Source organism: Streptomyces sp. NPDC048825 (assembly GCF_043198355.1).
Classification (GTDB): domain Bacteria; phylum Actinomycetota; class Actinomycetes; order Streptomycetales; family Streptomycetaceae; genus Streptomyces; species Streptomyces xiangluensis.
In genome coordinates, this window is the sequence record NZ_JBICUR010000004.1 from 343181 (window position 1) to 398150 (window position 54970).

General features: G+C 68.9%; 58 protein-coding genes and 2 pseudogenes (2 of these 60 cut by a window edge). 38 read left to right on the top strand and 22 right to left on the bottom strand.

The features are described from left to right. The 3 genes in view from ACGFNK_RS12955 to ACGFNK_RS12965 are tightly spaced (at most 53 nt apart) and all read right to left on the bottom strand, a layout consistent with a single transcriptional unit that may run on beyond the window. Positions 1 to 96: the start of a heme A synthase gene (locus ACGFNK_RS12955; protein ID WP_393415139.1), read on the bottom strand. The gene continues 915 nt to the left of window position 1, outside the view; only the first 96 of its 1011 coding nucleotides appear in the window; it begins with the start codon at positions 94 to 96; its stop codon lies beyond the left edge, outside the window. Positions 97 to 149: 53 nt separating this feature from the next. Beyond that, on the bottom strand, positions 150 to 947 hold the full coding sequence (locus ACGFNK_RS12960; protein ID WP_393415142.1) for an ABC transporter permease: 798 nt from the start codon (positions 945 to 947) through the stop codon (positions 150 to 152). After that, positions 944 to 1867, bottom strand: coding sequence for an ABC transporter ATP-binding protein (locus tag ACGFNK_RS12965; RefSeq protein WP_393415145.1), 924 nt, complete (start codon positions 1865 to 1867; stop codon positions 944 to 946). The genes ACGFNK_RS12960 and ACGFNK_RS12965 overlap by 4 nt, the downstream gene beginning before the upstream one ends. 230 nt (positions 1868 to 2097) lie before the next feature. On the opposite strand from ACGFNK_RS12965, the gene ACGFNK_RS12970 reads away from it, so the two are divergent. From ACGFNK_RS12970 to ACGFNK_RS13010, 9 genes are all read left to right on the top strand, one after another. Further along, entirely contained in the window at positions 2098 to 2664 is a 567-nt protein-coding gene (locus ACGFNK_RS12970) for a glycoside hydrolase family 16 protein (RefSeq protein WP_393415148.1), read from the top strand. 210 nt (positions 2665 to 2874) lie between these two features. Next, positions 2875 to 3618: a helix-turn-helix transcriptional regulator gene (locus ACGFNK_RS12975; protein WP_393415151.1), complete on the top strand. Its 744-nt coding sequence runs from the start codon at positions 2875 to 2877 to the stop codon at positions 3616 to 3618. Next, positions 3615 to 5036: a Fe-S cluster assembly protein SufB gene (gene sufB, locus ACGFNK_RS12980; RefSeq protein WP_386345649.1), complete on the top strand. Its 1422-nt coding sequence runs from the start codon at positions 3615 to 3617 to the stop codon at positions 5034 to 5036. Before ACGFNK_RS12975 ends, sufB begins: the two co-directional genes overlap by 4 nt. A 114-nt stretch (positions 5037 to 5150) precedes the next feature. Further along, the gene (gene sufD, locus ACGFNK_RS12985; RefSeq protein ID WP_386345647.1) at positions 5151 to 6332 is read left to right on the top strand and encodes a Fe-S cluster assembly protein SufD; all 1182 of its coding nucleotides are present in this window, start codon (positions 5151 to 5153) and stop codon (positions 6330 to 6332) included. Between the two features lie 5 nt (positions 6333 to 6337). Next, positions 6338 to 6655 carry a non-heme iron oxygenase ferredoxin subunit gene (locus tag ACGFNK_RS12990; protein ID WP_165340025.1) on the top strand — a complete coding sequence of 106 codons (318 nt, stop codon included), beginning with the start codon at positions 6338 to 6340 and terminating at the stop codon, positions 6653 to 6655. Positions 6656 to 6662: 7 nt separating this feature from the next. Continuing rightward, positions 6663 to 7427, top strand: coding sequence for a Fe-S cluster assembly ATPase SufC (gene sufC / locus ACGFNK_RS12995; protein ID WP_386345645.1), 765 nt, complete (start codon positions 6663 to 6665; stop codon positions 7425 to 7427). Next, positions 7424 to 8680 carry a cysteine desulfurase gene (locus tag ACGFNK_RS13000; RefSeq protein WP_393415156.1) on the top strand — a complete coding sequence of 419 codons (1257 nt, stop codon included), beginning with the start codon at positions 7424 to 7426 and terminating at the stop codon, positions 8678 to 8680. Before sufC ends, ACGFNK_RS13000 begins: the two co-directional genes overlap by 4 nt. A gap of 15 nt (positions 8681 to 8695) precedes the next feature. Continuing rightward, on the top strand, positions 8696 to 9163 hold the full coding sequence (gene sufU, locus ACGFNK_RS13005; protein WP_165340002.1) for a Fe-S cluster assembly sulfur transfer protein SufU: 468 nt from the start codon (positions 8696 to 8698) through the stop codon (positions 9161 to 9163). Then, positions 9160 to 9492, top strand: a complete 333-nt coding sequence (locus ACGFNK_RS13010) for a metal-sulfur cluster assembly factor (protein ID WP_033317897.1) — start codon at positions 9160 to 9162, stop codon at positions 9490 to 9492. The genes sufU and ACGFNK_RS13010 overlap by 4 nt, the downstream gene beginning before the upstream one ends. 92 nt (positions 9493 to 9584) lie before the next feature. Here the strand turns inward: ACGFNK_RS13010 and ACGFNK_RS13015 are convergent, their stop codons facing one another. Together ACGFNK_RS13015 and ACGFNK_RS13020 are read right to left on the bottom strand one after the other, a co-directional pair. Beyond that, positions 9585 to 10529 carry an AbfB domain-containing protein gene (locus ACGFNK_RS13015; protein ID WP_393415160.1) on the bottom strand — a complete coding sequence of 315 codons (945 nt, stop codon included), beginning with the start codon at positions 10527 to 10529 and terminating at the stop codon, positions 9585 to 9587. 310 nt (positions 10530 to 10839) lie between these two features. Then, the gene (locus ACGFNK_RS13020) at positions 10840 to 12594 is read right to left on the bottom strand and encodes a hypothetical protein (protein WP_393415163.1); all 1755 of its coding nucleotides are present in this window, start codon (positions 12592 to 12594) and stop codon (positions 10840 to 10842) included. A gap of 236 nt (positions 12595 to 12830) precedes the next feature. Here ACGFNK_RS13020 and ACGFNK_RS13025 point away from each other — a divergent pair, with 236 nt between their 5' ends. The 7 genes from ACGFNK_RS13025 to ACGFNK_RS13055 all read left to right on the top strand — a co-directional run bounded on the left by ACGFNK_RS13025 (position 12831) and on the right by ACGFNK_RS13055 (position 18299). Then, positions 12831 to 13151 (top strand): DMT family transporter, encoded by a 321-nt coding sequence (locus tag ACGFNK_RS13025; protein WP_386345636.1) that lies wholly within the window; start codon positions 12831 to 12833, stop codon positions 13149 to 13151. 31 nt (positions 13152 to 13182) lie between these two features. Further along, a complete protein-coding gene (locus ACGFNK_RS13030) occupies positions 13183 to 13719 on the top strand; it encodes a TetR/AcrR family transcriptional regulator (protein WP_386345634.1) in 537 nt (178 codons plus the stop codon). Positions 13720 to 13815: 96 nt separating this feature from the next. After that, the gene (locus ACGFNK_RS13035; RefSeq protein ID WP_393415168.1) at positions 13816 to 14433 is read left to right on the top strand and encodes an RNA polymerase sigma factor; all 618 of its coding nucleotides are present in this window, start codon (positions 13816 to 13818) and stop codon (positions 14431 to 14433) included. 2 nt (positions 14434 to 14435) lie between these two features. Continuing rightward, the gene (locus tag ACGFNK_RS13040; protein WP_393415171.1) at positions 14436 to 15326 is read left to right on the top strand and encodes a CU044_5270 family protein; all 891 of its coding nucleotides are present in this window, start codon (positions 14436 to 14438) and stop codon (positions 15324 to 15326) included. Positions 15327 to 15415: 89 nt separating this feature from the next. Continuing rightward, complete coding sequence (gene dapD, locus ACGFNK_RS13045) at positions 15416 to 16405, top strand: 2,3,4,5-tetrahydropyridine-2,6-dicarboxylate N-succinyltransferase (RefSeq protein ID WP_393415174.1); 990 nt, start codon at positions 15416 to 15418, stop codon at positions 16403 to 16405. Positions 16406 to 16566: 161 nt separating this feature from the next. Then, positions 16567 to 17124 carry a SigE family RNA polymerase sigma factor gene (locus tag ACGFNK_RS13050; protein ID WP_393415177.1) on the top strand — a complete coding sequence of 186 codons (558 nt, stop codon included), beginning with the start codon at positions 16567 to 16569 and terminating at the stop codon, positions 17122 to 17124. Beyond that, positions 17121 to 18299, top strand: a complete 1179-nt coding sequence (locus ACGFNK_RS13055) for a WD40 repeat domain-containing protein (protein WP_393415180.1) — start codon at positions 17121 to 17123, stop codon at positions 18297 to 18299. The genes ACGFNK_RS13050 and ACGFNK_RS13055 overlap by 4 nt, the downstream gene beginning before the upstream one ends. Here ACGFNK_RS13055 and dapA read toward each other — a convergent pair. Further along, positions 18286 to 19185: a 4-hydroxy-tetrahydrodipicolinate synthase gene (dapA, locus tag ACGFNK_RS13060; protein ID WP_393415183.1), complete on the bottom strand. Its 900-nt coding sequence runs from the start codon at positions 19183 to 19185 to the stop codon at positions 18286 to 18288. The two genes, ACGFNK_RS13055 and dapA, sit on opposite strands and share 14 nt — an antisense overlap. A 174-nt stretch (positions 19186 to 19359) precedes the next feature. On the opposite strand from dapA, the gene ACGFNK_RS13065 reads away from it, so the two are divergent. From ACGFNK_RS13065 to ACGFNK_RS13095, 7 genes are all read left to right on the top strand, one after another. Continuing rightward, positions 19360 to 19497 (top strand): hypothetical protein, encoded by a 138-nt coding sequence (locus tag ACGFNK_RS13065; RefSeq protein ID WP_393415186.1) that lies wholly within the window; start codon positions 19360 to 19362, stop codon positions 19495 to 19497. After that, positions 19494 to 20156 carry a hypothetical protein gene (locus ACGFNK_RS13070; protein ID WP_393415189.1) on the top strand — a complete coding sequence of 221 codons (663 nt, stop codon included), beginning with the start codon at positions 19494 to 19496 and terminating at the stop codon, positions 20154 to 20156. The genes ACGFNK_RS13065 and ACGFNK_RS13070 overlap by 4 nt, the downstream gene beginning before the upstream one ends. Positions 20157 to 20759: 603 nt before the next feature. Beyond that, positions 20760 to 21173, top strand: coding sequence for a phage holin family protein (locus ACGFNK_RS13075; protein WP_393415192.1), 414 nt, complete (start codon positions 20760 to 20762; stop codon positions 21171 to 21173). Then, positions 21170 to 22039, top strand: coding sequence for a DUF3618 domain-containing protein (locus ACGFNK_RS13080; protein WP_393415195.1), 870 nt, complete (start codon positions 21170 to 21172; stop codon positions 22037 to 22039). The genes ACGFNK_RS13075 and ACGFNK_RS13080 overlap by 4 nt, the downstream gene beginning before the upstream one ends. Positions 22040 to 22161: 122 nt before the next feature. Then, positions 22162 to 22869, top strand: coding sequence for an antibiotic biosynthesis monooxygenase family protein (locus ACGFNK_RS13085; RefSeq protein ID WP_393415197.1), 708 nt, complete (start codon positions 22162 to 22164; stop codon positions 22867 to 22869). Positions 22870 to 22979: 110 nt separating this feature from the next. Further along, positions 22980 to 23615, top strand: a complete 636-nt coding sequence (locus ACGFNK_RS13090) for an ArsR/SmtB family transcription factor (RefSeq protein WP_393415200.1) — start codon at positions 22980 to 22982, stop codon at positions 23613 to 23615. 26 nt (positions 23616 to 23641) lie between these two features. Further along, positions 23642 to 24379, top strand: coding sequence for an SRPBCC domain-containing protein (locus ACGFNK_RS13095; RefSeq protein ID WP_393415203.1), 738 nt, complete (start codon positions 23642 to 23644; stop codon positions 24377 to 24379). A gap of 85 nt (positions 24380 to 24464) precedes the next feature. On the opposite strand, the gene ACGFNK_RS13100 is transcribed toward ACGFNK_RS13095, so the two are convergent. Next, positions 24465 to 26297 (bottom strand): endonuclease/exonuclease/phosphatase family protein, encoded by a 1833-nt coding sequence (locus ACGFNK_RS13100; protein ID WP_393415206.1) that lies wholly within the window; start codon positions 26295 to 26297, stop codon positions 24465 to 24467. A gap of 299 nt (positions 26298 to 26596) precedes the next feature. On the opposite strand from ACGFNK_RS13100, the gene ACGFNK_RS13105 reads away from it, so the two are divergent. Then, positions 26597 to 28024, top strand: coding sequence for a hypothetical protein (locus ACGFNK_RS13105; protein ID WP_393415208.1), 1428 nt, complete (start codon positions 26597 to 26599; stop codon positions 28022 to 28024). Between the two features lie 37 nt (positions 28025 to 28061). On the opposite strand, the gene ACGFNK_RS13110 is transcribed toward ACGFNK_RS13105, so the two are convergent. After that, positions 28062 to 28409, bottom strand: coding sequence for a hypothetical protein (locus tag ACGFNK_RS13110; RefSeq protein WP_393415211.1), 348 nt, complete (start codon positions 28407 to 28409; stop codon positions 28062 to 28064). A 230-nt stretch (positions 28410 to 28639) separates the two neighbouring features. On the opposite strand from ACGFNK_RS13110, the gene ACGFNK_RS13115 reads away from it, so the two are divergent. The 5 genes and pseudogenes from ACGFNK_RS13115 to ACGFNK_RS13135 form a co-directional block, all read left to right on the top strand. Next, on the top strand, positions 28640 to 30115 hold the full coding sequence (locus ACGFNK_RS13115; protein ID WP_393415214.1) for an alkaline phosphatase PhoX: 1476 nt from the start codon (positions 28640 to 28642) through the stop codon (positions 30113 to 30115). Positions 30116 to 30603: 488 nt separating this feature from the next. Further along, positions 30604 to 32187 (top strand): TROVE domain-containing protein, encoded by a 1584-nt coding sequence (locus tag ACGFNK_RS13120; protein WP_393415217.1) that lies wholly within the window; start codon positions 30604 to 30606, stop codon positions 32185 to 32187. A 133-nt stretch (positions 32188 to 32320) separates the two neighbouring features. Further along, positions 32321 to 32653, top strand: a complete 333-nt coding sequence (locus ACGFNK_RS13125) for an ArsR/SmtB family transcription factor (RefSeq protein WP_393415220.1) — start codon at positions 32321 to 32323, stop codon at positions 32651 to 32653. Continuing rightward, complete coding sequence (locus ACGFNK_RS13130; protein ID WP_393415223.1) at positions 32653 to 33126, top strand: SRPBCC family protein; 474 nt, start codon at positions 32653 to 32655, stop codon at positions 33124 to 33126. The genes ACGFNK_RS13125 and ACGFNK_RS13130 overlap by 1 nt, the downstream gene beginning before the upstream one ends. 415 nt (positions 33127 to 33541) lie before the next feature. Further along, positions 33542 to 33703, top strand: a pseudogene (locus tag ACGFNK_RS13135) (IS256 family transposase); the annotation flags it as partial. Positions 33704 to 33738: 35 nt separating this feature from the next. Here ACGFNK_RS13135 and ACGFNK_RS13140 read toward each other — a convergent pair. The 4 genes from ACGFNK_RS13140 to ACGFNK_RS13155 all read right to left on the bottom strand — a co-directional run bounded on the left by ACGFNK_RS13140 (position 33739) and on the right by ACGFNK_RS13155 (position 36072). After that, positions 33739 to 34305: a GNAT family N-acetyltransferase gene (locus ACGFNK_RS13140; protein WP_393415226.1), complete on the bottom strand. Its 567-nt coding sequence runs from the start codon at positions 34303 to 34305 to the stop codon at positions 33739 to 33741. 74 nt (positions 34306 to 34379) lie between these two features. Then, on the bottom strand, positions 34380 to 35318 hold the full coding sequence (locus ACGFNK_RS13145; RefSeq protein ID WP_393415230.1) for a MerR family transcriptional regulator: 939 nt from the start codon (positions 35316 to 35318) through the stop codon (positions 34380 to 34382). Positions 35319 to 35351: 33 nt separating this feature from the next. Further along, the gene (locus tag ACGFNK_RS13150; protein ID WP_393415233.1) at positions 35352 to 35585 is read right to left on the bottom strand and encodes a hypothetical protein; all 234 of its coding nucleotides are present in this window, start codon (positions 35583 to 35585) and stop codon (positions 35352 to 35354) included. A 46-nt stretch (positions 35586 to 35631) separates the two neighbouring features. Next, positions 35632 to 36072: an ATP-binding protein gene (locus tag ACGFNK_RS13155; RefSeq protein ID WP_393415236.1), complete on the bottom strand. Its 441-nt coding sequence runs from the start codon at positions 36070 to 36072 to the stop codon at positions 35632 to 35634. A 137-nt stretch (positions 36073 to 36209) separates the two neighbouring features. Here ACGFNK_RS13155 and ACGFNK_RS13160 point away from each other — a divergent pair. The 5 genes and pseudogenes from ACGFNK_RS13160 to ACGFNK_RS13180 all read left to right on the top strand — a co-directional run. Next, positions 36210 to 36413 (top strand): annotated as a pseudogene (locus tag ACGFNK_RS13160) (helix-turn-helix domain-containing protein); the annotation flags it as partial. Between the two features lie 72 nt (positions 36414 to 36485). Next, positions 36486 to 37028, top strand: coding sequence for a DUF5753 domain-containing protein (locus ACGFNK_RS13165; protein WP_393415561.1), 543 nt, complete (start codon positions 36486 to 36488; stop codon positions 37026 to 37028). Then, positions 37025 to 37273, top strand: coding sequence for a DUF397 domain-containing protein (locus ACGFNK_RS13170; protein ID WP_393415239.1), 249 nt, complete (start codon positions 37025 to 37027; stop codon positions 37271 to 37273). The genes ACGFNK_RS13165 and ACGFNK_RS13170 overlap by 4 nt, the downstream gene beginning before the upstream one ends. 91 nt (positions 37274 to 37364) lie before the next feature. After that, entirely contained in the window at positions 37365 to 38012 is a 648-nt protein-coding gene (locus tag ACGFNK_RS13175; protein WP_033317869.1) for a GntR family transcriptional regulator, read from the top strand. A gap of 14 nt (positions 38013 to 38026) precedes the next feature. Next, positions 38027 to 39043: a 1-aminocyclopropane-1-carboxylate deaminase gene (locus ACGFNK_RS13180; protein ID WP_393415242.1), complete on the top strand. Its 1017-nt coding sequence runs from the start codon at positions 38027 to 38029 to the stop codon at positions 39041 to 39043. A gap of 79 nt (positions 39044 to 39122) precedes the next feature. Here the strand turns inward: ACGFNK_RS13180 and ACGFNK_RS13185 are convergent, their stop codons facing one another. The 9 genes from ACGFNK_RS13185 to ACGFNK_RS13225 all read right to left on the bottom strand — a co-directional run bounded on the left by ACGFNK_RS13185 (position 39123) and on the right by ACGFNK_RS13225 (position 48710). Next, the gene (locus ACGFNK_RS13185; protein WP_393415562.1) at positions 39123 to 40337 is read right to left on the bottom strand and encodes a TerD family protein; all 1215 of its coding nucleotides are present in this window, start codon (positions 40335 to 40337) and stop codon (positions 39123 to 39125) included. 65 nt (positions 40338 to 40402) lie between these two features. Continuing rightward, positions 40403 to 40624, bottom strand: coding sequence for a hypothetical protein (locus tag ACGFNK_RS13190; RefSeq protein ID WP_393415245.1), 222 nt, complete (start codon positions 40622 to 40624; stop codon positions 40403 to 40405). Positions 40625 to 40666: 42 nt separating this feature from the next. Continuing rightward, positions 40667 to 41656, bottom strand: a complete 990-nt coding sequence (locus ACGFNK_RS13195; protein ID WP_393415248.1) for a zinc-dependent alcohol dehydrogenase family protein — start codon at positions 41654 to 41656, stop codon at positions 40667 to 40669. Then, complete coding sequence (locus ACGFNK_RS13200; RefSeq protein ID WP_393415251.1) at positions 41653 to 42504, bottom strand: carbohydrate ABC transporter permease; 852 nt, start codon at positions 42502 to 42504, stop codon at positions 41653 to 41655. The genes ACGFNK_RS13195 and ACGFNK_RS13200 overlap by 4 nt, the downstream gene beginning before the upstream one ends. Beyond that, positions 42501 to 43439, bottom strand: a complete 939-nt coding sequence (locus ACGFNK_RS13205; protein ID WP_393415254.1) for a carbohydrate ABC transporter permease — start codon at positions 43437 to 43439, stop codon at positions 42501 to 42503. The genes ACGFNK_RS13200 and ACGFNK_RS13205 overlap by 4 nt, the downstream gene beginning before the upstream one ends. Further along, positions 43436 to 44806, bottom strand: coding sequence for an ABC transporter substrate-binding protein (locus tag ACGFNK_RS13210; RefSeq protein WP_393415257.1), 1371 nt, complete (start codon positions 44804 to 44806; stop codon positions 43436 to 43438). Before ACGFNK_RS13210 ends, ACGFNK_RS13205 begins: the two co-directional genes overlap by 4 nt. 77 nt (positions 44807 to 44883) lie before the next feature. Continuing rightward, complete coding sequence (locus tag ACGFNK_RS13215; RefSeq protein ID WP_393415260.1) at positions 44884 to 45645, bottom strand: DeoR/GlpR family DNA-binding transcription regulator; 762 nt, start codon at positions 45643 to 45645, stop codon at positions 44884 to 44886. 303 nt (positions 45646 to 45948) lie between these two features. Beyond that, on the bottom strand, positions 45949 to 47286 hold the full coding sequence (gene shiA, locus ACGFNK_RS13220) for a shikimate transporter (protein WP_393415263.1): 1338 nt from the start codon (positions 47284 to 47286) through the stop codon (positions 45949 to 45951). 509 nt (positions 47287 to 47795) lie between these two features. Beyond that, positions 47796 to 48710 carry an IclR family transcriptional regulator gene (locus ACGFNK_RS13225; RefSeq protein ID WP_393415266.1) on the bottom strand — a complete coding sequence of 305 codons (915 nt, stop codon included), beginning with the start codon at positions 48708 to 48710 and terminating at the stop codon, positions 47796 to 47798. 274 nt (positions 48711 to 48984) lie between these two features. Here ACGFNK_RS13225 and shiA (ACGFNK_RS13230) point away from each other — a divergent pair, with 274 nt between their 5' ends. Next, the gene (shiA, locus tag ACGFNK_RS13230; RefSeq protein WP_393415564.1) at positions 48985 to 50340 is read left to right on the top strand and encodes a shikimate transporter; all 1356 of its coding nucleotides are present in this window, start codon (positions 48985 to 48987) and stop codon (positions 50338 to 50340) included. A 301-nt stretch (positions 50341 to 50641) separates the two neighbouring features. After that, complete coding sequence (locus tag ACGFNK_RS13235) at positions 50642 to 51643, top strand: zinc-binding dehydrogenase (protein ID WP_393415269.1); 1002 nt, start codon at positions 50642 to 50644, stop codon at positions 51641 to 51643. Positions 51644 to 51857: 214 nt separating this feature from the next. Here the strand turns inward: ACGFNK_RS13235 and ACGFNK_RS13240 are convergent, their stop codons facing one another. Then, positions 51858 to 52682, bottom strand: coding sequence for an NAD-dependent epimerase/dehydratase family protein (locus ACGFNK_RS13240; RefSeq protein WP_393415272.1), 825 nt, complete (start codon positions 52680 to 52682; stop codon positions 51858 to 51860). Positions 52683 to 52958: 276 nt separating this feature from the next. Between ACGFNK_RS13240 and ACGFNK_RS13245 the strand changes: the two genes are divergently transcribed. Both ACGFNK_RS13245 and ACGFNK_RS13250 read left to right on the top strand, forming a co-directional pair. Then, positions 52959 to 53900: a 5-dehydro-4-deoxyglucarate dehydratase gene (locus ACGFNK_RS13245; RefSeq protein WP_386345570.1), complete on the top strand. Its 942-nt coding sequence runs from the start codon at positions 52959 to 52961 to the stop codon at positions 53898 to 53900. A gap of 29 nt (positions 53901 to 53929) precedes the next feature. After that, on the top strand, positions 53930 to 54970 hold the 5' portion of the coding sequence (locus tag ACGFNK_RS13250) for a hypothetical protein (protein ID WP_393415566.1). Its footprint extends 126 nt past the window's final position; only the first 1041 of its 1167 coding nucleotides appear in the window; it begins with the start codon at positions 53930 to 53932; its stop codon lies beyond the right edge, outside the window.

The window sequence follows — 54970 nt, forward strand, 5'->3', positions numbered from 1 at the left end:
CCGGGGCTTCGGGGTCCAGCGTTCGGCGATGAAGGCGAGGGGGTTGCGCACGGCCTCGACGGCGACGGCGCGGGTCAGATTCGGCACGCGCACCATGGTAGGCGGCCGCTTGTGCACGCCTTCACGAGGGGGGAGGCGTCTGCTCCGTCCTACTCCCAGCGGAAGAAACGGGCTGCGGCCGTGAGACCGACGACTCCCCAGACGGCCAGGATCCCGAGGTCCCCCCACGGCATCCCGGCGCCGTGCTGGAGCACGTCCCTCAGCCCGTCCGAGAGGGCCGAGATCGGCAGCAGGCCGAGCAGGGACTGGGCTGTGTCCGGGAACTTGTCGAGCGGGACGACGACCCCGCCGCCCACGAGCAGCAGCAGGAAGACCAGGTTCGCGGCGGCCAGCGTCGCCTCCGCCTTCAGCGTGCCGGCCATCAGCAGGCCGAGGCCCGAGAAGGCGGCCGTGCCGAGGACGAGCAGAAACAGGACGGCGAGGGGGTTGCCGTGTGGCGACCAGCCGAGGGCGAAGGCGATCACTGTCACGAGGATCACCTGGAGGATCTCCGTGACCAGCACGGAGAGCGTCTTCGCCGCCATAAGCCCCCAGCGGGGGAGCGGTGAGGTGGCGAGCCGCTTCAGTACGCCGTACCGCCGCTCGAAGCCCGTGGCGATGGCCTGGCCCGTGAACGCCGTCGACATCACCGCGAGCGCGAGAATGCCGGGGGCCAGGAAGTCGACCGCCTCGCCCTCGCCCGTATCGACGACGTCGACCGAGCTGAACAGCACGAGCAGCAGCGTGGGGATGACGACCGTCAGCAGCAACTGCTCGCCGTTGCGCAGCAGCATCTTCGTCTCGAGGGCCGCCTGCGCCGCGATCATGCGGGTCAGCGGGGCCGCCCCCGGCTTCGGGGTGTACGTACCGGCGGTGGTCACGAACGCAGCTCCTTGCCGGTCACTCATGAACGCAACTCCTTGCCAGTGAGCTCCAAAAAAACGTCCTCCAGGGTGTGCCGTTCCACCGAGATCTTCTCCGGCATCACCCCGTGCTGGGCGCACCAGGACGTGACGGTCGCGAGGAGCTGCGGGTCGACCTTGCCGCCCACCCGGTACGCGCCCGGTGTCAGCTCGGCCGCCGTGCAGTCCGCCGGGAGCGCCTTGAGCAGGGAACCTATGTCGAGGCCGGGACGCCCGCTGAAGCGGAGCGTGTTCTCGGCGCCGCCGCGGCACAGTTCCTCGGGGGAGCCCTGGGCGATGACCCGGCCCGCGTCGATGATCGCCACGTCGTCGGCGAGCTGCTCGGCCTCGTCCATGTAGTGCGTGGTCAGGATGACCGAGACGCCGTCCGCACGCAGATCGCGTACGAGGTCCCAAGTGGCCCGGCGCGCCTGCGGATCGAGGCCGGCAGTCGGCTCGTCCAGGAAGACCAGTTCGGGCCGGCCGACGACGGCCATCGCGAGCGCGAGCCGCTGCTGCTGGCCGCCGGACAGCCGCCGGTACGTGGTACGCCCGCAATTGCCGAGGCCCAGGCGCTCGATCAGCGCGTCCACGTCCAGCGGTTGCGCATGCAGCTTGGCCATGTGGCGGAGCATCTCGTCGGCGCGGGCGCCCGAGTAGACGCCGCCGGACTGCAGCATCACGCCGATCCGGGGACGCAGGGCCGCGGCCTCGCGCACCGGATCGAGCCCCAGTACGCGTACCGTCCCCGAGTCCGCCTTCCGGTACCCCTCGCAGGTCTCGACCGTGGTCGTCTTGCCCGCCCCGTTGGGACCCAGTACGGCGGTGATCCCCGCCCCGGCCACCAGGTCGAGGCCGTCCACCGCGGTCTTCGTGCGGTACCGCTTCACCAGGGCCTGGACCTGGACGACGGGGTCGCTTCGCATGGCCCCGAGTCTAGGTACGCGCTCAATGCCCAGGACGGGCGGGTTGGCGATCCCCTGCGATCCCTTCCGCTTCGGGTGGCACAGCTCTCCTGCCACCGCGCACTTTGGGCTGTTCGGGTGAATCGTTCGTAATCGTCGGATAGCGGTCTTTTGGCGATGCTTCAGTTGTCATGGTCTGCCCAGGGCGGGAGGTGGAGGTCTTCTCCCTCCCGCAGAAAGGCAGTTGATGCATGATCAGAAGCAAGGCGTGCTCCCGGCTGAGAGCCGCCGCCGGCCTCCTCGCCTTCGGGCTGGTGTGTGCAGCCCTCGCCGTACTTCCCGGCACGTCGCCTGCGAGCGCTCAGCCAGTCGTCGGCCCGGCGCTGTTCGACGACTTCGACTACACCGGCTACACCGACCCGCGGATCGCCCAGCGCGGCTGGACCCTGCGGTCGGGCCAGGGCGGGCCTGGCGTGCCCGGCGCCACGTGGCGGCCGCAGAACTTCACCTTCGGCACCGAGTCCGGCAACTCGATCATGACGATGCGGTCGGGCACCAGCGGGACGGCGAGCAGCACCCAGCACACCGAGATCTACCGGCAGCGCAAGTTCCACTACGGCACCTACGCCGCGCGGGTCCGCTTCAGCGACGTGCCGATCTACGGACCGGACGGCGACCGCATGGTGCAGACGTTCTTCACCATCTCGCCGCTGAACCACTCGATGGACCCGGCCTACAGCGAACTCGACTTCGAGTACCTGCCGAACGGCGGATGCGGCATCCCTGGCAGCGCGCTGCTCGCCAGTCCGATCAAGTAGGGCGGTCAAGTGGGGCAGCCAATTTCAAATTAGGGTCAATATGGATCTCTCGCCACATGGAGCCCATAGCCCCCACTGGTGCGCCGACTCACCTGATCGATCAAAGATCAACTCCGCAGGTCGGCTTAGGTATGCCTAAGTGATGCACCGCACGCTGGGCGGCGCGGACGCGGGTTGTCACGCTCTCGGGAATTACGCAACAATGGTGTTGTGAAAAACGTCGGCCAGGCTCCGCAGGAGGAACTCGCGGCTGGGTTGCGTGCGGACCGATCCACGCGCAACCGGGTGGCGCGCTCCATCCTGGACCACGGCCCGTCGACCGTGGCCGACCTGGCCGGTCGCCTCGGCCTCACCCAGGCGGCGGTGCGCCGGCATCTGGACGCACTGGTCGCCGACGACGTGGTGGAGCCGCGTGAGAAGCGCGTCTACGGAGCACGTACGCGCGGCCGGCCCGCCAAGGTCTTCGCGCTGACGGACTGCGGCCGGGACGCCTTCGATCAGTCGTACGACAAGCTCGCCGCCGACGCGCTGCGCTGGATCGCCGAGCGTGAAGGCGGTGACGAAGCCGTCGCCGCCTTCGCCCGCGCCAGGATCGCCGCACAGGCCGGGGCGTACCGCAAGGCCATCGACGCCGCCGCCCCCGACAAGCGCACCGAAGCCCTGGCCAAGGCCCTGAGCGCGGACGGGTACGCTGCTACGGCGCGCAGCGCTCCCCTTCCCCACAAGGGCGAGCAGCTCTGCCAGCACCACTGCCCGGTCGCCCATGTCGCCGAGCAGTTCCCCCAGCTGTGCGAGGCGGAGACCGAGATCTTTTCCCAGTTGCTCGGGACGCATGTCCAGCGGCTGGCCACCATCGCCCATGGCGACGGCGTCTGCACGACGTTCATCCCCAAGGCAACCGACCAGACCACCGATAACGCATCTGCAAGCACGGCCGGGAGGAACCCCGCATGACTCTCCCCACGGAGACTGCCCACCCTGAGCTCGAGGGTTTGGGCACGTACGAATACGGCTGGGCCGACTCGGACGTAGCCGGTGCCTCTGCCAAGCGCGGCCTGAACGAGGACGTCGTACGCGACATCTCCGCGAAGAAGAACGAGCCGGAGTGGATGACCAAGCTCCGCCTCAAGGGCCTGCGCCTGTTCGAGAAGAAGCCCATGCCGAACTGGGGCTCGGACCTGTCGGGCATCGACTTCGACAACATCAAGTACTTCGTACGTTCCACGGAGAAGCAGGCGGAGTCCTGGGAGGACCTGCCCGAGGACATCAAGAACACGTACGACAAGCTCGGCATCCCGGAGGCGGAGAAGCAGCGCCTCGTCGCCGGTGTCGCGGCCCAGTACGAGTCGGAGGTCGTCTACCACCAGATCCGCGAGGACCTGGAGGAGCAGGGCGTCATCTTCCTGGACACCGACACGGCCCTGAAGGAGCACCCCGAGCTCTTCAAGGAGTACTTCGGGACGGTCATCCCCGTCGGTGACAACAAGTTCGCCTCGCTGAACTCCGCCGTGTGGTCCGGCGGCTCCTTCATCTACGTGCCGAAGGGCGTGCACGTGGAGATCCCGCTCCAGGCCTACTTCCGGATCAACACGGAGAACATGGGCCAGTTCGAGCGGACTCTGATCATCGTCGACGAGGGCGCCTATGTGCACTACGTCGAGGGCTGCACCGCGCCGATCTACAAGAGCGACTCTCTGCACAGCGCGGTCGTCGAGATCATCGTCAAGAAGAACGCCCGCTGCCGCTACACGACCATCCAGAACTGGTCGAACAACGTCTACAACCTGGTCACCAAGCGCGCCGTGGCGTACGAGGGCGCGACCATGGAGTGGGTCGACGGCAACATCGGCTCCAAGGTGACGATGAAGTACCCCGCCGTCTACCTCATGGGCGAGCACGCCAAGGGCGAGACCCTGTCCATCGCCTTCGCCGGCGAGGGGCAGCACCAGGACGCCGGCTCCAAGATGGTCCACATGGCGCCGAACACCTCCTCCAACATCGTCTCCAAGTCGGTGGCGCGCGGTGGCGGTCGTACGTCCTACCGTGGTCTGGTGGAGATCGGCGAGGGCGCTCACGGCTCGAAGTCCAACGTGCTGTGTGACGCGCTGCTCGTCGACACGATCTCGCGGTCCGACACCTACCCGTACGTGGACGTCCGTGAGGACGACGTGTCCATGGGCCACGAGGCGACCGTCTCCAAGGTCTCCGAGGACCAGCTCTTCTACCTGATGAGCCGCGGTCTGAGCGAGTTCGAGGCGATGGCCATGATCGTGCGCGGCTTCGTCGAGCCGATCGCCAAGGAACTGCCCATGGAGTACGCGCTTGAGCTCAACCGGCTGATCGAGCTGCAGATGGAGGGCGCGGTCGGCTGACCGGCCTTCAGTACCGACGTCTTTCTCCAGTACCGACGTCTAGGGGGGCGGCCGACCCGCCCCCCACCAGCAGCCCGAAGACTGATTACGTAGGAAGAGAGCAGACCGACAGCCATGGCTGAGGCTCAGAACATCCCCGTGGGGTCGACCACCGCGGGCCAGATCGCGGTCGCCGCCGAGTCGACCGTCGCCACGCGCATGAGCGCGCCCCCGTCCTTCGACGTGGCGGACTTCCCGGTCCCGCACGGCCGCGAGGAGGAGTGGCGGTTCACCCCGCTGGAGCGGCTGCGCGGGCTGCACGACGGCACCGCCGTCGCCAACGGCACCGGTGTGAAGGTCGATGTGCAGGCCCCCGAGGGCGTCACCGTCGAGACCGTCGGCCGTGACGACGCGCGGATCGGCAAGGCGGGCACTCCGGTGGACCGCGTCGCCGCCCAGGCGTTTTCGGCGTTCGAGCAGGCCGGCGTGATCACCGTCCCCAAGGAGACGGTGCTCACCGAGCCGGTCCGTGTCGCCGTGCACGGCGAGGGCGGGACCGCCTACGGCCACCAGGTCGTCGAGCTCGGCGCCTTCGCCGAGGCCGTCGTCGTCATCGACCACACCGGTGACGCGGTGCTCGCCGCCAACGTCGACTACATCCTGGGCGACGGCGCCAAGCTCACCGTCATCTCCGTCCAGGACTGGGACGACAAGGCCGTGCACGTCGGCCAGCACAACGCGCTGATCGGCCGCGACGCCACCTTCAAGTCGTTCGTGGTCACCTTCGGCGGTGATCTCGTACGCCTCCACCCGCGCGTCCAGTACGCCGGCCCCGGCGGCGAGGCCGAGCTCTTCGGTCTGTACTTCACCGACGCGGGCCAGCACCAGGAGCACCGCCTCCTCGTCGACCACAACACCCCGCACTGCAAGTCGAACGTCGCCTACAAGGGCGCACTCCAGGGCGACGACGCGCACGCGGTGTGGATCGGCGACGTCCTGATCGAGGCCAAGGCCGAGGGCACGGACACCTACGAGATGAACCGGAACCTGGTGCTGACCGACGGCGCCCGGGTCGACTCCGTACCGAATCTCGAGATCGAGACCGGCGAAATCGTCGGCGCGGGCCACGCCAGTGCCACCGGCCGCTTCGACGACGAGCAGCTCTTCTACCTGATGGCCCGCGGCATCCCCGCCGACGAGGCCCGCCGCCTCGTCGTCCGCGGCTTCTTCGCCGAGCTGGTCCAGCAGATCGGCGTCGACGACATCGAGGAGCGGCTGCTCGTGAAGATCGACGAGGAGCTGGAGGCGTCGGTCTGATGGCCATCGCGTTCGTACGCGCCTGCGGGCTGAGCGAGCTGGAGGAGGACACCCCGAAGCGGGTGGAACTCGACGGCACGCCGGTCTCCGTCGTGCAGACCGAGGGCGAGGTGTTCGCGATCCACGACATCTGCTCGCACGCGAACGTCTCGCTGTCGGAGGGCGAGGTGGACGACTGCCACATCGAATGCTGGCTGCACGGCTCGCGTTTCGATCTGCGCTCCGGGAAACCCGACGCCCTTCCTGCGACCCGCCCCATTCCCGTATACCCCGTAAAGATCGAAGGGGACGATGTGCTCGTCTCCCTCACCCAGGAGTCCTGAGGCACCCATGGCAACGCTTGAAATCCGAGACCTGCACGTCACCGTCGAGGCCGACAACGCCACGAAGGAGATCCTCAAGGGCGTCGACCTCACCGTGAAGCAGGGCGAGACGCACGCCATCATGGGCCCGAACGGCTCCGGCAAGTCGACTCTCGCCTACTCGCTGGCGGGTCACCCCAAGTACACGATCACCGAGGGCACCGTCACCCTCGACGGCGAGAACGTCCTGGAGATGTCCGTCGACGAGCGCGCCCGCGCCGGCCTCTTCCTCGCCATGCAGTACCCGGTCGAGGTCCCCGGCGTCTCGGTCTCCAACTTCCTCCGTACGTCCGCCACCGCCATCCGCGGCGAGGCCCCCAAGCTGCGTACGTGGGTCAAGGAAGTGAAGGAGGCCATGCAGAACCTGAACATGGACCCCGCCTTCGCCGAGCGCAACGTGAACGAAGGCTTCTCCGGCGGTGAGAAGAAGCGTCACGAGATCCTCCAGCTGGAGCTGCTCAAGCCGAAGATCGCGATCCTCGACGAGACCGACTCCGGCCTCGACGTCGACGCGCTCCGGGTCGTCTCCGAGGGCGTCAACCGCGTCCGCGGGACCGGTGAGGTGGGCACGCTGCTCATCACGCACTACACGCGCATCCTGCGCTACATCAAGCCCGACTACGTCCACGTCTTCTCCGCAGGCCGCATCGCGGAGTCCGGCGGCGCCGAGCTCGCCGACAAGCTGGAGGAAGAGGGCTACGAGGCTTACACGAAGGGTGGCGTATCCGCGTGACACAGCTGCCGGGCCTCCTCGACACCGAGGCGATCCGCAAGGACTTCCCCGTCCTGGACCGACAGGTCCACGACGGCAAGAAGCTGGTGTACCTGGACAACGCGGCGACCTCGCAGAAACCGCGCCAGGTACTGGACGCCCTGAACGAGTACTACGAGCGCCACAACGCCAACGTCCATCGCGGTGTGCATGTGCTCGCCGAGGAGGCCACGGCGCTGTACGAGGGCGCGCGGGACAAGGTCGCCACGTTCATCAACGCGCCCAGCCGCGACGAGGTGATCTTCACCAAGAACGCCTCCGAATCGCTCAACCTCGTGGCCAACATGCTCGGCTGGGCCGACGAGCCCTACCGCGTCGACCACGAGACCGAGATCGTCATCACGGAGATGGAGCACCACTCCAACATCGTTCCGTGGCAGCTGCTGTCGCAGCGCACGGGCGCGAAGCTGAAGTGGTTCGGCCTGACCGACGACGGCCGCCTCGACCTGTCGAACATCGACGAGATCATCACCGAGAAGACGAAGATCGTCTCCTTCGTGCTGGTCTCCAACATCCTCGGCACCTTCAACCCGGTCGAGGCGATAATCCGCCGGGCGCAGGAGGTCGGCGCTCTCGTCTGCATCGACGCCTCGCAGGCCGCGCCGCACATGCCGCTGGACGTGCAGGCGCTCCAGGCCGACTTCGTGGCCTTCACCGGCCACAAGATGTGCGCTCCGACGGGCGTCGGCATCCTGTGGGGACGCCAGGAGCTGCTGGAGGACCTGCCCCCGTTCCTCGGCGGCGGCGAGATGATCGAGACGGTGTCGATGCACTCGTCGACGTACGCACCGGCGCCGCACAAGTTCGAGGCCGGTACGCCCCCGATCGCGCAGGCGGTCGGTCTCGGCGCGGCGATCGACTACCTGACCTCCATCGGCATGGAGAAGATCGCGGCCCACGAGCACGCGCTGACCGAGTACGCGGTCAAGCGCCTGTCGGAGGTCCCCGACCTGCGCATCATCGGCCCCACCACGGCCGAGGAGCGCGGCGCGGCGATCTCCTTCACGCTCGGCGACATCCACCCCCACGACGTGGGCCAGGTCCTCGACGAGCAGGGCATCGCGGTCCGGGTCGGCCACCACTGCGCCCGGCCCGTCTGCCTCCGGTACGGAATTCCTGCGACCACGCGAGCGTCGTTCTATCTGTACTCCACGGCGGGTGAGATCGACGCACTCGTGGAAGGCCTGGACTACGTACGGAACTTCTTCGGCTGAGGAGCTGGCTGGGTCGTGAAGCTGGATTCGATGTACCAGGAAGTCATCCTGGACCACTACAAGCACCCGCACGGGCGCGGTCTGCGGGATGGCGACGCCGAGGTGCACCACGTCAACCCGACGTGCGGTGACGAGATCACGCTGCGCGTGAAGTACGAGGGCTCACAGATCGCGGATGTGAGCTACGAAGGCCAGGGCTGCTCGATCAGCCAGGCCTCCGCCTCCGTACTGAACGAACTGCTGGTCGGCAAGCAGCTCGCCGAGGCGCAGAAGATCCAGGAGACGTTCCTGGAGCTGATGCAGTCCAAGGGCCGCATCGAGCCGGACGACGCGATGGAGGAGGTCCTGGAGGACGCGGTGGCGTTCGCCGGGGTCTCCAAGTACCCCGCCCGTGTGAAGTGCGCCCTGCTGAGCTGGATGGCGTGGAAGGACGCGACGGCCCAGGCCCTGGGCGAGGCCGACGCCGAAAGGAAAACGGCATGAGCGAGACCATTGAGATGAAGCCGGCCTCGGAGGAAGAGGTCCGCGAGGCGCTGTACGACGTGGTCGACCCCGAGTTGGGCATCGACGTCGTCAACCTCGGCTTGATCTACGGCATCCACATCGACGACGCGAACATCGCGACGCTCGACATGACCCTGACGTCGGCGGCCTGTCCGCTGACGGACGTCATCGAGGACCAGGCCAAGTCCGCCACGGACGGCCTCGTCAGCGAGCTGAGGATCAACTGGGTCTGGATGCCGCCGTGGGGCCCCGACAAGATCACGGACGACGGACGTGAGCAGCTTCGGGCGCTCGGGTTCAACGTCTGAGTTCGCATATACGTGTGTGGGGGCCCCGGCAGCTGCCGGGGCCCCCACACGTTTGAGGTCACGCACCGCGTTTCACGGTCGCCGTTGACGGCTCAGCTCAAGCCCTCGACCAGCCGGAACGCAGAGTCGGCCCGGTACAGATTGCTGTGGTCGTACGGATCCAGCCGGAGCTGGAAGTTGCGGTGGCGCAGGAAGCGGCCGGGGTAGTTGACCGCCTCCAGCATCACGGCGCCGGAGTACGAGGACGGGCGCGGGCAGAACGTGGCGTCCTTCTTGAAGAGCTCCGAGCCGTCGTGACGGTCCGTACGGAGGCGGAAGTCGCGATGGCGGACGTAGCTGCCGTCGCCCGTGGAGAAGGACACGCAGTCGGAGTCGGCGAGTCCGGGTACGAGCTTGAAGGTGGAGTCCCGCCGGGTCTCGTCGGAGCTGCCGGAGCTCACCTGGTCGAGTCGGCCGGTGCCGTCGCTGAAGTGCCAATAGCGGTCGGGGTAGTTGACCGCCTGGACCGACTTCCGCGAGGAGGCCGGCGGCTTGTCGGGGGCCTTGCTGGAGGCGGGGGGCTTTGACGGCTCGGGGATGGGCTCGGAGCCCCGCTGCCGGGCCTCGGAAGAGTCGGGACCGTCCTTGCCCTCCGAGGCGGCGTCCTCCTCGGGGGACGGCTGCGGTGAGGAAAGGCCGCTCTTTCCGCTGGGCTCCGTGGTGGGGCCTTCGGGGGTGTAGCCGGGGACGACCGGCTGCGCGGCGGAGGTGGTCTGCGGCTCTTGCGACCCCTTGCCCTCGGTCTGGTCGAGTATGGCGATCGCGGTCACCGTGGAGGCCAGCACCGCCACGGCCAGTACGCCGGCCAGGTAAAGGCGGCGCGTCCCGGGTATGCGGCCTCCGTCGAGGTCTTCGCCGGTCTCCCATACCTTCGGGGGCTGTTCCGCGGGGAGTTGGGGATCCGCTGTCTTGGCAGCGGCACGTGGGGGACGGACCTGTGCGCCCTTCGGCTCAGGCGCGGGCTGGTCCGGACCGGGTCCGGGCTTGCTGTCTGGCATGCGCTGTTCCTCCAGCGTCGCCTTGAGGCGAACGCGGATTGGTCATGTGCCCTCGCCATGAGAGGAAGCACGAGAGGAAGCGGAGGTCGCGACACGGAAGGTACGGCTGTGGCCGGTTAACTCCGGTGCGCGACGCTGAAACAGTAGTGGACCCGGCGCCTTCTGAGCAGACGTTTCAGAGAGCGGTTTCAAGACCGGAGGGAACAATTTCATAACCTGAAGCAAATTGCGCTCACTTTGGCCCGACCTGCACCGTCTCGTGCGCTCCACGCGAGGAGAACGCGGGGAGCGCACCGGTTGTGACGCAGCGTCAGCGAGTGAACTCGCCGAGGTCGGCGGCGATCCGCTCCGGGCTTCCGTCGTTCTGAACGGGCGCGGCCGTGAGCACGTCCAGGTGCTGGTAGCCAGGCAGGACCACGGGGTTCTCGTCCTGGGGAATGTGGTCCGCCAGGATGCCGTCGCCCGCGACAAACGTGACCTTGGGGTTCGCGGTGAGGCCCTCCTTGTGCACCAACTTGCCCGCGAGCTGCGGATCGTCGATCAGCTGGATGTCCGTGACCAGCCTGGTCGGGAAGTAGTCCTCCGTGAAGTCCAGGGGCTGTTCGGAGAGGCTGCGGGCCAACTCCCCGATGTCCGTGACCTCCTTGGCGGCAGTCGTGAACGGGGCGCCACTGGCCGAGCGGTACACCGGGTCGTCCGCCGCGCCCACCCGGTCGTAGTTGCGCCAGGTGTAGAGCGGGCCGCCCGGCTCGTCCGGGATCGCTTTCAACTCCGTACCGAAGAGGGCTGGTTGGGCCGGGTTGCTGTTGGAGACGGGGAAGTTCTTGTCCACGATCCTGGCGCCGCCGCTGCCACTGCCGCCCGCGCTGTCGAAGAAGCCCACGCTCGTCTGGATAAAGGCGAGCGGTGCCGAGTGGTCGTCCATGAAGGCGCCCAGTACCGCCTCGTTGGTGAGCCGGAAGTCGCGGATGGTGGGGCTGCCCTTGAGGAAGACCTCCGGGTTCTTGGAGAACAGCATGCGGCCGGTCGTCTCGATGTTGGCGTTCGACGGGACCGAGTCGAGCAGCGCGGACTCGGCGTCGGGTGCTTCACGGGCGGCCAGACCGCTCAGCGCGAGCAGGTTCATCGTCTCCGGATTGAGCACCGCGGGGAGCGCGAGGAACCGGGGCAGAACTCCGGTGCGCAACCCGGCCTGTACGGCGGCGTAACCGATGCTCGTGTCCGGGATCAGCCCCGGCAACAGGGACCCGCCGGGGCCGGACGACGTGCCGTTCAGGTCGTCCAGCGAGGTGGAGATCGTGGTGTCCAGGGCGAAGTAGCCCGCGCACTGGTTGAAGCCCGCGTCCGCCTTCGTCGCGGGGTTCGAGTCGAAGTCCCAGGTGGCGAAGACGCCGGTGAGGACGCCGCCCAGCGAATGCCCGCCGCACAGCACCTTCTCCTTGCGCAGTTTCTGGCCGGGCAGTTCGGCGGACAGCAGGTCGTACTGGTCGCGCACGGTCTGCTCCAGACCGACCTCGGCGAGCCAGCCCGCCTGACCGCTCGTCAGGAAGCCGTCGAACTTACGCCCGTCGACCTGCTTGCCACCGTAGTAGTAGTCAACGGCCTTCGTCGCATTGCCCGTTCCGATCCCGGCGTTGTCCTCAAGGCAGTTGGAGCGCCGGTCCAGCGCCCAGAACTCGATGTGCCGGCCCTTCTCGGCCGCCGCCTTCACCGTGTTCCGGGCCACGCTGTCGAAGGCGCCCGCGCCCTCCAGAATGCCCGGCTGGGCGACCAGGATCCTGTAGGCGTCGGCGGACTTCGAGGGCCCGTCCGAGGACCGGTAGCGCAGATACGACAGCCAGTCGCAGCGCGCCGGGTGGCTGCCGGCCGAGGCCGGCAGCGGGATCCGTACGGACACCTCGGTCTCAGTGACTTCGGTGACCGGCGACGTGGACTCCACGGCGGTCTCCGTACGGCCCGGTGTTCCGTCCGCCGACGGTGCCAAGGTCAGCGCCGCCACGGCGAGCGCTCCGGCGGCCACGGCACGCGACCAGGGCCTGTTGCGATGTGCGGCTCCTCTGCTCATGGCCGCACCGTAACCAGCGGTAACTCGCCAGCTCTACAACGGAATGCGCGCAAACGACGGCGGCCGTTGCGCGGATCCGCACAAGGCCGTCGCCCGGCCGTCGTAAATCTGGTGGCGAGGGCCGGCAGCCAATTCTGCGTACTGCGCCCCAAGAAGACGCTCCTCGACTGAACCGTCTTTCCCGATCCCTCCCCCCTTGTGTACGGGCGTACGCATCGATGTGTACGCTCGTACGCATGGGATACGCAACGCTCATCGCCGCCATCGCGGCCGAGGTGGCCGCCACGACCGCCATGAAGTACAGCGACGGCTTCAGCAAGCTGTGGCCCACCGTGGGGACCTGGGTCGGATACGTCATCTCTTTCGTGCTGCTCGCGCAGACGCTGAAGACCTTGTCGGTCGGCACGGCGTACGCGATCTGGGCCGGAGTCGGCACGGCGGCCATCGCGGCGATCGGGATGGTGTTCCTGGGGGAGGGAATGAACGCGGCGAAGGCGGCCGGGATCGCGCTGATCATCGTCGGGGTCGTGGTGCTGCACCTGGGCGGTGGGCACTGATGGACCGCCATGTCATGAGGGGGGCGCACTGATGGCCCGGCGCTACGACCCCGACAGGCGCCGGCGGATCATCGACGCGGCCATCCGGGTCGTGGGCGCCAAGGGCATAGCCGGGCTGAGCCATCGCTCCGTCGCGGCCGAGGCCGATGTTCCGCTGGGCTCCACCACGTACCACTTCAAGACCCTCGACGAGCTGATGGTCGCCGCGCTGAGGCAGGCGAACGAGGGCTTCGCCAAGCTGATCGCCGCACGCGGTGCCCTGGAGGACCCAAGGAGCGACCTGGCCGCCGAACTCGCCGGCCTGACGGGCGAGTGGCTGGCGGGCGACCGTACGGGAGTGGAGCTCGAGTACGAGCTCTACCTCGCCGCCCTCCGCCGCCCCGCCCTGCGCCCCGTAGCCGCCGAATGGTGCCAGGACCTCGCCGAGCGCATCGCCCACCGCACCGACCCGGTCACCGCCCGCGCCCTGGTCGCACTGCTGGACGGCATCTGTCTCCAGGTGCTGCTGACGGGGACGGCGTATGACGAGGAGTACGCCCGGGAGGTGATGGCCCGGGTGATCCCGTGAGCCTTCGCTCTGCGGGGCGTGTGAGCCGTGAACCTTCCTCGGTCCACCGGGGAACAGGGGGTGACAAGCTCGGCACGACGATGCAGGGGAGGCCTTGTGACGGGACCACCACCGCCGGAGGCGCAGGACGAACGGGCGCGGAGTGAAGGGGCGCAGGACGACGCGGAGGTCGTCGGCCAGTCGTTGGAGCACCCGGAGCTGTTCGCCCGCCTCTACGACCAGTACGCGCCGGACATCCACCGGTATGTGACCCGGCGTCTCGGCGAAGGCCCGGCCGACGACATCACCGCCGACACCTTCCTCACGGCCTTCCGCGTCCGCGCCCGCTACGACCTGACGCGCACCAACGCGCGCCCCTGGCTGTACGGCATCGCGGGCAACCTCATCGGCAAGCAGCGCCGCGCCGAAGTGCGGGCCCTCAAGGCGCTGGCCCGTACCGGACACGACCCCGTCGCCGCCTCATGGGTCGAGGACACCGACAGCAGGGTGGCGGCACAGGGCCCGCTCGCCGGGGCGCTGGCCTCGCTGTCCGCCGGCGACAGACACGTACTGCTGCTCGTGGCCTGGGCGGAGCTGACGTACGTCGAGGTCTCCGAGGCCCTCGGTATCCCCGTCGGCACCGTTCGCTCGCGCCTCAACCGCGCCCGCCGCAAGGTCCGTTCGGCACTAGGTGCCGATCCCGCATTCACTCTCGACACCACGGAGGTGGTCTGACCATGGACGAGATGACAGCGGTCCGTGAACTGCGGGCCGACGCCCCCGCCCCGTCCCGCGCCCGCCTCGCCGAAGGGCGCGAGCGGTTGCTGCAGGAGACGCGCCGCGGTGCCCGCGGTCGCAGGCTGCGAGCCGACTGGCGGCTCGCCACGGTCGCGGCCGCAGTGGCGATCACGGCGGCAGCGGTGATCGGCACGCAGGTGGTCGGCGATGACGGACGTACGCAACCAGGATCCCAACCGGGCTACACACTGGAACTCGGCAGTGCGAAGAACCTGCTGAACGAAGCGGCGGACGTCATCGCGGCGCGTCCCCCCGCCAACCCGCGCGACGGCCAGTGGGTCTACCTCAAGTCCGTCGAGACGAACACGACGGACGAGGAGCAGCCGGGGCCCCACACGAGCGAGAACTGGATCAAGTACGCCGATCCATCCATGGAGGACGGGAAGGCGGGCGACGACCACTCGCCCCGCGAGCAGTACGCGTTCCTCAAGAGCCTGCCCGACGATCCGGAGCGGGTACGCGCCGAGGCCCGGGCCTTCTTCAACGTCACCGACCCGGGGGAGACCCGTACGCAGCACGAGTACCGGGCACTCAGCGCGATCATCAGCCGGGCGTATGTGATCGACCCCGAAGGGCTCGCCAAGGTGTACCGGGCCATGGCCACGATCCCCGGTGTGCGGGCCGCCCAGGTTCTGGACGCGGCGGGACGCGACGCGATCGCGCTCTACCTGAAGGGCGACAGTCCGGGCGGGAGCCGCGACGAGACGCTGCTCGACCCGACGACGTACCTCTCCAGCGGCTACCGCTTCGTCGAGCGCGAGGACCAGGTCGTCCTCAACGGCGCCCGGCTCGCCATGGGGCTCGTCGAAGAGAAGGGCGAGCGGCCCTGAGCCGTTGCTGAGGGGGTGGTGCGCCCGGCACCTGAGACGCCGGGCGCACTGGTTGGCACCCGCAGGCCTCCGGCGGTTAGGTTTCCCTCATGACCGACACGACTGCTTCTCGTACCACCGGCGCCGTCGCCGCCGGGCTCGCCACGGTCGCCGGTGACGGCACCGTTCTCGACACCTGGTTCCCCGCGCCGGAGCTCGTCGCCGAGCCCGGGCCGTCCGGTACGGAACGGCTGTCCGCCGAGAGGGCCGCCGAGCTGCTCGGCGGAGGCGCGACCGCGGCGATCGGTCCGGACGCCCGCCGGGGCGTCGAGGTGGTCGCGGTCCGTACGGTCATCACCTCGCTCGAAGAGAAGCCGATCGACGCGCATGACGTGTACCTGCGCCTCCACCTGCTCTCGCACCGTCTGGTGCAGCCGCACGGCCAGAGCCTGGACGGCATGTTCGCGCACCTTGCCAACGTCGCCTGGACCTCGCTCGGCCCGGTCGCCGTCGACGACCTCGAGAAGGTCCGGCTGAACGCCCGCGCCGAGGGCCTCCACCTGGCGGTGACGTCCGTCGACAAGTTCCCGCGTATGACGGACTACGTGGCGCCGAAGGGTGTACGCATCGCCGACGCCGACCGGGTCCGCCTCGGCGCCCACCTCGCCGAGGGCACCACGGTCATGCACGAGGGCTTCGTGAACTTCAACGCGGGCACGCTCGGCACGTCGATGGTCGAGGGCCGTATCTCCGCCGGGGTCGTGGTGGGCAACGGTTCGGACATCGGCGGCGGCGCCTCCACCATGGGGACCCTCTCCGGCGGTGGCAACGTCCGCATCACCATCGGTGAGCGCTGCCTCGTCGGCGCCGAGGCGGGCGTCGGTATCGCGCTCGGTGACGAGTGCGTGGTCGAGGCGGGCCTGTACGTCACCGCCGGCACCCGCGTCACGATGCCCGACGGCCAGATCGTCAAGGCCCGCGAACTCTCCGGCGCCTCGAACATTCTCTTCCGCCGCAACTCGATCAGCGGCACGGTCGAGGCGCGGCCGAACAATGCGGCGTGGGGCGGGCTGAACGACATCCTTCACAGCCACAACTGACGTACGTGATGCGTGCCGAGCGCCCTCCCGCCGACTGCGGGAGGGCGCTCGGCTGTGCGGAGGCGGGAACTTTCCTTGTGGCACAGGCATAGCGGGCGAAGGCTGCGCGCGTCACAAGGAATGCACAGCGGGGGAGGCCCGCCGGGAAAGAGAAGGTGACAATGGATGCCCAAGGGCAGGAGCGCTTCCGGGAGTTCGTGGAGAACCGGTCGCCGGCGTTGCTGAAGACCGCCGTCCTGCTCAGCGGCGGAGACCGGCACGCCGCCGAAGATCTGCTGCAGAACGCGCTGATCAAGGCCGCGGGCCGATGGCAGCGGATCGACGAGCCCGAAGCCTACGTACGGCGGATCCTGTACCGGCAGCAGGTGAGCCGGTGGCGGCTGAAGTGGCGAAGACGGGAGCTGACGGTCGCCGAGCCGCCCGAGGGGACGGGCGACGGTGACGCCGCCTCCAACGCCGAACTGCGCATCGTCATGCGCGGGGCGCTGGCACGACTGACCCCGCGGCAGCGGACCGTGCTCGTGTTGCGGTACTTCGAGGATCTGCCGGAGGCCGATGTGGCCCGGATCCTCGGCTGTTCCGTCGGGACTGTGCGCTCCACCACGCACCGCTCGCTCGCCCGGCTGCGCGCCCTCGCCCCCGAACTGGCCGCACTCGGACTCGCCGACGCCGAACAGAACCCGTCCCGTGACTTCTCACCCGTGGAGGTACGCCCGTGAACGTCGACGAACTGGTGCGTGACTCCTTGCGGGAGCAGGCCACCGAGGCCGTGCCCGTCCCGCCGGGGTTCGCCGACCGGGTGCTGACGGTCCGGCGCCGCCGCCGGACCCGTAGGCTCGCGGCCGTCGCCGCGGCCACCACAGCGGCGGTCGCCATCGCGGTGGCGGTGCCGGGGCTGGAGTCCGGCAAGGACGAGGTGCGGCTCGCGACCGAGACGAACCGGAACGACGTCATCGCCCACCCGGACCAGTCGCCGCCGCGCGACCTGATCGCGGCGGGGGACGTGGCGCTGGCCGCGTACTACGTCCGGAAGACCGTCAAGCAGACGGACGACCGTGGCGTCCACGTCCGCGATTACCGACTGCTCGACCAGAAGACCGGCACATACGAGAAGGCGGCCAAGTGGTCCTTCATCGACGTCGCTCCCGGCATGCGGACCGCCGCCGTCCTGGAGAACGACCTGCCCACCAAGCGGATCGGCCTGCTCGACCTGTTCACCGGCGAGGTCGAACGCTGGATCACGGTGGACCGCGGCGTCGCGGCCGTCGCGTTCTCGCCAGACGGCGGCAAGCTCGTCGCTACGACGTACAGCAGGAACCCCGACCTGCTGTACCTGGTGGACCACGACGCTGACGGCAAGAAGAGCTGGGAGCCGGGGTCCGAGTGGCCGTGTTGCGAGTCGAGCCGGACCGGCTTCTATGTCATCGACGTCGACTCGGGCAAGGGCTCCTGGAACGGGGTCGCGTCGCCCGGGCCCGGCTTCAGAGTGCGCCAGGACTTCGCCTTCAGCCACGACGGCAAGCTGGTCTATTCGAATTACGAGAGGCGGTACTACGACTTCGAGGGCAACGAGGTCGACGTGCCCGCGAACGAGAAGGGCCTGCACCCGCGCTACGGCGCGGGAGTGTCCCCGGACGGCAAGCTCGTCGCGAGCGGCTCGGTCCGCGACGCCTACTCCGGCCGCGAGGTCGCCGTCGTGCCCGGGGGGCGGCATGAGACGCTGGCCTGGGCCGACAACAAACGGCTCTTCGTCTGGGGCTGTGATCCGAAGAAGTGCGACGGCAAGAGCAAGTTCCGTAACGGGCTGCTGCTGGTCACCATGGGCAGCGACAAGATGGTACCGCTGAGCGGCTTCCGCAAGGCGCAATGGACGCCGATCTTCAGCGAGCGCTGATCAGCTCCTGGTACGCCGCCATCAGCCCGTCGACCGCTTCCCGGCCGGCGGGCCTCAGCGGTGCGCGAACCGGACCGGCGGGGAGGCCGAGGGCACCGAGCAGGGCCTTCGCCGTGACCGTGCCGGGCAGGCCGGAGGCCATCATCAACTCGATGAGCGGGATGGCCTGTCGCTGTCGGCGGGCGGCCTCCGTGGTGTTTCCGGCGTCGAACTCGTCCAGGATTCCCCGGAGTTGGCGGGGGGCGGCGTTCGCGACGGTGCTGATGAAGCCGGCGCCGCCCACCGCGTACAGGGGCAGCGTGAACTCCTCGCAGCCCGTGTAGTACGCCAGGTCAGTGCGGGCCAGTACCTTCTGGGTGCCGAGCAGGTCGTACGCGCAGTCCTTGACCGCCACGATCCGCGGATGTGCGGCGAGGCGCAGCATGGTCTCCGGCTCGATGCGGGTGGCGGTGCGGCCCGGGATGTCGTACAGCGCGAGCGGCAGTCCGGACGCGTCCGCGATCTCCCGGAAGTGGGCCTCGAGGGCTTCCTGGGGCGGCTTGCTGTAGTAGGGCGAGACCACCAACAGGCCGTCCGCGCCCGCCTTTTCGGCCTCCTGGGCCAGCTCGATCGTGTGCCGTGTGTCGGAGGTGCCGACGCCCGCCACCACCGCGGCCCGTTCCCCGACCGCCTCGACCACGGCCCGCACGAGCGCGGCCTTCTCGATGTCCGTCGTGGTCGGCGACTCCCCGGTCGTCCCCGACAGCACCAGCCCCTCACACCCGTCCGTGACCAGCCGCTCGGCCAGGGCCTGCGCACCGTCAAGATCGAGAAGCCCGTCCTCGGTGAAGGGCGTGATCATCGCGCAGAGGGCGCGGCCGAAGGGCGGGGCGGAGGGCGTGGTCATGTCCGTAGTTTCGGCACACCGACGCTGAAGCTCCACTTAATTCTTCTACGAGATATCCGTAAGGAAACCTGTGCTGTGGCCGAATGCGAGCGTGCGAGCGCGGTCTAGGAACTCGGCGGCCTTTGGGTCACCATGGCGAGGAACGGTAGTTGGTGATCGGTCACGGGAGGCGTTATGAGGCTGGGTAAGGCGCTCGCCACCGGAGTCGCCGAGGAGCGGCCGTGGGTGGAAGAGGAACAGGAAGAGCTTCAACTCACTGAACAGATCGAGGAGTTGGAGCCCGCCGCCGAAGAGGTTCCGGTCGCGCGATGAGGTGGCGGCTCCCCGAGGAACGTCCGGCGGAGCCGCCCACCGGATTCAAGATCGCCCACCCGATGCTGTCGCAGGACGGCAGCCGGGCCGGGTTCACCGGTGTGTCGCTGGGCGGCGCGCTGCCGTACGGGGTGCTCGACGAGGCCCGCTGCGTGTACGGGCTGCGGCACCGGGCACCGCATCGCCGCTGCGACTGCGGCTTCCACTGCGTGCACGACCGCACGGCGGCGGAGGCCATGCTGTGCACCGCCGAGCACCGGAACGCCGTACTCCTCGAGGTGTCGGTCCTCGGCGCCTATCTGCGCTTCGAGCTCGGGTTCCGTTACGCCCGGCAGCGGGTCCGTACCGCCACGGTCGGCCCCTGTACGTGCGGCTCCGTGGCCGTGGCGCTGGCCGACGCCGGTTGGGGCAAGCCCGGCTGGCGGGCGCTCGCGGCGAGCTGCGCCGGATGCGTACGCGGCCGTCCGTCCGTATCCCTGGCGACCTTCGCGCGGCTGGGCGGAGAGGGGCTGCGGGTACGGGCCGGGGGAGGTGCCGCACCGTCCGGCGGAGACCTGCCCGAAGGGCTCGGCGTGTCCGAGCTGATCGCCGAGGCCGCGCTCCTGCAGGCCCGGCTCGACTGGTTCCAGACCCAGCTGGCCCGGCTAGGAGGGTGCTGAAGGACGCCTGGCACGCACATCTGCCGCGTTGCCGGAACGCCCTCGGAGCTCCGCTACGAGGGCGTTCCGGCGCCTTGCAGCTGCACGCACCGGACGCCGCTCGCTGATCCGACCAGGATCTTCAGCACCGTTCCTGAAGACTGAGCAGGAGTGAGCCCGGTCAGCCGCACGCCCCGAACGGTCTTGGGCGCACTGGTCCCCGGCGTACTCAACCCCAGGTCGGCGACACGCATCCTGTGCGTGGTCCGGTCCCGGGAGGCCAGTTCCCTGGCCAGCTGGGTACGGCCAGCGGCGACGGGGAGGCCCCGAACCATCCTCCGGTGGAGCGGGGGCCCCGCACACTGGCGCCGTACTCGGCGTCCCAGATCGCACGATCACGTTAACCCGGTCGGCCCACGGTGCCGCAAGCCCGCGAGCCGACCATCACACGATCGAGCTAACTCGACCTCGTGCACACTCTCCTGCGAGCGGCTGCGAACCCTCCAAGGCGAGCACGGGGCCGGACAGGAGTAGCGCCGACTCGGCGAGCACGGGCGCCGGGCACGGGTAGCGGCGGCTCTGTGGGGTACTCGGGCGTCCCGAGACGAGAGGAGGCGGGGCGCTGTGACCGAGACCATGCAGCGGCGGCCGGAGGAAAACCACTCGGTGGGTGAACTGGTCGGACAGGCCACCGAACAGCTCTCCGAGCTCGTACGGCAGGAAGTGCGGCTCGCGAAGACGGAGCTGGCGCAGAAGGGACGGCGCGCGGGGCGAGGTGGCGGGCTGCTGGGCGCGGCCGGCGCCATCGCCTATGTGGGCGTGATGGCCTTGGCCGGCACCGGCGTCGCCGCGCTTTCCCTGGTGCTGTCCGTATGGGCCGCGGCGCTCATCGTCACGGCCGTACTCTTCGTGGTCGCCGCCGTCCTGGGCCAGGCAGGCCGCAGCCAGCTGGGCCGCGCCGCGCCTCCCATGCCCGAGCAGACCCTCGACAGCGTCCGGGCCGACGTTGACGAAATCAAGGAAAGGGCTCATCGATGAAGGAGAGGAAGAACAATAACGGCGTCGAGGCCGCTGGGGCTGCCGGAGCTGCCGGAGCTGCCGGAGCTGCCGGAGCTGCCGGGGCTGCCGGGGTCGGCGCCGCCGGGGCCGGAGAGCCGGCGGAGTCCGCCGCGCCCGAGGGCGCCGCGAAGGCGGCTCGTGGGGCCAAGGGCCCGGACGAACTGCGACAGCAGATCGCTCAGACCCGTGCGCAGCTGGGCGACACCGTAGAGGAGCTGGCCGCCAAGGCGGATGTGCGGGGCCGCGCGCGTGCGGGGGGCGCGAAGCTCAAGAGCAAGGCTTCCGGCGCCGGGCATGCCGTGCAGGACAAGGCCGCTCAGGCCGGGCACGCGGTACAGGACAAGGCCGCTCAGGCCGGGCACGCGGTGCAGGACAAGGCCTCCCACGCCGGGCATGCCGTGCAGGCGAACGTGCCGCAGCCCGTGCGAACCGCCGCGACAGCGGTCGGTCAAGCCGGGCGGCGACACCCTCGGTCGCTGCTGATCACTGGTGTGGGAGCTGTGATCGCGGCGGGGGTACTGCGCCGTCAGCCCCAGGGGCACCGCTACATCATGGGCAACCGCCGGAACCCCGTCCTCGGCAGCATCGGCTTCCGCCGGACCAAGGGCCTCGGGCGCATCGGCATCCGCCGCACGAGGGGCCTCGGCGGCATCGGTCTCCGCGGTCCCGGGGGCTTCCGCCGCACCGGCTTCCGCCGGACGACGGGTCTTGGCCCCATCGACTTCCGTCGCACCACGGGCCTTCGCCGCATCGGTCTCCGCCGCACGAGCGGTCTCCGCTTCCGCCGCGCTACCGGCCTCGGGCGCGCTACCACTGACCTCCGCCGCGCTGTGGGCCGTCGCTGACACCGCAGCCATCACAACATCACAGTCATCTTGTTGCCGCCTTCATGACCTTGACCTGAACCTTGGTTGAGGTCAGAGGGTGGGTGGTGCTCGCACCGAGCATCGAATCACTGGAGGCTGTGATGACCACCCACCGTACCGACGCGCATCCCGACATGACCCGCCCCGAAGTCGGAGCCCCGTTCTTCAGCACCTGGCGGGTGGGGACGCCCGAGCGGCAGAAGGAGACCGTCGAGGCGATCGCAGACAGCTGGGAGAGCAGGCCCTGGCCGACCGAGGGCCTGCTCGGCTATTACGTCTACACCGGCCACGACGGCACGACCCTGCTGCACCACTCGCAGTGGGCGGATGAGCAGGCCTACGAGGCGTTCACGAAGGTGTACCGGCAAGAGCGCGTCGACGAGATCGACACCGCAGTGCCCGGGATCGAGCGGGTGGCCCTCGGACGGTACCGGCACTACCGCAGCGGCACCCGCCCCGAGGCGGAGCCACGCGTACCCGGCTGCATCGTGATCGTCGACGTCGAGTTCGAGGGTCCGGACCCCGACCGGCAGCGCGCCTGGGTGGACGCCGTGTTCGAGGCTCTTGAGAGCGAGCCGAACCAGCACCCCGGCGGGATCTCCGCCCACTTCCACCTGAGCACCGACGGCACGAAGGTCCTCAATTACGCGGAGTGGGAGAGCGCCCAGGCCCACATCGACGCCCTGTCCGGCCCGGGTAACGGCGTCGGATCACGCACGCCGCAGTGGGAGCGCGTACAGACGTACCCCGGACTGAAGGGCTCCACGGTCAGCAGGTACTCGTACGCCCTCGGCCTCGTCCCGAAGTGACTCGCACCCGGAAGTGACTCGCACTCCGAAGTGACCCGCACGTCGAAGTGGCCCGCACCGAAAACTCTAACCGTCTGGACAAAAAAAACTTTCGGTGAGACGGTGGAGCCATGTTGGACGTCACCGTGATCGAGGACCCGGCGGCAGCCGCCGCCTCCCTGGACCCCAAGAGGGCTCAGTTGCTCGCCGAGCTGGCGGCCGGACCCGCGTCGGCCGCCATGCTGGCCGGCAAGGTGGGGCTGCCGCGCCAGAAGGTGAACTACCACCTCAAGGCGTTGGAGCGGCACGGCCTGGTCGAGCTCGCGGGGGAGCGCCGCAAGGGCAATGTCACCGAGCGGCTGATGCGCGCGACCGCCGCGTCGTACGTCATCTCGCCGCTCGCGCTCGCCTCCGTGCAGCCCGACCCGGACCGCTTCCGGGACCAGCTCTCGGCCCGCTGGCTGCTCGCGCTCGGCGCCCGGCTGGTCCGGGACGTCGGCTTGCTCATCACGGGCGCGGCGAAGGCCCGTAAACGGCTGGCGACGTACGCGCTCGACGGCGAGGTCCGTTTCGCCTCGGCCGCCGAACGGGCCGCGTTCATCCAGGAGTTGACGGCCGGTGTGAGCGCGCTGATCCGCAAGTACGACGCGCCCGATGCCGAGGGCGGCCGGGATCACCGGATCGTCGTCGCCGTCCATCCCACGGTCAAGCCCACGGCGGTCCAGCCCACGGTCGAGGACCAACCCGCCCCGGAACTGAACCAGTAGCAGCCAGAAGTACTCAGGAGCCCATCATGTCCAAGGAATTCGAGATCGCCCGCGAGTTCGAGGTCGACGCCACACCGGAGCAGGTGTGGGACGCGATCACCAACAACACCGGCGGCTGGCTGTGGCCCTCGGAGCCGCCCGAGCCGCGCGTGGGTGGCAAGGGCGCGATGGGCTCCACGGTCACCGCCTGGGACCCGCCGCACCGCTACGTCAACCGCATCGAAGACGTCGAGGGCATCTCCGAGCAGACCCTCAACCAGCTCGACTACACCATCGAACCGCGCGACGAGGGCCGCCGTGCCTGGGTGCGGTACGTGCACAGCGGCATCTTGGTCGACGACTGGGACAACCAGTACGACGCCGCGGGCCGGCACACGGACTTCTATCTGCACACGCTGCGCCAGTTCCTGACGCAGTTCGGCGGACGCCCGGTCGTCGCCTTCACGACCTTCGACGGACCCGAGGACTCCAAGGCACCGGACGCCTTCGCAGCGGTGGGGCGGGCGCTCGGCCTCGGGGACGACACCGCGGAGGGCACGCGGGTCCAGGCGCGCGGTCCGGAGGGTCAACTCCTCGACGCCGAGGTCGACTTCCGCAATCCGTACTTCCTCGGGCTGCGCACGGAGGATGCCCTCATCCGCTTCTTCGGCCGTAACCACTGGGGCTATCCGGTCGGCATCTCGGTGCACGACTTCGCGCCCGGTGCCGACGCCAAAGCCGACGAGACCGCCTGGCAGGGCTGGCTGAACGGCGTCTTCGCCTGAGCCCGTGCAGGCGTGCATGCGAGGCGGAAAAGCGGACGAGCCCGGCCCCCCGGACGACGGGGCCGGGCTCGTCCGCGCACAGGAACTACGGCCTGAACCGGAGGACCTGCGGGTCGTGGTCGCTGATCTGGTCGGCGAACTCCGCGTTGATGTGCACGCTGTCGTAGCTGAAGTCGCAGTACTTACGGATCGACGGGCTGATCAGGATCTGGTCGAGGACCTGGCTGTTGCCCTGGAAGTCATAGCTGTAACGCTCGCTCTTCGGCAGGGACTTGATGGCCGAGTAGAGGACGCCGTCGTCCTCCAGGAGCTTCGTCGTCGACGAGAACTCGAAGTCATTGATGTCGCCGAGCGTGACGACGGACGCGTTCTTCTGCGCCGCGAGGATGTCCTTGACGAAGGCGTTCACCGACTTCGCCTGGAGGTGGCGCTGGGTCTCCGAGGAGCGGACCGGCGGCTGGTACTGGGAGTGCAGCGCCTGGTCACCGCCCTTCGATGCGAAGTGGTTCGCGATCACGAACACGGTCTTGCCGCGGAAGACGAACTCGCCCACCAGCGGCTTGCGGCTGTTCTTCCACGCCTCGTCCGCCGGGTCGATACGGCCCGGGGACGCCGTCAGCTGCGCCTTGCCGTTCGTCTTGGTGACGCCCACGGCGGTCGTCGCGTCGCCGCCCGCGCGGTCGGTGAAGGAGACGCGCTCCGGGTTGAAGAGGAACACCTGGCGTATGTTGCCGCCCGGCTCACCACCGTCCGCGAGGTTGACCGGGTCGATGGCCCGCCACTCGTAGGCCGGGCCGCCCGCCGCGGTGATCGCGTCGGTCAGCTTGCGCATCGTCTCGTCGGCGGCGACCGTGCCGTCGTTCTTCGCGCCGTTGTTGTCCTGGATCTCCTCCAGGGACACGATGTCGGGCGACTGCAGGTTCTTCACGATCGCGGCGGCGTGATCGGCGAACGAGTCGTCCGTCGGGTCCAGGTTCTCGACGTTGTACGTCGCCACCGCCAGCTCGCTCCGCGACTGCTTGCGGGTCGTCTCGCGCTCCAGTCCGCCGTCGGCGACCGTGCCCAGGGTGCGGGCGGTCAGCGTGTAGCCGCCGAACTGCGTGTAGTCGAGCGGGCCTTCGGTGGTGCCCTTCAGGGTGTCGCCGACGTTCGCCGTCGGGAACGGCTGCGTGGCCGTCGGGGTCAGCGACTGGATCTGCAGCCGGCCGGTGTTCTGCGCGTCGTACGAGCCGTAGACGGTGCCGCCGCGGCGGTTCGGGTTCTCGTACGGCTTCACCGTCACCCACAGCTCGGAGAACGGGTCGGTGGCGGTGACCACGCGCGAGGAGCCGATCTTGACGTTCATGCCCTCCAGGGACTCGTAGAAGTCGAGGGCGTACGTTCGCGGCTGCAGGGCCAGCCCGTTGACCGAGCCGTTCGCGCCCTTGTCGCCCGCGGGCGCGTACGTGCCCGGTACGGAACGACCGCTGATGGTCGTGGCCGCCGGGAGCGCGTTGCCGCTCGACACCACCGTCACCGTCGGCCTGGTGAGCTCCGTGACCGCCTGGTTGCCCGAGGACGTACCGCCCGGCACGAACTCCGTGACGGTGCCCGAGACCTTCACCGAGTCCCCGACGGCGACCTGCGGCGTGGAGCTGGTGAAGACGAAGATTCCTTCGCTGGTGGCCGGGTTGTCGTCCGCGTTCGGGTCCTGGATCCAGAAGCCACGGGACGAACCGTAGGTCCGTACGCCCGTCACGACGCCGGTCACGTCCGTGACCTGCTGCCCCGCGAGCGGGGATGTCCGGGTGCTGCCCTGAATGTCGTGGACGGCCACGGCCTCCGCCTGGGCGGAGCCGGTGAACACCACGGCGGAGATGGTGGAACAGACGGCGGCGACGGTGAGCGCGGCTATGCGCGCGGAAGACTTGCTCGGCAACGGAATCCCTCCGGGGACGTACATGAGCGCCGGGACGAGGGTGGTGCAAGGGACTGGTGGATCCAGTGGAGCCTGTGGAGCAAAAGGGCTCTACGCGCGTCAATCTCGTGTGTGGCCACGTGACTTGTCAAGGTTTCAGCCATGTACGGGTCCTGACAGGTTCATGAACTAGGCCGAGTGGGTTGAAATCCGTCTAGGCTGAGGATGCGGTCAAGGGGCGGCCGGAGCACGACGTCCGGGACGGCCGCCCGACCCCATGCACGTGTGCACGGTTGTACGTCCGAGGAGAGAACCAGCCGATGTCAGACAGCTCCACCCTGCCGCCGGTGCGGCTGACGTCCGAAGCGGAGCTCGCGCGGGACGCGCTCGCCACGCCGCTGCTCTCCCGTGCCGTACGCCTCGCCCGCTGGGCCGGCCCGGACACCCGGGTCGGAGCCGGCGGCGAACTTGTCGAGGAGCAACTGCCGGGCGCCGCCGCGGAACTCGGCCTCGAGGGGGAGGACGCAGCCGCTCTCGCGAGCGAGGCCTGGCGGGTGGCCGTGGACACCGGCCTGGTCGCGGTCCTGGACGAGGAGGAGGGGACGGTCGACAAGGGTGCCGAACTGGCACTCGTCACCTCGGGTGCGCCGGCCGACGTGCTGAGCCTGTGGCTCGTCGCCCTGGACACGGTGCTCGCCGACGCCAGCGTGCCCGACCTCGACGACCTCATGACCGCCATGGACGACGACGGCGAGATCGACCTCTCCGCACTGGACTGGGACCCGGACGCGGAGGCCGACTTCCTCGACGGCGTGCTCGGCAACCTCTACCTGCTGACGGTCAGCGAGGACGGACCCGGCGCCGGCCCGGTGCCACTGCCCGCGCTCGCCGCCTCGGCGGTCGTGCCGGACGACATGGCGGAGCCCACGAACGACGTCCTGGAGCAGGTGTCGGACGTGATGATGCGGCTCGACGACCAGTTCCGGCTTCTGGAGCCGGCCGGTCTCGTCGACTTTCAGCCGGTCGACGAGACGCTGATGACCGACCCCGAGGAGGAGCCTGCGGCGCCGTCCGACGAGACGGACATCTCGCGGTACGGAATGGTGCGGCTCACCCCGCTCGGCCTCTACGGCATCCGGACCCGGCTGCAGGAGGAGGGGATCCACGCCCCGGCGGTCGGCGACCTCGCCGACAAGGGGGCGGACGCCCTGCTCGAGGGCACCTCCACGTTCCCGCCCGCGGCAGCGCAGGCCGAGACCGAGCAGTGGCTCGCCCGGCGTGAACCCCTCGCCGCCGCACGGGAGTTGCTCGCCGCGGCCCGCGGCTCCGACCCGGGCGCACCACTGCGGAGGCTGCTCTGCCAGCAGGCCCTGTCGCTCGTCGGCGGGGAGGCCTCACAGGCCCTGCGCGAAGTGCTCGACGACCCTGAGCTGGGCGGGCTCGCCCGGGTGTGGCTCACCGAGCGGGGCGCCCCCGACGTGCCCGCACCCTCCGAGGAGCTGGTGTTCTGGCTGACCGTCGACACGATCGCCGCCCAGCTGGCGGCGGAGGGCAACTCCGAGGAACTCCAGTCCCTGGTGGAGGGGCTCGCGGCCCAGCACAGCAGCTTCTTCGCCGCCGCCTGGCGCGTCGAACACCCGGCCACGCCCGACGTCCTGGAAGCCATGGGACGGCTCCACCCGGACAAGAAGGTCGCCAAGGAGGCCCGTAAGGCCGCGTTCAAGGCGCGGTCACAGCAAGGGGGTTGAGGTGTAAGGGGGCTTCGACGGAGGTGCCTTACGGGACTCACGAGCCCCTTTGTGTCTGCTCCTGCTCCGTCTCGCCCTGCGCCTCGCCCTGCGATTCGCCCTGCGCCTCGCCCTTTGTCCCGGTCTTCGTCTCGCTCTGCGTGTCGTCCGGCGTGTCGTCCTGCGTCTCGTCGGCGCCCATCGGCAGCACGCGTACGGGTACGCCCTCGAGCTCCTCCGGAATCACGTCCTCGGGCCGGAGACGGTCGCGGGGCACCTCGTGGGTGACGAAGACGACGATCACGTCCTCGCCCGAGTCCTCGTCCCGGCCGATGCCGACACCGGTCACATGGGCCAGCCCCATCAGTCGGTCCTCATGGAGGCGGCGCGCCTGACGTGCGTCCACTCCGGCTCGCCTCCCATGGGTCGTGCGGATGGTTACTGCCTATTTTACGAAGGTTATTCCGATCATTCGTTCGCACGCCGGAATTGCTGGGCCATATGGGTGGCCCCTTGGCTCCCGGTTGTCGGTCCGCGTTCAACCAGAGTTCAGTCACAAGCGGAACGGTGTGGCCTAAGGCCGACAATCGGCCACCCTCCACGGTCCCACTCCACCGTCACAGGAGAACAGACAGCATGCCGCTCACTCGTAGGGACTTCGCCAGACGGTCCGCGGTCACCGGTGCCGGTGTCGCCCTGGTCGGCAGCGTCGGCGCCTTCGCCACCGCGCCGGGCGCCCTCGCGACCCAGGACACCGAGACCATGGGGGACGACGCGGAAGCGGGGGAAGCCGCGGAACGCCCGGGCGGCGGCGTCGGCTACGGCCCGCTCCTCCCCGACCCCCAGGGCATCCTCGCGCTGCCCGCCGGATTCTCGTACCGCGTCCTCACCTACAGCGGCAAGACAAAGCTGGAGTCCGGCGAGACCACGCCGTCCAACCACGACGGCACGGCTGCCTTCCCGGGCCCCCGCGGTACGACCCTCCTCGTCAACAACCACGAGCTCAAGGGCCCGCGCGCCAAGTGGGAGTACCCGGTGCCGCTGACCGAGGGTCTCGTCTACGACCCGGCCGCGTCCGGCGGCTGCACGGTCGTCGAGGTGCGCCCCGACGGCCAGGTCGCCGAGTGGGTCGGCATCGCCGGCACCTCCACCAACTGCGCGGGCGGCAGTACCCCTTGGGGCACCTGGCTCACCTGCGAGGAGAACTCCGACCGGGCCGGCCAGAACGGCATGACCAAGGACCACGGCTACGTCTTCGAGGTCGACCCCGTCGACCGCCGCGCCAACCGCGACCCCAAGCCCCTGAAGTTCTTCGGCCGTTACGACCACGAGGCCGTCGTCATCGATCCCAAGCGCGGCCACGCCTACCTCACCGAGGACGACGACGAGCCCAACGGCCTCTTCTTCCGCTGGGTCCCGCCGAAGGGATTCACCTACGGCCGCGGCAAGTTCCGCACCCTCGCCGACGACGCCGGCGTCCTGCAGGCCCCCAAGTGCTATGACTCCGGCGGCCGTTACGTGGACGATCTGTCCCGCGCCACGAAGATCGGCACCGTGTACGGCGTCGACTGGGTGGACGTACCCGACCGCGACGCCAAGACGGTCGCGGTGCGCAAGCAGTTCGACGAGGGCGAGGTCACCCGCGCCCGCAAGCTCGAAGGCATGTGGTGGGGCGACGGCGGCGCGTACATCGTCTCCTCCTACGCCCGTGAGGAGAGCCCCGTCCAGCACGACGGCCAGGTCTGGTTCTACGACCCCCGGCGCCGCACGCTCACCCTCAAGGTCCTCCTCGGCGTGAACCCCGACCCCACTGACCCGTCGGCGGATGGCGCCTTCGACGGCCCCGACAACATCACCGTCTCCCCCTACGGCGGCATCGTCCTCGCCGAGGACGGCGAGGGCGTCTCGCATCTCTTCGGGGCGACCGACAGCGGCCGTACGTACCCGATCGCCCGCAACGACCTGAACGTCGGCACCGAAGAGGAGCCGGAATACAGCGAGTTCGCCGGAGTCACCTTCTCCCCCGACGGAAAGACCCTGTACGCCAACATCCAGGACCCGGGCATTCTGCTCGCGATCACCGGGCCCTGGAAGCGCCAGAAGCGCGGCTAGTTAATTCATTGGCCCGGCCCGCGGTACGCCTCCTACAGTGATGCATGTCCAGGTGCGAAGGCAGGACCTACTTCCACTGATAATGGGGCGGCCGCGGGTTCGAGTCCCGCCACCGGTACAACGCGCCGGTGTAGCTCAGGGGTTAGAGCACCTACGTCGGTTCCGCCGGCCTTGAACTCTGGACACCACAATTTCATGCATGTCACGCACCTCCCGGTGCGCAAGCTGCGGCTACTTCTCTCTCAAAGAATCCATGCCGCAGCCGACTTGATCTCGGGAGGCGCAGCAAATGGTGTGTGCCCGGTGCGCAGGCAACGGTTACTTCTTCGGATCAGAGGGTTGCGGGTTCGAGTCCCGTCAATCGACTTCGGTCGAGGTAGCTCAATTGGCAGAGCATCTGACTGTTCCGTCGCCGACTCCTGACCTCGGGCACATTCCATTTGTTGCGCCTCCCCCTTGGAAAATCAATGAATTCGGGGGAATTCACCATGGCGCGTTTCAACACCAAGTCCACCAGGGCGCAGCCCACTTCTCGAGTGACGTCGACCGGGCGGGTCCTGCGTACCCACCAGGGCGGCCGGGGCCAGGAGCGTGACGCGCGCTCCGAGCTCTTCCTCCTCTCGATCGCCAACTTCGTTGCGCAGCAGACCTTCTACGAGTCCGGCGAGGCTCGCGACGACCGGTTCGCCCAGCTCGTACGCTGGCTCGCCGTCGAGGACCCGGAGTGGACCGCGGGCCTGCTCGGCTGGCTGCGCGGCGAGGGCAACCTGCGTACGGCCTCGATCGTGGGCGCCGCCGAGTACGTGAAGGCGCGTCTCGACGCGGGTGCGACGGACGGTCCGTCCAACCGGCAGGTCATCGACTCGGTGCTGCGCCGTCCCGACGAGCCCGGCGAGCTGCTCGCGTACTGGACTTCGCGGTACGGCCGAGCCATCCCGAAGCCCGTTAAGCGCGGCGTCGCCGACGCCGTACGCCGCCTCTACAGCGCCAAGTCGCTCCTGAAGTACGACACGGCGTCCAAGGGCTACCGCTTCGGCGACATCCTCAACCTGGTGCACGCCGCACCGGACCCTCACAAGCCGTGGCAGGGCGACCTGTTCCAGTACGCCCTCGACCGCCGGCACCACCCGGAGGCGGCAGTGGTGCCCAAGTCGCTGCCCGTACTGGCGGCCCACCGTGACCTGATGGCACTGCGGCCCGCCAAGCGGCGCAAGGTCGTAACCGGTTCGGGAGGCGCGCAGCGCCTCGCGGACGCGGGCATCACCTGGGAGGCGCTGGCCGGCTGGCTCCAGGGCCCGATGGACAAGGCGGCCTGGGAGGCCGTGATCCCGTCCATGGGCTCCATGGCGCTGGTCCGCAACCTGCGGAACTTCGACGAGGCGGGCGTCTCGGACGAGGTGGCGGCTCAGGTCGCCGCCAAGATCAGCGACCCGGCGGAGGTGGCGCGCTCGCGCCAGTTCCCGTTCCGCTACCTCGCCGCGTACCAGCACGCGCCCTCGCTGCGCTGGTCGTACCCGCTGGAGCAGGCACTCGGCCACTCGCTGGCCAACGTGCCCGCACTGCCGGGCCGCACGCTGGTACTGGTCGACCGCTCGGGCTCGATGTTCTACTCGCGGCTGTCCGACCGCTCGGAGCTGAACCGGGCGGACGCCGCGGCGATCTTCGGCACGGCGCTCGCGCTGCGGGCGGCGGACGCGGATCTGGTGGAGTTCGGGACAACGAGCAACTGTGTGAAGTTCCGTAAGGGCGAGTCGGTGCTGAAGGTGCTGGAGCGCTTCGGCGACCTCGGCGGCACCAACACCACCGGGGCGGTGCGCAGCCACTACAAGGGACACGACCGGGTCCTGCTCGTCACCGACGAGCAGGCCGCGTACAGCCCCCACGGTGACCCGACCCAGCAGATCCCGGCGCAGGTCCCGGTGTACACCTGGAACCTTGCCGGGTACCGGGCGGGCCACGGCCCGTCCGGGAAGGGGAACAGGCACACGTTCGGTGGTCTGTCGGACGCGGCTTTCCGGATGGTGCCGCTGCTGGAGGCGTCCCGAGACGCCGACTGGCCTTGGGCGGCCTGAAGGAGCGGTAGGGGGAGTGGCCCGCACTTCGGTGCGGGCCACACGCTTGTGCGGGTCCGTATGTGTCCTGGCCTTGGCCGTGCTGTCCGACACTGGTTGCCACAAGGAATCCGTAAGCCTACGTTTACCGTTCGTGGATACTTACGGAGATGGCGGGCTAGGGCTTCTCGGGGATCCAACCCGGCGTGCGATCTTCGAAATCCTGGCTCGTCGCCCCTCATCGGTGGGTGAGCTCGCCGAGCGGTTGCCGGTCAGCCGTCCAGCGGTGTCCCAGCACCTGCGGGTGCTCAAGGACGGCGGCCTGGTCGTCTCCCACGCCGAAGGAACGCGCCGTGTGTACCGGCTCAACCCCGAGGGCGTGGCCGGGCTGCGGGCCTGGCTGGACGGCGTATGGAACGACGCGCTCACCGCTTTTCAGAAGGCCGCCGAGGCGGCGCCGGATGATCCCGAAGAGGAAGCTCCGTGATGACCGTTGCACCCCTGCAAGGAAAGATCACCGTCAACGTGCCTGTCGAACGGGCGTTTCGCGTCTTCACCGAGTCGTTCCACAGCTGGTGGCCGAGCGACTATCACATCGGCCAAGTGGAGATGGCGGAGGCCATCCTGGAGCCACGTGAGGGCGGCCGGTGGTACGAGCGCGGCGTGGACGGCAGTGAATGCGACTGGGGTCGGGTGCTGGCCTGGGAGCCGCCGCATCGGCTGGTCGTGACCTGGCAGATCAACGGCTACTGGCAGTACGACGCCGACCCGGAGCATGCCAGCGAAATCGAGATCCGCTTCACCGCCGACGGCCCCGAGCAGACCACCGTCGAACTGGAACACCGGCACCTGGACCGGCTCGTCGAGGGCCAGGCCCTGCGCGACGGGATCACCGGCGGAGGCGGCTGGTCCACGGTCCTGGAGGCCTTTGCGAAGGTTGCCCTCGATCAAGCGGCGTAGCACCTGGGCGGAGCCGGCCTACGCCTGGTCCAGATCGCTCTGCTCGTCGTCCACCCAGGCGAAGGGACGGCCGTTGGCGTAGTCCATCCATCCGTCCCGCAGTCCTGGGGCACTCTGAGCGTGGTGTATCCGTCGGGGCGCTTTTCCGGCTTGGCTGCATAGGGGTTGAGTGGTCCGTGCACGTCGAGAAACAGAAACGTACCTTCCCGGGTGATTGATCGATAGGTCACCGAGCAAGGCCGACGTTCGCGGCGTCGGTCGGGAAAGCAGGTCCAGGCTCACCGTAGTCAAAGAAGACGGCGCCACGCGAGATGGGTCGTCGCTGCTGGACGAGATCGTCCGGGAGGGCGCCCGCAGGATGCTGGCCGCCGCGCTGGAAGCCGAGGTCAACGCATACATCGCCGAGTTGGCTGCCGGCAGCCGGGCCGCCGGGCTGGCGATGGTTTTCAAGCTGGTCGAGTCCGCCCAGGCCCGCTGGCGGGCTGTGAACGCACCCCACCTCGTCGCTCTGGTCCGTGCCGGGGCCCGCTTCGAACGCGGCCGCCTCGTCGAACGCCCCGAGACTCTCGCGGCGTGAGCAGCCTCAGCCGATCCGCAGAAGCCGGGAGGATCTCAGGCACTCGTGCGCCGTATGTGCAGGTGGCCATCGCGGGGGAAGGAGGGCGGCGCCGCGGGCAGAATGCTGTCGAAGTCGTACCGGCTCTTCTGCGCAACCCGGCACGATGCCAGGTTGTCCACCTGGTGCAGGAGTTCGAGACGCTCCAGCCCGTCGGCTTCGAAGGTGTCGAAGGCCCAGCTGGTGAGTGCCTCCAGAGCGCGGGGGGCCACTCCCCGCCCGCGAGAGTGCGCCGCGGTCCAGTAGCCCACCTCGGCCGCCGGTTTTCCGGAGGTGACTTCCTTGAGGACCACGTTGCCCACCAACTGTTCGCGAACTGAACCGGGTTGTGCCTCAAGGACGGCGAAGCCGAACCGGTCCCCCGCTGCCCAGCCCCGCTGCTGAGCCTGCACCCACCGTGCCCCGTCGGCATCGTTGTCCACGACAGAGCTCGCCCACTGGCGCAATGCGGGATCCCGGCTCACCTCGACCAATGCGGCAACGTCCTCCATGCGCCAGGGGCGAAGAACGAGAGCGGGAGAGACCGGCGACGCGGCCACCTGAAGTAAGACGGGGGCATTCATGAACCGATCATATGCGGCGGCGTTTTCACCCGACGCCAGCCACGTCCGCCCCATGCCGCCTTGCGACCGCCCCGTCATTGCTGTGTCCGGACGCGCAGAGCCTGGACGGACCAGTCGAACACCTGCGCCAGACTCTCCGGGGCCGGCCAGCCGTTGACCACTGCGAGCAGCTGGAGGTATCGCTCCCTGCGGGGGTCGTTCACGCTCTCCAGCCGCGTCGCCAGCCGGCGGCGAAGCTCGACGTCGTCGGGGCGGCCCAGGAGGTGCGCGTAGTGCGCCGTGAACGCCGCGACGATCGGATCGGCCTGGGGCGAGGCCGGGTCGATGCCGGCGGTCAGGGCCGGGCTGGCCTGGTCACGGACGGCTGCGGCAATGTCGCGGCGCGGGCCCATCGTGTCGCTTCGGGCCTGCTCGGCTAGCTGGTCCTCGACCATCCGCCGCACGCCGGCGCGGAAATCCGGGTCCAGGGAAAGTTCGGCCAACTCCACCCACGCCTGGACCTGCTCCGCCTCCGGGTTGTCGGGCAGCTCGGGGGTCATCGAGCGCATGACCCCCGCGAATGCGGGAGCGGCGTCAAGACCGCCGAAGACGGCGTCGAGGAAATCGCCGATCAGACGTCGGCGTTCGTCCTCGGAAAGCTGGGCCAGCCGGTGCATGAGTTCCGTCTCCTCAGGTGTGGACCCGCGCTCGGCCACCGCCATCAGCACCGCGCGCCGCAGGCGCAGGACGCCGATCTGCACTGCCAGTGCTTCGGCGTGCGCCGCGGCGACCTCGGGAAGCGAGAGCTCGCGGTCCACGACCTTGCGGATCGTGGGAAGGTCCAGTCCCAGCTCGCGCAGGGTCCGCACGAGGTCCAGGCGTGCGACGGCGTCGATGTTGTAGAGGCGGTAGCCGGCCGGGCTGCGGTCCGTCGGCGCCACGATTCCGCGATCGGAGTAGAACCGAATGGTCTTGACCGTGAGACCGGTCCGCCGAGCGAGCTCGCCGATCGAGTAGAGCGTGTCGCCGTCCATGCCCCCACCTTTGTGTCTCCCCCTACTGGAGACTCAAGTCCCTTCGCCTGCCAGCAGGCAACCACTCCTCATGCAATCCGCCGTTCCGGCCGCGCTGCCATCAACTTCGGCGATCAGGATGGTCCGGCCCTGCTGCTTCGATATCGCTGTCCAGATGGCGTCTGCAGACGCCTGGGGGAGCGGAGCATCGTCCGGGTTCAACTCGCTGTAGAGGGCCAGCAGTGCTGAGAGGTCGTCCTCGGATGCCGACCGCACAGTGATCTTCATGCGCTGAGCCTAGAACGAGCACAACAGTCCCCGTAGCACCAAGAGTTCATGGCTGTCCATCGCTGCGGAGCGTGAACCAGACCGTCTTGCCGACGCCGCCTGTACGGGGTTCCGCGCCCCAGTCGTCCGCCAGTGTCGCCACCAAGGGCAGGCCCCGGCCCGACTCGTCGTCCGGGGTCGCCTCGCGGAGCGTCGGGAGCGTGTCGTTGGCGTCCGTCACGGACACGAAAAGCTGGCCGGCGTCCAGGTTGCAGCGGGTCCGGATCTCGCGGCCGGGGGAGACCTTCGCGTGGCGGTAGGCGTTCGTCATCAGCTCGCTGAGCAGGAGTACGGCCGTTTCCGTCAGCTCGTCGGGGAGCTTCCAGGCTGTGGCCTGATCGCGGAGGAGGGTGCGGGCCCGGCCGACGCTGCGGGCGTGGCGGGGCAGGTGCCATTCGACGTCTTTGGTGTCTTCGGTGGCTTCGGCGTCGTCGCGGTCCTGGGGCATGTGTGTGCCGTTCCTTGCGTGTGATTCTCCGTCATTCGCAGTGATCAGGCTGGTGGTTGGTGCGTAGTCTCGGGGAGTGTCGGTGTGGGTACACAGCGTGGCTGTACACGGTGTGGCGGCGGGAGGCGGGTGGGTGCGTGGCTTCCGGGGAGTCGCAGCAGGCTCAGCAGAACTGGCGGTACTGCGGTGGGCAGATCAAGTTGTGGCGGGAGGAGGCGGGGGTCAGCCGGCAGGAGTTGGCGGGGGAGGCCGGGTACGACTCCGAGTACGTCAAGTCGATGGAATGCGGAAGGCGTAGGCCGACGCTGAGGTTGTTGCAGGTTGCGGATCAACTGTGCGGGGCAAGAGGGAAGTTGGCGGCCGGGCATGAGTTTCTGAAGCCGGAGCCCTTTCCTGCGCGGACACAGGAGTACATGGCGATTGAGGCCGAAGCATTCGTGGTGCACCACTATGCGCTTGGGCTGATTCCCGGTCTGTTGCAGACGGGGGAGTATGCGCGAGCGCTGATCAGCGAGAGCTGTCCGCCGCTGGATGATGAGACAGTTGAGGAGAGGGTCCGAGCTCGGTTGGCGAGGCAAGAGGCGCTGACTCGCCGCGCCAGAACGGTGTACGGCTTCGTGATCCATGAGACTGCGCTGCGCACGGAGGTGGGCGGACCGGAAGTCATGCGGCGGCAGTTGCTCGAGGTGTCGGCGGTTGGGGCCCTGCGCAACGTGTCCATCCAGGTGCTGCCCTTCGGGAGGTGTAGCGGTCTGGCGCTCAACGGCTCCTTCGTGCTGCTGGAGACCGTTGATCACGAGCACTTCGCCTATGTTGAAGGTCCGGAGACGAGCGTGTTGCACGCCGACGCTGACAAGGTGAGCTACCTGGCGCAGGTGCATGGCATGATCCGCATGCAAGCTCTCGGAGTTGACGAGTCGGCGGCGTTCATCAGGAAGGTGGCAGAGGGGCTATGAGCGAAACGCTGGCGTGGTTCAAGTCCAGCTACAGCGACTCTCAGGGCGGCGAATGCCTCGAAGTCGCTTACGCCTGGTGCAAGTCCAGCTACAGCGACTCCCAGGGCGGCGCCTGCCTCGAAGTCGCCGCCTGCCCCCACACCATCCACATCCGAGACTCGAAGCTCGGCCCTGGAAGCCCCCGCTTCACCGTCCCCGCCAACGCCTGGACCGCCTTCGTCACGTACACCTCCCGCGAAGCCTGAGCCCCAAACCGCGAGACCCAAGGAGTGGCCCGCACCTCGGTGCGGGCCACAGTCTTGTGCGCGAAGGAGATTGACATCTAACATTTCAGTTGTGGACGCCATAGGGCCCGTGCCTCGCACCCTGCTCAGGGACCGGGCGTACGAAGCGATCAGGGACGCCATCGTGGCCGGAGACATCGAACCGGGCGCGGCGGTGCGCGACGCCGATCTCGCTGAGCGGCTCGGGCTGTCACGGGCGCCCGTGCGTGAGGCCTTCTCGCGGCTCGTCGACGAGGGGCTGCTGGAGAGCAAGCCGCAGAGCTACACACGAGTGACCCCTGTCGTGGCCTCCGACGTGCGGGACGCGGCGGCCGTCGTCGGGGCCATGCACGAGCTGGCCGCGCGGGTCGCCGTGCCCCGGCTGTTCGCCGCGGACGTCGAGATGATGCGTTCGGCCAATGAGCGGTTCGCGGCCGCCGTTCACGCGGGCGACGTGGACACCGCCCTGCGCGCCGACGACGAACTGCACGACGTGCTCGTCCGCGTCAGCGGCAACCGCGCGGCCGCCGCCACCATCGCCCGCTACACCCCGCTCATCCGCCGACTGGAGCGACGGCGCTTCGGTGAGGGCGGCAACTGTCGTTCGGCCGGGCTGCACGAGCAGCTCATCGAGGCCTGCGCGGCCGGTGACGTGGACGAGGCGGTCCGTGTCACCGCGGAGATCTGGCGGGGGCTCGAAGGCCTCGCCGACGGCGACTGATCCTGGGAGGATCCATGTCCCTTTCCTCGTACGAGCGTTACCCCCTTCTCTTCGGGCCCTCACCCGTGCACCCGATGGAGCGACTGACCAAGCACCTCGGCGGGGCCTCGGTCTGGGCCAAGCGTGAGGACTGCAACTCCGGTATCGCGTATGGGGGTAACAAGACGCGCAAGCTGGAGTACCTCGTCGCGGACGCGCTTGCTCAGGGGTGCGACACGCTCGTCTCCATCGGTGGTGTGCAGTCCAACCACACCCGGCAGGTCGCGGCCGTGGCCGCCCGTGCCGGGCTCAAGTGCGTGCTGGTGCAGGAGAGTTGGGTGGAGTGGCCCGACGCCGTGTACGACAAGGTTGGCAACATCCTGATCAGCCGGCTCGCGGGCGCGGATGTGCGGCTGGTGCGGGCCGGGTTCGGGATCGGGTTCAAGGAGAGTTGGGAGCAGGCGCTCCGGGAGGTCGAGGAGGGAGGCGGGAAGCCGTACGCCATTCCCGCCGGTGCCTCCGACCATCCGCTCGGCGGTCTTGGGTTCGCCGGCTGGGCGTATGAAGTCGCCGAGCAGGAGCGTGAGTTGGGCGTCTTCTTCGACACTGTGATCGTGTGCTCCGTGACCGGGTCGACACAGGCTGGCATGGTCGCCGGGTTCGCGGCCTTGGAGGAGGCGGGTGGTCGGGCGCGGCGCGTCCTCGGCATCGACGCGTCGGCCGCGCCCGCCCGCACCCGTGCGCAGATCGCGCGGATTGCTCACGGTACGGGTCAACTCATTGGCGTGAAGAGGGAGTTGGACGAGTCGGACGTCGAGCTGGACGAGCGGTACCACGCAGGTACGTACGGCATCCCCGACGAGGCCACACTGGAGGCGATGCGGCTCGCCGCTCGGACCGAGGGGATGGTGACGGATCCGGTGTATGAGGGGAAGTCGATGGCCGGGCTCGTCGATCTCGTGTCGCGGGGAGAGATCGGGCGGGAGTCCACGGTGCTGTACGCGCACCTCGGCGGACAGCCCGCGCTGAACGCGTACAGCGCGCTGTTTTAGCTGGGCCGGGCAGCCGCCGGCGCACGGCGGGGCGCCCTCTCGGAAGAGGGCGCCCCGGAACTCGTGCGAACGCGAACGCTTACAGCGACTGTGCCGCAGGCTTCACCATGCCCCGTACCGTGCGGGACTTGACGAAGTCGCCCATGGCCGTCATCTCCCACTCGCCGGAGAACTGCTTGATCAGCTTGGCCATCATGACGCCGGTCTGGGCCTCGGCGTTGGTGAGGTCGAAGCGGACCAGTTCCTCGCCGGTGGCGGCGTCCAGGAGGCGGCAGTAGGCCTTGGCGACCTCGGTGAACTTCTGGCCGGAGAAGGAGTTCACGGTGAAGACCAGGCCGGTGACCTCCTGGGGGAGGCGGCCGAGGTCGACCGTGATGACCTCGTCGTCTCCGCCGCCCTCGCCCGTGAGGTTGTCGCCGGAGTGCTTGATCGCACCGTTCACGATGGAGAGTTTGCCGAAGTAGCAGCTGTCGATGTGGTTGCGCTGCGGGCCGTACGCGATGACCGACGCGTCCAGGTCGATGTCCTTGCCGCGGTACGCCGGCTCCCAGCCGAGGCCCATCTTGACCTGGGAGAGGAGCGGGGCGCCGCCCTTGACCAAGGAGACGGTCTGGTTCTTCTGGAGGCTTACGCGGCCCTTGTCGAGGTTGATCTTTCCGGCGCCGGGGGCGGGAGCGGGCGGCGCCGCCGGGGGTGCGGCCGGGGCCGGGGGTGTCACGAGCGTCGGGGCGGGCGGGGCGACCGGGGGCTGCATCGCGGGGGCGGGCGGGGCGACGGGTGTCTGGGCCGGGGCCGGAGCCGGTTCCTCCACCGTGACGCCGAAGTCCGTGGCGATGCCCGCCAGGCCGTTCGCGTACCCCTGGCCGACCGCTCGGGCCTTCCAGGCGCCGTTGCGGAGATAGACCTCCACGATCACCAGTGCCGTCTCCGCGCCCAGCTGCGGGGGCGTGAAGCTGGCCAGTACGGAATTGTCGTCCGCGTTGCGAATCGTCGCGGTCGGTTCGATGCCCTGGAAGGTCTGGCCCGCCGCGTCCGGGCTCGCCGTGACGACGATCTTCTCGATGCCCGGGGGCACGGAGGCTGTGTCGACCACGATCGCGTCCGGGGCCGCGCCGCCGCCCGAGCGGTACGTCACGCCGGGGCCCGCGGGCTGGTTGTAGAAGATGAAATCGTCGTCGGAGCGCACCTTGCCGTCGGCGGTGAGCAGCAGGCCCGATACGTCGAGCCGCACCGGGGCGGTGACGTCCACCGTCACGCGGGCGACGGGGAGAGGGATGTTCGAGCCGGGGGTCATAGCTGTCATGTGTGGGGTAACGACCGGGCCCGCTTTACCGTTCCCTTACCTGGCAGCCAATTGGGTCAGCGGCTGTTGCGCGGGTGGTTGCGGGCCGTGCGTTCGTTGCCGCGCTTGTAGTTGCCGGTCCAGCGGGCCATGACGAGCTGTGGATCGCCCGATTCCACTTCCACGAGGAACTGGTCGGCGCGTGGGCCGCGGAGGGTGGTCGCGGGGCGGCCGTTGTGGGTGATCGTCACGCTTCCAGCGCCCTGATGCTCGAACGAGAATCCCTGTGGTCGTGGCATGACCAGGATGCTAGGCGCCCGGTCATGCCCGACGACAGTGGATTACGGCGTTACGACGATCTTGCGGCCCACCCCCGACGCGAACTGCTCCAGCGCCTGCGGATAGCTGTCCAGCGAGATGCGGTCGCTGATGAACACGTCCGGGTCCAGGACCCCCGTCGCGAACAGTTCCGCCGCGCGTTCGAAGCTGTGGAGGACCGCCATGGAGCCGGTGATGGTGATCTCCTGGTTGTAGATGCGGTACGGGTCGATCGTCACGCGGGTCGCGTAGTCGGCGACGCCGAACTGGAGGAACGTACCTGCCTTGGCCACCCGGTCGAGGCCGTCCTGGATCGCCGCCGCGTTGCCCGTGGCGTCGATGACCAGGTCCCAGCCCTGGGGGCGGTCCAGTTCGTCGGGGGTCGCGGCCGACGCCGTGACGCCGAGCTGCTCGGCCGTCGCCAGGCGGGCGGGATTGAGGTCCACCACGTCCACACTCGCCGCGCCCGTCCGCTTGGCGAGCTCCAGCATCATCAGGCCCATCGTTCCGGAGCCGTAGATCAGGACATGGGCGCCGAGGCGGGACTTGAGGACGTCGTAGCCGCGTACCGCGCAGGAGAGGGGTTCGACCAGGGCCGCGTCCTGGGTGCGTACGTGCTCGGGGAGCTTGACGCAGTTGGCCACCGGGGCCACGGCGTACTGGGCGGCGCCGCCCGCCGTGGTCACGCCTATCGCCGCCCAGCGCTCGCAGAGGTTGTTGTGGCCCGTACGGCAGTACCGGCACTCGTAGCAGTACAGGGACGGGTCCACCGCCACCCGGTCGCCCACCGACAGTTCCGTGACCTGGGTGCCCACCCCGACCACCTCGCCCGCGAACTCGTGCCCCGGCACGATCGGCAGCTTGGGCGCGAACTCGCCCTGCAGGATGTGCAGATCGGTGCCGCACAGACCGCACGCGGCGACCTCGACGACGACCTCGCGGGGCCCTGGCGTCGGGTCCGGGACCTCGGTGACGACGGCGTGGCCCACGGACTCGATGACGGCGGCCTTCATTTCACGGCTCCCAAGGACAGGCCCTGGACCAGTTTGTCCTGGGCGGCGAACCCCGCGGCGAGCACCGGCAGGGAGATGACGAGCGAAGCGGCGCACACCTTCGCCAGGAACAGGCCCTGGCTGGTGATGAAGCCGGTGAGGAAGACGGGGGCTGTTTCGGCCACGACGCCCGTCAGCACCCTCGCGAACAGCAGCTCGTTCCAGCTGAAGATGAAGCAGATCAGGGCCGTGGCCGCGATGCCCGGGAGAGCGATGGGGGCCACCACGCGGGCCAGGATCGTGGGCAGCCTCGCGCCGTCGATCTGTGCCGCCTCGATGATCGCCACCGGGACCTCGGCGAGGAACGACTGCATCATCCACACCGCGATCGGCAGGTTCATCGACGTGTAGAGGATGACCAGGAGCCAGATGTTGTCCAGCAGGCCGGTGTTCCTCGCGAACAGGTAGATCGGCAGGAGGCCTGCCACCACCGGCAGCATCTTCGTGGAGAGGAAGAAGAACAGGACGTCCGTCCACTTCTTCACCGGGCGGATGGAGAGTGCGTACGCCGCCGGGAGGGCCAGCACGAGGACGAGGAGCGTCGAAGCCAGCGACGCCACCGTCGAGTTGATGAGCGAGGGCCAGGGGCTCGCGCCGCCACCCGCGCCGAAGAACTCGCGGTAGCCGTCGAGGGCGAGGGCCGCGGCGAAGGACGGGGGATTGGTGGCGGCGTCCTCCTCGGAGTGGAAGGACGTCAGGGCCATCCACGCGATGGGCAGGAAGAACAGCAGACCGAGCAGCCAGGCCAGCACACCCAGGCCGGCTCCCCGGGTGCGGCGGGGACGCAGTCGTATCGCGGTGGCGCTCATGCGCGGGACACCTCCTCACGGAACAGGGACGAGACCACGCGCAGTGCGAAGGTCGCGATGATGATCGAGCCGATGACGACGAGGACGCCGGCCGCGGAGGCGAGGCCGTTCTCGTGGGCCTGGTAGAAGCTCTGGTAGACGGTGTAGGGGAGGTTGGCGGTGCCCAGGCCGCCGGACGTGATCGTGAAGACCGCGTCGAAGTTCTGGACGATGTAGATCGATCCCAGGAGGGCGCCGAGTTCGAGGTAGCGGCGCAGGTGGGGGAGCGTCAGGTAGCGGAAGACCTGCCAGTCGCTCGCGCCGTCCACCTTCGCCGCCTCGATCTGTGCGTGGTCGCGGCTCTGCAGGCCCGCCAGCAGGATCAGCATCATGAAGGGCGTCCACTGCCAGATCAGTGAGGCCTCGATGGCGAGCAGCGGGTTGTCGGAGATCCAGTCCGGCTGAGGGCCGCCCACGTAGTGCAGCAGGCCGTTGAACAGGCCGTACTCCGGGTTGTAGAGCACGTGCTTCCACAGGAGGGCCGCGGCCACCGGGACCACCAGGAAGGGCGCGATCAGGAGCGTACGCACGATGCCGCGGCCCCGGAACTTGCGGTCCAGGAGCAGCGCCAGCGCCAGGCCGATGACGAGGCTGGCCAGGACCACGGCCGCGGTCAGCAGGATCGTGGTGAAGACCGACTTCCGCAGATCCGCGTCGGTCAGGACCTCGGAGTAGTTCGCGAGGCCCGCGAACTCGCGGGCATCCGGGTAGAGCGAGTTCCAGTCGAAGAAGGAGATCACCAGCGTGGCCACGAACGGGAGCTGGGTCACGGCGATCATGAAGATCAGGGCGGGCAGGAGCGGGGCCCTGGTCGCCCAGGCGCGCAGTCGGCCCGGGGGGCGATTCTCGGTGCGTACGGGTGTGGCGGCTACCGGAGCTGTCGTCGTGGCGGTCATCGTCCCTCGTACTCCTCGGAGATCTCCTCGGCGAGTGCTTGCGCCTTGTCCAGGGCCGACTCGACCGACTGGCGCCCGGCGATGGCCGCGCTGATCTCCTGCGAGACCTTGGTGCCGAGGTCGGTGAACTCGGGGATGCCGACGAACTGAATGCCGGGAGCGGGGCGCGGCTGCACTCCGGGGTCGTTGGGCCGGGCGCCCTCGATGGCTTCCTTCGTCGTCTCCTGGAAGGCGGCGGCCTCCTTGCGGTACGCGGCGTTCGTGTACGTCGACGCCCGCTTGCCGGCCGGTACGTTCGACCAGCCGATCTCGTCGCCGACCAGCTGCTCGTACTCCTTGCTGGACGCCCAGGAGACGAACTTCCAGGCCTTGTCCGGGTTCCGGGACGCGTCCTGGATGCCCCAGGCCCAGGTGTAGAGCCAGCCGGAGGACTTCGTCTTCTCGACCGGCGCCGGTACGTAGCCGATCTTGCCCTTGACCGGGGAGTTGGCCGACTCCAGGGAGCCGGCGGCCGATGTGGCGTCGTACCACATGGAGACCTTGCCCTGGGTCATGTTGTTGAGGCACTCGGCGAAGCCGGACTGGGCGGCGCCGGACTCACCGTGCTTGCGGACGAGGTCCACGTAGAACTTCGTCGCCTTTTCGAACTCGGGAGAGTTCAGCTGCGCCTTCCAGTTCTTGTCGAACCAGGTGCCGCCGAAGGTGTTCACGACCGTGGTGAGGGGAGCCATGATCTCGCCCCAGCCCGGCAGGCCGCGCAGACAGATGCCCTTCATGCCCGGCTCGGCGCCGTCGGCCTCGGCGGCGAGGTCCGCCACCTGCGTCCAGGTCGGGCGCTCGGGCATCGTCAGGCCCTTTTTGGCGAAGACGTCCTTGCGGTACATCAGAAAGGACGACTCGCCGTAGAAGGGCTGTCCGTAGAGCTTGCCGTCCTCGGCGGTGAGGGACTGCCGCATCGGGGTGAGGACGTCCTTCTCGTCGTACGCGCTGTCCTTGGCGACGTACGAGTTCATCTCGTGCAGCCAGCCGTTCTTGGCGTAGATCGGTATCTCGTAGTTGCTGAGGGTGGCGACGTCGTACTGGCCGGCCTGGTTGGCGAAGTCCTGGCTGATCTTGTCGCGGACATCGTTCTCCGGCAGCACGGTGAAGTTCACCTTGATGCCGGTCTCCTTGGTGAAGTGGGCGGCGGTGAGCTTCTGCAGCTCCACCATCTGCGGGTTGTTGACCATGAGGACGTTGATGGAGTTGCCGCCGGAACCGGCTCCGCCTGCTCCGGTCCAGCAGCCGGAGAGCAGGGGGGCGAGCAGCGTCCCTGCGGCGGTCGCGGCGAGTAGCGCGCGCGGCCTCCGTCGGCTCTGGGTTCGCATGGATCGCTCCTGGATATTTTGGTGCAAAGGGGATGACGTTGAGTAATGCGGTGCCTACGTAGGGGTCGGTTGGTTTTTCAGACGCGGATGACCTGCGGGCCTTGCAGCGAGTAGCGGTGGGCCTCGGCGGTGGGGAGGAACGTGCTGGTGACGATTGCCTCCAGGACGCTGATCTCCGCGAACCGGCAGAAGCTGACGGCCCCGAACTTGGTGTGCACGCCTGCGAACACGGTCCGGCGCGCGGCCCGGATCGCCTGCGACTTGACCTCGCTGACGGCGGGGTCGGGCGTGGTCAGGCCGTGTTCACGGGAGATGCCGTTGGCGCCGATGAACGCCAGGTCGATGACGAAGCCGGCGAGCATCTTCGTGGTCCAGTGGTCGACGGTCGCGAGTGTGCCGTGCCGGACCCGGCCGCCGAGCAGCAGGACCGAGATGTTCTCGGACTCGGCGAGCGCGCCCGCGGCCGGCAGGGAGGCGGTGACCACGGTCAGTGGCCGGTCCCGGGGCAGTGACTCGGCGATGAGCTGCGGGGTGAAGCCCTCGTCGACGAAGACCGTCTCGGCGTCCCCGAGCAGCTCGGCCGCCGCGGTCGCGATCCGGCGCTTCTCGGGTACGTGGCTCGTGGCACGGAAGGCGAGCGTCGTCTCGAAGCCGGCGCTCTCCACGGGATAGGCGCCGCCGTGGGTGCGGCGGACCAGGCCGTGGTCCTCCAGGGCGCGCAGATCGCGGCGTACGGTCTCCTTGGCGACGCCCAGTTCGGCGGCGAGGGCGTTGACGTCGACGGCGCCCGTGCGGCGGGCGGCCTTGACGATCTCCCGCTGCCGTTCCTCCGCGCTCATGGCCACCCGCTCTCCGTACGGTGTTCTCTCGCTCGCCTCCGGGGCACTCAAGCCGGTGTGGCTCGTTGTTGCCCGTTCGGGCCCGGTGGACCCATGGGGGAAGTTCTACAGCGGGTGTGCGGCGCTGACCAGGTCTGTTATGGAATCAATGGCGCCCGTGTGCGCCCGTTTCGCGCGGCGACCACCCGCGTCGGACCTGCGGCGGAGCGGAATTCGGGCAGCGCGGATGCCCGAACAGGGACGCGGGCGGGCCCGTTCGGTGCCCGCCCGCGCCGCGGTGAAGAGGGTGTGGCGGAACACGGCTCATGTGGCCCTTCGGGCCGGCGGGGTCGAGGAAACGGGCGTACGGGGGTGGCTTGGATGGCCTGAGTGCAGGTTGAGGGCGACCGTGAAGGAGATGCCGCAGCCGATCAGGAGGTACATGGCGACCAAGGCCCAGCCGCCGCCTGCCCACAGAACGAGAGCGCCGGCGATGAGGGGGGTGAAGCCGCCGCCGATGACGCTGGCGAGTTGGTAGCCGACGCCGGCGCCGCTGTAGCGGAACTCTGGACCGTACATGTCGGTGAACAGGGACTGCTGGACCGCCACGGCCATGTCGTGGGCGCCGTTGACCAGCAGGACCGCCGTCACGGCGATCAGGATCAACGAGCCGGACTGCAGGGCCACGAAATAGGGGAGGGCACCGAGGACGCCGATGCCCGCGCCCCAGAGGTAGACGGAGCGGCGGGTGAAGCGGTCGGCGAGGTAGGCGTAGACCGGGATCGTGACGATGGCCAGCGCGCCGACCATGAGGTTGATGTCGAGCAGGGCGTCGCGGTTCAGGCCGTACTGCTCGGCGGCATGGCTCAGCCCGAAGGTGGTCACGCAGTAGAAGGTGAGGAGTTCGACGAAGCGCAGGCCGATGATGGTGAGGAAGCCGGAGGGGTACGCCTTGATGGCGGCGAGCAGCGGCAGCCGTCGGCGCTGCGGGTGGGGACGGGCGGCGGTGTGTTCGACGAAGGCGGAGGATTCCGCGACCGTGGCCCGCACGATCATGCCGACGATGACGATGGCGGCGCTGGCGAGGAAGGGAACGCGCCATCCCCAGTCGCGGAAATCCTCTTCGGGCAGGCGGACCGAGAGGAACTTGACGGCGGCGGTGGCCAGCAGCAGTCCGGCCGAGGCGCCGACCTGGACTCCGCTGCTGTAGAGGGAGCGCCACTTGCGCGGGGCGTTCTCCACGGCCATCAGGGCGGCGCCGCCCCATTCGCCGCCGACGGCGAAGCCCTGGGCGGCGCGCAGGATGACGAGGAGGACCGGGGCCCAGATGTCGGCTTCGGCATAGGTGGGGAGCACGCCTATCAGGGTGGAGGCAACGCCCATGATCAGCATGGTGACGATCAGCATCTTCTTGCGGCCCAACCGGTCGCCGAAGTGGCCGAAGACGATGCCGCCCAAAGGCCGGAAGAGGAAGCCGACACCGAACGTGGACCAGGCCGCCAAGGTAGCGACGGCGGGACTGACGTCGGGAAAGAACAGCTCGTCGAAGAGCAGGCCGGCGACGATTCCATAGAGGAAGAAGTCGTACCAGTCGGCGACCGCCCCGATGAAACTGGCGACGGCCGCCCCCATGCCTGGTCCGGATCTGGATGCGCGTCTCATGGCAACTTCCATGGCTCAAGGGCGAACTGACGGAAAGAGTGATGACCGCCCGGGGGTGAGGAGGGCAGGCGCAGAGCGCGGCGAAGGGAGGGGTGGGGCCGCTGCTGTCGGGCTCGGATCCATCGGCTGCGATGAGGCGCAGTACGCGAAGTGGACCCCTTCAGGTCCGCCAGGTGGTCTTGGCGATCCGGAGAGTGAAATTACGCTGTCCTCAAGGTCCCCGCAAGAGGGGCGAGAGCAAATGCACCGGGCGTGACTTCTTCGCCCGTTCACGGGCGTCCTCGCGCGTGGTTGACCGATCGGGCGGTGGGCGAATCGCGGACGCGCCGCCCGCCCACCGCCCTGACACACCGCACGCCCCGCGTCGCCCTGGCCGACGACCGCAGTGGCTCACCGCTGATCTCGGTACGTGAACGAGGTGAGTGCACGGCGGAGCGGTTGCGGAGCGCTACCGCATACAGCGTTGGGAACGCGCGGAGCCGTACCGAAGGGACAGGAACAGGGTGGCGCTAGTCCCTCGCGCTGCGGCGGCCGTAGCTCAGCGGATGACCGAAGCCCTGATCAGAGATGAGTCGGGCCGCTTCCGTGAGGTCGGTGGCGAAACGCTCGATGGCTGCGTAGGGGAACCGGTGGTCGGGGCCGCTGACCGAGAGGGAGGCGACGACGGTGCCCGAGGGGCTGGTGAGGGGGACGGCGACGGCGGTGAGTCCTTCGTCCCATTCGCTGTTGCTCACCGCGTAGCCCCGGCGCGCCGCCTCCTGCGCGGATGTACGCAATTGCGCGGCATGGTCCTCGCCGTGGGGTGAGGCCTGGGCGATGCGGCGCAGCTGTGCTTCGGAGGCGTCGTGCAGCAGGATCTTCGAGGATGCGCCGGCCCACAGCGGTTGTTCGTGGCCGACGTCGACCACGTGGCGCAGGGGGTGCGGGCTCTCCTCGTGCGCGACGCAGACACGGTGGAGATCGCGGGCGACGAAGATGTTGACCGTCTCTCCCAGCCGGTCGGCGAGGTCCCTCATGACCTTGCGGGTCTCACGGGGGATCTCCCACTGGCTGCGTGCGAGGTAGGCCCAGCGCCACAGACCGGGTCCGGCGATGTAGCCGCCCTCGTCCGACCACAGCAGGCCGCTCTCCTCCAGCGTCTGCACCAGGCGCAGCACGGTCGTCTTCGGCAACCCGGTGGTGTCGGTGATCTCCCGCAGCGTGATCAGCGGCCGTTCCTCGCTGAGCAGCCCGAGGATGTCCAGGGCACGCCGTACGCTCCTGACGCTCGTGCCGTGCGGTTCGCGTTCCGCGCCGGCCTGTGCCGCCCCGCTGTCCACGCTGACACCCTCCTCCGTACTGATCACTCCGCGGAGTTCTGCCTGCCTGCCGCTGGTCTCACCTGACGTGGCCCGCTCCGCGGACCACTGGGACCTCTTCGACACAAATTCTGCCGTAACTCTTGTCGACTCGGAACACCGGCCGTATGTTTCCGCTACTCGGTCCATTTGATCCGTTGAGTGGATCGCCAGTTGAGGGTCACCGCCCGTACCGCCGCGGAGCGACCCACCACCGTCGACGGCCGGCTCCACACCCCGGAGCGCTGTCGCCCAGGTGCTTGGTCCCACCACAGTCATTCGTGTCCCGGCCGTGAACCCCGCCCGTGCGCGGGTCCGGCCGCGAATCGCCGCATCCAATGGAGTGTGTGAGTTGAACAGCATGCAGAGCCCGGCAGCAGCCGGCGGCGCCAGAAGCTCCGGCGTGGCGAGGAGGGCGGCGATCGCGAGCTTCATGGGAGCCGTGGTCGACTGGTACGACTTCTTCCTCTACGGGATCATCGCCGGGCTTCTCTTCAACGAGATCTTCTTCCCCAACGTCAGCCCGGCCGTGGGCACGCTGGCCGCCTGGGCCACCTTCGGTGTCGGCTTCCTGTTCCGGCCGCTTGGCGGAATCGTCTTCGGCCACTTCGGCGACCGGCTGGGCCGCAAGAAGATGCTGGTCCTCACGATGCTGATCATGGGACTGGCCAGCACGCTGATCGGTGTGCTGCCCACCCACGCTCAGGCCGGAATCTGGGCCCCGCTGCTACTGGTGGTGCTGCGCGCCGCGCAGGGCTTCGCGGTCGGCGGCGAGTGGGGCGGCGCGGCGCTCATGGCCGTGGAGAACGCGCCGCCCAAGTGGCGCTCCCTCTACAGCAGCGGCGTACAGGTCGGCGCGTCGGTTGGTCTGCTGCTCGCCACCCTGATCACCAAGTTCATATCGGGAACGGTCTCCGACGAGGCGTTCCGCACCTGGGGCTGGCGCATTCCGTTTCTGGTCAGCGCGGTCATCGTGATCATCGGCCTGGTCATCCGGGCGAAGGTCGAAGAGTCCGAGGTCTTCACCGAGCAGGTCGCTACGCTCGAGGAGGACGAGAAGCCGCGCATGCCGCTGATCGCCGCGGTCAAGTCCAACCCCAAGGGCTTCTTCGCCATCATCGGCCTGCGTCTGGTGGAGCTGTTCACCTTCTACGGCGTCACCAACTTCGCCCTCAGCTATGGCACCACCGAATTCGGGCTGGACCGCGACAGCCTGCTCAACGTCAACCTCGCCGTCGGCGCACTGGCCATCCTCACCATCCCCGCCTTCGCCTACCTCGCCGACCGCTACAGCCGGCGCTCGGTCTATCTGTGGGGCTCCGTGCTGGGTGTGGCCGGCTCCATCCCCTTCTTCTGGGCCTTGGAATCCGGTTCCATGGTCCTGATCATCGTCTGCGCGGTCCTCCTGGTGAACGGCGCCCACGACATGGCCGTCGCCGTCCAGCAGTCACTGTTCACCGAGATGTTCGGCCCCGAGTACCGCTACAGCGGCGCCGGCGTGGGCTACCAGCTCGCCAGTGTCGTCGGCGGTGGTTTCACCCCCTTCGTCCTGAGCTCGCTGGTGCTGTGGGCGGACGGCGGCTGGTACCTCGTCGCCGGTTACTTCGCGCTCGGCTGCGCGATCTCCTTTGTTGTGGCACTGCGCATGCGCGGCGACCGGGCTGAGGTCCCGTCCACCGTCGGACAGCCGTCGCCGCGAGCCGATGCGACCCTCTGATCCAGAACCTTCTGGTACACAGCCGCCTGATTCAGAGTCGCTGCTCCCGCTCGCTGTTCCGGGATCGTGATTCAACGAACTCGCCATCCCATCCCGCCGCGCCGATCTTTCATCTTCTGACCGGGCAGCGGACCACCCCCAGGCCGTCGTGCGCGCCTCTTGGACGCGCACGACGGCCTTCCTGCTGCCGAACTGCCGCGGTTCACAAGGCCTTTGTCCTCTTGTTGGGGATGCCCTTCGGTCGTATTCTGACCGTACAGCGGATCGTATGATCCGTGTAGTGGACCACTGGAGGTGTTGGGTGAAAGCAGCTGTGCTGATAACCCCGGGCCGGATCGACACGGTCGAGGGCTGGCCGGAGCCTGCCTGCGGCCCTCATGACGTCATCGTGGAGATGGACGGTGTCGGCCTGTGCGGCACCGACATCGCCGTGTTCCACGGCAAGCGCCTCTCACCCGCGACTCCATGGGTCCCGGGCCACGAGGGCTTCGGCCGCATCGTCACCGTGGGGAGCTCGGTACAGGGGCGGTCGGTCGGCCAGACCGTGGTCATCGAGCCCAACTACCCCTGCCTCAAGTGCACCGACTGCCTCACCGGACTGACCTCGGCCTGTCCCCACCGGGTCATCGTCGGTCTGAACGCACCCGGCGTCCTCGCCGAACGTGTCGCTGTTCCCGCGCACTTCGCCCACTCCGTGCCCGACGGCCTGAGCAGCGCCGATCTCGCGAGCGCCGAGCCGTACACCGTCGCCCGGTCCGCAGTACGGCGCAGCGGCGTGACGCCTGCGGACCGCTGCCTGATCATCGGGGCCGGAGCACAGGGACTGTTGGTCTGCCTCACCCTGACCCGCCTCGGCGTCCGGCCTGTCGTCACCGAACCTCACCCGCTCCGGCTCGCGCAAGCCCAACAGCTGGGCGCGGTGGCCGACGACGGCCGCACGGGGTTCACGTATGTCTTCGAGACATCGGGCCATGTACCGGCCCTGCCTCCGGCGGTGGACCGCGCGGCACCGGGCGCCACCGTGGTGCTGATCGGCCTCAGCCCGGCCCAGCTGCCACTCACCCTTGACGACGTGGTCCGGCGGCAGTTGGTGCTGCGCGGATCGATGATCTACGACCATCCCGGTGACTTCACCGAGGCGCTCGCCGAACTGGGCCAGGCACGGCCAGGAGCCGTAGTCCAGTCGCGGTACTCACTGGAAGAGGCCCAGCAAGCCTTCGCCGGCGCCGCCGAACGGGCGGGAAAGACCTGGATCAGTATCGGAAGCCGGGACCGGCAGGCGGACACGACCCGACATGCGTAAATCCATCGAGCTCCCTGATCGCTCTCGAGGAGAGCGCTCAGGCGACATCGGCATCAGCCTCGACGACCCGAGCCGCGCCCCTGGCCGAAGGCGACACATCCCGTCGGTTCCCGGCGCCGCCGCCGTCGGAACGGGCCGACCCCGCGAGGAGAAGACACAGCGCGCCCGGCCACGCCGGTAGGCGCATTGGGGGTGCCCGAAGTGTCCGCAGCGGTCAGTACGGCCAGATCGGCGGCTTGGTCACGAAGTGTCCGCCCAGGTAGTCGTGGTCCGGGTTCTCCGGGTCCAGTTCGCCCTGCTCGGCGATGAGCTTCTCGGCGTACTGCTCCGAGTCGTCCTGCGGCTCGTAACCCAGTGCCCGGGCGGTCGAGAGATCCCACCACAGGCGGGTGTTCGCGGACGAGCCGTAGACGACCGAGTGCTTGACGTCCTCGGCAGTCAGGGCCGCGTGGAAGAGGCGGGCGCCGTCGCCGGGGCTCATCCACACCGAGAGCATGCGCACGCTGGTGGGCTCCAGGAAGCAGGAGCCGATCCGTACGGAGACCGTCTCGATGCCGTGCTTGTCCCAGTAGAACTGCGCCATGTCCTCGCCGAACGACTTCGAAAGTCCGTAGAACGTGTCCGGGCGGCGCGGAGTGTCGATGGGGATCAGCGTGCTCGGGTCATGGGGCGCTTCGCCCCGCGGGCGGGGGGTGAAGCCGACCGCGTGGTTGGAGGAGGCGAAGACGATGCGCCGGACGCCCTCCTCGCGGGCGGCCTCGTAGAGGTTGTACGTGCCCTCGATGTTCGCCTTGAGGATCTTGTCGAAGGTGGATTCCAGGGAGATGCCCGCGAGGTGGATGATCGCGTCGACGCCCCGCACGGCCTCGCGCAGGGCCTCCTTGTCGCCGAGGCCCGCGGTGATCGCGTCCGGCTCGCCCTCGATGGGGCGCAGGTCGAGGAGCCGCAGCTCGTACCCGTACGCGGGCAGCAGACCCCGCATCAGGGTGCCGAGGCCGCCGGCGGCGCCGGTGAGCAGAACGGTGCGGGGAGCGGGCATCCTCGGGTCTCCTTGTATCAACAGCCGTCATCGTGTACGGCATTCACATCCGTGGACAAACTATGGATCGCCGTCCGGCCGCGTCAAGTGTCGCGCGGGGGCGGGAAATCCGCACCGCGATTGCCTCTATGTCGTCCCTGTCTTGCGACTTCGCCCGCTTGACCGCCCCCTAGGAGGCGCTTTAGCGTGGACTCGTTCAGAAATATGGACATGGATCAGAAACGTGGATCGAAAACGTGCACGGTCGGCGTGTGCGTGCATGCCTAGGGAGAGCCCGTGACGTCAGCGCCCCTTGCCGCTCGCCTCAATATCCCGAGCGGGCCGCTGTTCTTCCCCGTCACCGCGTACGGCCCCGACGGTGCCGTCGACCTCGACGTGTACCGCGCGCATGTCCGGCGAGGTGTCGAGGCCGGGGCCGCCGCCGTCTTCGCCTGCTGCGGGACCGGGGAGTTCCACGCGCTCACCCCCGAGGAGTTCCAGGACTGCGTACGCGCGGCCGTCGAGGAGACGGCCGGACGCGTGCCGGTGATCGCGGGCGCCGGGTACGGGACCGCGCTCGCCGTCCGGTACGCGAAGCTCGCCGAGGAGGCCGGGGCGGACGGGCTGCTCGCCATGCCGCCGTATCTCGTCGTCGCCGGGCAGGAAGGGCTGCTGCGGCACTACACCGAGCTGGCCCGCGCCACCTCGCTCGAGGTCATCGTCTACCAGCGCGACAACGCCGTGTTCACGCCCGAGACGGTCGTCTCGCTGGCTCGAACCGAGGGCATCATCGGCTTCAAGGACGGGGTCGGCGACCTCGATCTGATGCAGCGCATCGTGAGCGCGGTACGCGCCGAAGTGCCGGGCGAATTCCTGTACTTCAACGGACTGCCGACCGCCGAGCTCACGGGCCTCGCCTACCGCGGCATCGGCATCACGCTGTACTCCTCCGCCGTCTTCTGCTTCGCCCCCGAGCTCGCCCTCGCCTTCCACAAGGCGCTCAACTCCGGTGACGACACCACCGCGAACCGCCTGCTCGACGGCTTCTATCGTCCCTTCGTCGAACTGCGCGCTCAGGGCCGCGGTTACGCTGTCTCACTCGTCAAAGCAGGCGTACGGCTGCGGGGTCTCGACGTGGGCGAGGTGCGACCGCCGCTGCACGAGCCGAGCGACGACCACATCAAGCAGCTCGCCCAGCTGGTCGAGCGGGGCGAGGCGCTTCTCCAGGAGGACAAGTGAGCCAGGCGGCAGGGTCTGTGAAGGGGTCTCTGAAGGCGTCCACCTTCGTCTACCCCTGGGACGTCAACGGCGACCCCGAGTCCGCCGCACGCATCGCCGGCTTGGGCGTACGGCAGGCGACCCTCGCCTCTGCCTACCACTCCACGCGCGCGCTGACGCCCCGTCACTCCCGCCACCGGATCGTCACGGCCCGGCACGCGGCCGTGCTCTATCCGCCCGGCCCGCGCTGGGAGGGGCGCCGGCTGAGGCCGTACGCCGCCGGGGACTGGGCTCCCGGGGACGCGTACGGGCAGGCCGCCGTGTCCCTCGCGGAGGCGGGTCTCGACGTACACACCTGGGTGGTGCTCGCGCACAACTCCCGTATGGGGGAGGAGTTTCCGGACACCTCCGTGGTCAACGCCTACGGAGACCGCTATCCGTGGGCGCCCTGCATCGCGCAGCCCGACACGCGCGCGTACCTCGTCGACCTGGCCGTCGAGGCGGCGGTGCGGCCCGGCGTTTCAGGCACGGAGCTGGAGTCCCTCGGCTGGTACGGCCTCGCGCATCTCCACGCCCACGACAAGACGGCCGGCGTGGAACTCGGGGAGGCGGGCCAGTACCTGATGTCGCTGTGTTTCTGTCCCTCCTGCCGCGACGGTTATACGCAACTGGGCCTGACCGCCGACGAGTTGGCGGCCTCGGTCCGTCGCTCCCTGGAATCCGTCTGGCGGGGCGAGTCGCCCACCGGAGCCTGGGAAGCGGTGGAGAAGCTGCTCGGCGCCGAGTTGGCGACGGCCACGCGCACCTGGCGCGACTCCGTCGCCCGCACACTCCAGTCGGACACGGTCGCCGCCGTGCGCGCAGCCGCCCCCGAGGGCTTCCAGATCCTCCTCCACGCGGACCCGTCCTCGTATCACTGCGGCGCGAACGCCGGCGTGGACCCCGAGCACATCCTGTCGGTCGCGGACGGCGTGGTCGTGCCCTGCACCGGAGGGCCGGGACTGCTGACTCCCTTTGCCGAGCGGGGAGTTGAGGGCAGTGTGCTGGCGGCCAACTTCACCGTGGTGCGCGGGATGGGCGGCAGCCCGGGC

Coding starts and splice junctions, on each gene's coding strand:
- ACGFNK_RS13065 (WP_393415186.1), top strand. CDS start 19,360: ATGAGGCTGGGTAAGGCGCTCGCCACCGGAGTCGCCGAGGAGCGGCCG.
- ACGFNK_RS12960 (WP_393415142.1), bottom strand. CDS start 947: ATGAGTGACCGGCAAGGAGCTGCGTTCGTGACCACCGCCGGTACGTAC.
- ACGFNK_RS13050 (WP_393415177.1), top strand. CDS start 16,567: ATGGATGCCCAAGGGCAGGAGCGCTTCCGGGAGTTCGTGGAGAACCGG.
- ACGFNK_RS13105 (WP_393415208.1), top strand. CDS start 26,597: ATGTCAGACAGCTCCACCCTGCCGCCGGTGCGGCTGACGTCCGAAGCG.
- ACGFNK_RS13210 (WP_393415257.1), bottom strand. CDS start 44,806: ATGCGAACCCAGAGCCGACGGAGGCCGCGCGCGCTACTCGCCGCGACC.
- ACGFNK_RS13215 (WP_393415260.1), bottom strand. CDS start 45,645: ATGAGCGCGGAGGAACGGCAGCGGGAGATCGTCAAGGCCGCCCGCCGC.
- ACGFNK_RS13185 (WP_393415562.1), bottom strand. CDS start 40,337: ATGACCCCCGGCTCGAACATCCCTCTCCCCGTCGCCCGCGTGACGGTG.
- sufB (WP_386345649.1), top strand. CDS start 3,615: ATGACTCTCCCCACGGAGACTGCCCACCCTGAGCTCGAGGGTTTGGGC.
- ACGFNK_RS13130 (WP_393415223.1), top strand. CDS start 32,653: ATGACCGTTGCACCCCTGCAAGGAAAGATCACCGTCAACGTGCCTGTC.
- ACGFNK_RS12965 (WP_393415145.1), bottom strand. CDS start 1,867: ATGCGAAGCGACCCCGTCGTCCAGGTCCAGGCCCTGGTGAAGCGGTAC.
- ACGFNK_RS13180 (WP_393415242.1), top strand. CDS start 38,027: ATGTCCCTTTCCTCGTACGAGCGTTACCCCCTTCTCTTCGGGCCCTCA.
- ACGFNK_RS13095 (WP_393415203.1), top strand. CDS start 23,642: ATGTCCAAGGAATTCGAGATCGCCCGCGAGTTCGAGGTCGACGCCACA.
- ACGFNK_RS13025 (WP_386345636.1), top strand. CDS start 12,831: ATGGGATACGCAACGCTCATCGCCGCCATCGCGGCCGAGGTGGCCGCC.
- ACGFNK_RS12970 (WP_393415148.1), top strand. CDS start 2,098: ATGATCAGAAGCAAGGCGTGCTCCCGGCTGAGAGCCGCCGCCGGCCTC.
- ACGFNK_RS13195 (WP_393415248.1), bottom strand. CDS start 41,656: ATGAAGGCCGCCGTCATCGAGTCCGTGGGCCACGCCGTCGTCACCGAG.
- ACGFNK_RS13120 (WP_393415217.1), top strand. CDS start 30,604: ATGGCGCGTTTCAACACCAAGTCCACCAGGGCGCAGCCCACTTCTCGA.
- ACGFNK_RS13010 (WP_033317897.1), top strand. CDS start 9,160: ATGAGCGAGACCATTGAGATGAAGCCGGCCTCGGAGGAAGAGGTCCGC.
- ACGFNK_RS13015 (WP_393415160.1), bottom strand. CDS start 10,529: ATGCCAGACAGCAAGCCCGGACCCGGTCCGGACCAGCCCGCGCCTGAG.
- ACGFNK_RS13090 (WP_393415200.1), top strand. CDS start 22,980: ATGTTGGACGTCACCGTGATCGAGGACCCGGCGGCAGCCGCCGCCTCC.
- ACGFNK_RS13165 (WP_393415561.1), top strand. CDS start 36,486: ATGGCGATTGAGGCCGAAGCATTCGTGGTGCACCACTATGCGCTTGGG.
- ACGFNK_RS13190 (WP_393415245.1), bottom strand. CDS start 40,624: ATGCCACGACCACAGGGATTCTCGTTCGAGCATCAGGGCGCTGGAAGC.
- ACGFNK_RS13170 (WP_393415239.1), top strand. CDS start 37,025: ATGAGCGAAACGCTGGCGTGGTTCAAGTCCAGCTACAGCGACTCTCAG.
- dapD (WP_393415174.1), top strand. CDS start 15,416: ATGACCGACACGACTGCTTCTCGTACCACCGGCGCCGTCGCCGCCGGG.
- ACGFNK_RS13085 (WP_393415197.1), top strand. CDS start 22,162: ATGACCACCCACCGTACCGACGCGCATCCCGACATGACCCGCCCCGAA.
- ACGFNK_RS13030 (WP_386345634.1), top strand. CDS start 13,183: ATGGCCCGGCGCTACGACCCCGACAGGCGCCGGCGGATCATCGACGCG.
- ACGFNK_RS13150 (WP_393415233.1), bottom strand. CDS start 35,585: ATGAAGATCACTGTGCGGTCGGCATCCGAGGACGACCTCTCAGCACTG.
- ACGFNK_RS13070 (WP_393415189.1), top strand. CDS start 19,494: ATGAGGTGGCGGCTCCCCGAGGAACGTCCGGCGGAGCCGCCCACCGGA.
- shiA (WP_393415263.1), bottom strand. CDS start 47,286: ATGAGACGCGCATCCAGATCCGGACCAGGCATGGGGGCGGCCGTCGCC.
- ACGFNK_RS13020 (WP_393415163.1), bottom strand. CDS start 12,594: ATGAGCAGAGGAGCCGCACATCGCAACAGGCCCTGGTCGCGTGCCGTG.
- ACGFNK_RS13200 (WP_393415251.1), bottom strand. CDS start 42,504: ATGAGCGCCACCGCGATACGACTGCGTCCCCGCCGCACCCGGGGAGCC.
- ACGFNK_RS13040 (WP_393415171.1), top strand. CDS start 14,436: ATGGACGAGATGACAGCGGTCCGTGAACTGCGGGCCGACGCCCCCGCC.
- sufC (WP_386345645.1), top strand. CDS start 6,663: ATGGCAACGCTTGAAATCCGAGACCTGCACGTCACCGTCGAGGCCGAC.
- ACGFNK_RS13205 (WP_393415254.1), bottom strand. CDS start 43,439: ATGACCGCCACGACGACAGCTCCGGTAGCCGCCACACCCGTACGCACC.
- ACGFNK_RS13115 (WP_393415214.1), top strand. CDS start 28,640: ATGCCGCTCACTCGTAGGGACTTCGCCAGACGGTCCGCGGTCACCGGT.
- ACGFNK_RS13240 (WP_393415272.1), bottom strand. CDS start 52,682: ATGCCCGCTCCCCGCACCGTTCTGCTCACCGGCGCCGCCGGCGGCCTC.
- shiA (WP_393415564.1), top strand. CDS start 48,985: ATGCAGAGCCCGGCAGCAGCCGGCGGCGCCAGAAGCTCCGGCGTGGCG.
- ACGFNK_RS13155 (WP_393415236.1), bottom strand. CDS start 36,072: ATGCCCCAGGACCGCGACGACGCCGAAGCCACCGAAGACACCAAAGAC.
- ACGFNK_RS13145 (WP_393415230.1), bottom strand. CDS start 35,318: ATGGACGGCGACACGCTCTACTCGATCGGCGAGCTCGCTCGGCGGACC.
- dapA (WP_393415183.1), bottom strand. CDS start 19,185: ATGACCACGCCCTCCGCCCCGCCCTTCGGCCGCGCCCTCTGCGCGATG.
- ACGFNK_RS13080 (WP_393415195.1), top strand. CDS start 21,170: ATGAAGGAGAGGAAGAACAATAACGGCGTCGAGGCCGCTGGGGCTGCC.
- sufD (WP_386345647.1), top strand. CDS start 5,151: ATGGCTGAGGCTCAGAACATCCCCGTGGGGTCGACCACCGCGGGCCAG.
- ACGFNK_RS13140 (WP_393415226.1), bottom strand. CDS start 34,305: ATGAATGCCCCCGTCTTACTTCAGGTGGCCGCGTCGCCGGTCTCTCCC.